Annotated in this window: 55 protein-coding genes, 1 tRNA gene and 1 riboswitch (2 of these 57 cut by a window edge); of the genes, 35 read left to right on the forward strand and 21 right to left on the reverse strand. The window is 67.1% G+C overall.

Going from position 1 to position 54,583, the window contains the following annotated elements:
• Nucleotides 1–72, forward strand: partial view of a putative peptide maturation dehydrogenase gene (locus GOC52_RS00975; RefSeq protein ID WP_010487060.1) — the end only. The gene continues 1,095 nt to the left of window position 1, outside the view; 72 of the gene's 1,167 nt are visible here — the last part of the coding sequence; the start codon falls outside the window, past its left edge; it ends in the stop codon at nucleotides 70–72.
• A gap of 19 nt (nucleotides 73–91) precedes the next feature.
• On the opposite strand, the gene GOC52_RS00980 is transcribed toward GOC52_RS00975, so the two are convergent.
• From GOC52_RS00980 to GOC52_RS00990, 3 genes are read right to left on the reverse strand one after another with little or no spacing between them, the layout of a single operon-like run.
• The gene (locus GOC52_RS00980) at nucleotides 92–2,092 is read right to left on the reverse strand and encodes an acetyl/propionyl/methylcrotonyl-CoA carboxylase subunit alpha (protein WP_010487059.1); all 2,001 of its coding nucleotides are present in this window, start codon (nucleotides 2,090–2,092) and stop codon (nucleotides 92–94) included.
• 8 nt (nucleotides 2,093–2,100) lie between these two features.
• A complete protein-coding gene (locus tag GOC52_RS00985) occupies nucleotides 2,101–3,711 on the reverse strand; it encodes a carboxyl transferase domain-containing protein (protein WP_043400628.1) in 1,611 nt (536 codons plus the stop codon).
• Nucleotides 3,712–3,721: 10 nt separating this feature from the next.
• The gene (locus GOC52_RS00990) at nucleotides 3,722–4,885 is read right to left on the reverse strand and encodes an isovaleryl-CoA dehydrogenase (protein ID WP_019337659.1); all 1,164 of its coding nucleotides are present in this window, start codon (nucleotides 4,883–4,885) and stop codon (nucleotides 3,722–3,724) included.
• A gap of 161 nt (nucleotides 4,886–5,046) precedes the next feature.
• On the opposite strand from GOC52_RS00990, the gene GOC52_RS00995 reads away from it, so the two are divergent.
• From GOC52_RS00995 to GOC52_RS01005, 3 genes are all read left to right on the forward strand, one after another.
• Nucleotides 5,047–5,664 (forward strand): TetR/AcrR family transcriptional regulator, encoded by a 618-nt coding sequence (locus tag GOC52_RS00995; protein WP_019661871.1) that lies wholly within the window; start codon nucleotides 5,047–5,049, stop codon nucleotides 5,662–5,664.
• A gap of 219 nt (nucleotides 5,665–5,883) precedes the next feature.
• On the forward strand, nucleotides 5,884–6,402 hold the full coding sequence (locus GOC52_RS01000) for a c-type cytochrome (protein WP_043400625.1): 519 nt from the start codon (nucleotides 5,884–5,886) through the stop codon (nucleotides 6,400–6,402).
• Nucleotides 6,403–6,610: 208 nt separating this feature from the next.
• A complete protein-coding gene (locus GOC52_RS01005) occupies nucleotides 6,611–8,056 on the forward strand; it encodes an ExeM/NucH family extracellular endonuclease (protein ID WP_043400622.1) in 1,446 nt (481 codons plus the stop codon).
• Between the two features lie 301 nt (nucleotides 8,057–8,357).
• Here the strand turns inward: GOC52_RS01005 and GOC52_RS01010 are convergent, their stop codons facing one another.
• Nucleotides 8,358–9,215, reverse strand: a complete 858-nt coding sequence (locus tag GOC52_RS01010; protein ID WP_043400619.1) for an EamA family transporter — start codon at nucleotides 9,213–9,215, stop codon at nucleotides 8,358–8,360.
• 43 nt (nucleotides 9,216–9,258) lie between these two features.
• Between GOC52_RS01010 and GOC52_RS01015 the strand changes: the two genes are divergently transcribed.
• Both GOC52_RS01015 and zapE read left to right on the forward strand, forming a co-directional pair.
• Nucleotides 9,259–9,930 carry an alpha/beta hydrolase gene (locus GOC52_RS01015; protein ID WP_043400616.1) on the forward strand — a complete coding sequence of 224 codons (672 nt, stop codon included), beginning with the start codon at nucleotides 9,259–9,261 and terminating at the stop codon, nucleotides 9,928–9,930.
• Complete coding sequence (gene zapE, locus GOC52_RS01020) at nucleotides 9,927–11,027, forward strand: cell division protein ZapE (protein ID WP_029380119.1); 1,101 nt, start codon at nucleotides 9,927–9,929, stop codon at nucleotides 11,025–11,027. Before GOC52_RS01015 ends, zapE begins: the two co-directional genes overlap by 4 nt.
• A 102-nt stretch (nucleotides 11,028–11,129) precedes the next feature.
• Here zapE and GOC52_RS01025 read toward each other — a convergent pair whose 3' ends face one another.
• A complete protein-coding gene (locus GOC52_RS01025; protein ID WP_043400613.1) occupies nucleotides 11,130–11,966 on the reverse strand; it encodes a DUF2884 family protein in 837 nt (278 codons plus the stop codon).
• Nucleotides 11,967–12,496: 530 nt separating this feature from the next.
• Here GOC52_RS01025 and GOC52_RS01030 point away from each other — a divergent pair.
• Together GOC52_RS01030 and GOC52_RS01035 are read left to right on the forward strand one after the other, a co-directional pair.
• The gene (locus tag GOC52_RS01030; RefSeq protein ID WP_191850454.1) at nucleotides 12,497–14,899 is read left to right on the forward strand and encodes a ribonucleoside-diphosphate reductase subunit alpha; all 2,403 of its coding nucleotides are present in this window, start codon (nucleotides 12,497–12,499) and stop codon (nucleotides 14,897–14,899) included.
• A gap of 147 nt (nucleotides 14,900–15,046) precedes the next feature.
• Entirely contained in the window at nucleotides 15,047–16,066 is a 1,020-nt protein-coding gene (locus GOC52_RS01035; protein ID WP_005407669.1) for a ribonucleotide-diphosphate reductase subunit beta, read from the forward strand.
• Between the two features lie 144 nt (nucleotides 16,067–16,210).
• Here the strand turns inward: GOC52_RS01035 and GOC52_RS01040 are convergent, their stop codons facing one another.
• Entirely contained in the window at nucleotides 16,211–16,846 is a 636-nt protein-coding gene (locus tag GOC52_RS01040) for a LysE family translocator (protein WP_043400609.1), read from the reverse strand.
• A 153-nt stretch (nucleotides 16,847–16,999) separates the two neighbouring features.
• Between GOC52_RS01040 and GOC52_RS01045 the strand changes: the two genes are divergently transcribed.
• The 3 genes from GOC52_RS01045 to GOC52_RS01055 all read left to right on the forward strand — a co-directional run bounded on the left by GOC52_RS01045 (nucleotide 17,000) and on the right by GOC52_RS01055 (nucleotide 19,529).
• Entirely contained in the window at nucleotides 17,000–17,401 is a 402-nt protein-coding gene (locus tag GOC52_RS01045) for an acyl-CoA thioesterase (RefSeq protein WP_004153688.1), read from the forward strand.
• A gap of 55 nt (nucleotides 17,402–17,456) precedes the next feature.
• Entirely contained in the window at nucleotides 17,457–18,263 is an 807-nt protein-coding gene (locus GOC52_RS01050) for an NAD-dependent protein deacetylase (protein WP_191850456.1), read from the forward strand.
• Between the two features lie 165 nt (nucleotides 18,264–18,428).
• Nucleotides 18,429–19,529, forward strand: a complete 1,101-nt coding sequence (locus GOC52_RS01055) for an NADH:flavin oxidoreductase/NADH oxidase (protein ID WP_043400603.1) — start codon at nucleotides 18,429–18,431, stop codon at nucleotides 19,527–19,529.
• Nucleotides 19,530–19,532: 3 nt separating this feature from the next.
• On the opposite strand, the gene GOC52_RS01060 is transcribed toward GOC52_RS01055, so the two are convergent.
• Entirely contained in the window at nucleotides 19,533–20,444 is a 912-nt protein-coding gene (locus GOC52_RS01060; protein WP_191850458.1) for a LysR family transcriptional regulator, read from the reverse strand.
• 114 nt (nucleotides 20,445–20,558) lie between these two features.
• Here GOC52_RS01060 and purU point away from each other — a divergent pair, with 114 nt between their 5' ends.
• Nucleotides 20,559–21,410, forward strand: a complete 852-nt coding sequence (gene purU, locus GOC52_RS01065) for a formyltetrahydrofolate deformylase (RefSeq protein ID WP_029550788.1) — start codon at nucleotides 20,559–20,561, stop codon at nucleotides 21,408–21,410.
• Between the two features lie 207 nt (nucleotides 21,411–21,617).
• Here the strand turns inward: purU and pncA are convergent, their stop codons facing one another.
• Nucleotides 21,618–22,244, reverse strand: coding sequence for a bifunctional nicotinamidase/pyrazinamidase (gene pncA / locus GOC52_RS01070; protein WP_071306318.1), 627 nt, complete (start codon nucleotides 22,242–22,244; stop codon nucleotides 21,618–21,620).
• 56 nt (nucleotides 22,245–22,300) lie between these two features.
• Entirely contained in the window at nucleotides 22,301–22,987 is a 687-nt protein-coding gene (locus GOC52_RS01075) for an epoxyqueuosine reductase QueH (RefSeq protein ID WP_010487022.1), read from the reverse strand.
• 161 nt (nucleotides 22,988–23,148) lie between these two features.
• A riboswitch (cobalamin riboswitch) is annotated at nucleotides 23,149–23,363 on the reverse strand.
• A 154-nt stretch (nucleotides 23,364–23,517) separates the two neighbouring features.
• On the opposite strand from GOC52_RS01075, the gene GOC52_RS01080 reads away from it, so the two are divergent.
• Entirely contained in the window at nucleotides 23,518–25,365 is a 1,848-nt protein-coding gene (locus GOC52_RS01080; RefSeq protein WP_053443779.1) for a patatin-like phospholipase family protein, read from the forward strand.
• Between the two features lie 345 nt (nucleotides 25,366–25,710).
• Here the strand turns inward: GOC52_RS01080 and GOC52_RS01085 are convergent, their stop codons facing one another.
• Nucleotides 25,711–27,078, reverse strand: coding sequence for a helix-turn-helix domain-containing protein (locus GOC52_RS01085; protein WP_010487019.1), 1,368 nt, complete (start codon nucleotides 27,076–27,078; stop codon nucleotides 25,711–25,713).
• A 114-nt stretch (nucleotides 27,079–27,192) separates the two neighbouring features.
• Between GOC52_RS01085 and GOC52_RS01090 the strand changes: the two genes are divergently transcribed.
• Genes GOC52_RS01090 through mmsB form a run of 5 tightly spaced genes read left to right on the forward strand, consistent with a single transcriptional unit; the run spans nucleotide 27,193 to nucleotide 32,732 of the window.
• Entirely contained in the window at nucleotides 27,193–28,698 is a 1,506-nt protein-coding gene (locus tag GOC52_RS01090; protein ID WP_010487017.1) for a CoA-acylating methylmalonate-semialdehyde dehydrogenase, read from the forward strand.
• 14 nt (nucleotides 28,699–28,712) lie between these two features.
• A complete protein-coding gene (locus GOC52_RS01095) occupies nucleotides 28,713–29,879 on the forward strand; it encodes an acyl-CoA dehydrogenase family protein (protein ID WP_029380118.1) in 1,167 nt (388 codons plus the stop codon).
• Complete coding sequence (locus GOC52_RS01100; protein WP_010487013.1) at nucleotides 29,876–30,673, forward strand: enoyl-CoA hydratase; 798 nt, start codon at nucleotides 29,876–29,878, stop codon at nucleotides 30,671–30,673. Before GOC52_RS01095 ends, GOC52_RS01100 begins: the two co-directional genes overlap by 4 nt.
• On the forward strand, nucleotides 30,670–31,845 hold the full coding sequence (locus tag GOC52_RS01105; protein ID WP_191850460.1) for an enoyl-CoA hydratase/isomerase family protein: 1,176 nt from the start codon (nucleotides 30,670–30,672) through the stop codon (nucleotides 31,843–31,845). The genes GOC52_RS01100 and GOC52_RS01105 overlap by 4 nt, the downstream gene beginning before the upstream one ends.
• Entirely contained in the window at nucleotides 31,842–32,732 is an 891-nt protein-coding gene (mmsB, locus tag GOC52_RS01110) for a 3-hydroxyisobutyrate dehydrogenase (RefSeq protein WP_053442376.1), read from the forward strand. The genes GOC52_RS01105 and mmsB overlap by 4 nt, the downstream gene beginning before the upstream one ends.
• Nucleotides 32,733–32,963: 231 nt before the next feature.
• Here mmsB and GOC52_RS01115 read toward each other — a convergent pair whose 3' ends face one another.
• Together GOC52_RS01115 and GOC52_RS01120 are read right to left on the reverse strand one after the other, a co-directional pair.
• Nucleotides 32,964–33,389 carry an organic hydroperoxide resistance protein gene (locus GOC52_RS01115; protein WP_005411948.1) on the reverse strand — a complete coding sequence of 142 codons (426 nt, stop codon included), beginning with the start codon at nucleotides 33,387–33,389 and terminating at the stop codon, nucleotides 32,964–32,966.
• Between the two features lie 111 nt (nucleotides 33,390–33,500).
• Nucleotides 33,501–34,481 (reverse strand): cation diffusion facilitator family transporter, encoded by a 981-nt coding sequence (locus GOC52_RS01120; protein ID WP_019337793.1) that lies wholly within the window; start codon nucleotides 34,479–34,481, stop codon nucleotides 33,501–33,503.
• Between the two features lie 209 nt (nucleotides 34,482–34,690).
• Here GOC52_RS01120 and GOC52_RS01125 point away from each other — a divergent pair, with 209 nt between their 5' ends.
• Nucleotides 34,691–36,145, forward strand: a complete 1,455-nt coding sequence (locus GOC52_RS01125) for a SulP family inorganic anion transporter (RefSeq protein ID WP_191850462.1) — start codon at nucleotides 34,691–34,693, stop codon at nucleotides 36,143–36,145.
• 56 nt (nucleotides 36,146–36,201) lie between these two features.
• On the opposite strand, the gene GOC52_RS01130 is transcribed toward GOC52_RS01125, so the two are convergent.
• Both GOC52_RS01130 and GOC52_RS01135 read right to left on the reverse strand, forming a co-directional pair.
• Entirely contained in the window at nucleotides 36,202–36,510 is a 309-nt protein-coding gene (locus GOC52_RS01130; protein ID WP_049480012.1) for an addiction module antidote protein, read from the reverse strand.
• A 38-nt stretch (nucleotides 36,511–36,548) separates the two neighbouring features.
• Nucleotides 36,549–36,800, reverse strand: a complete 252-nt coding sequence (locus GOC52_RS01135; RefSeq protein ID WP_227199608.1) for a type II toxin-antitoxin system RelE/ParE family toxin — start codon at nucleotides 36,798–36,800, stop codon at nucleotides 36,549–36,551.
• Between the two features lie 286 nt (nucleotides 36,801–37,086).
• Between GOC52_RS01135 and dusA the strand changes: the two genes are divergently transcribed.
• The 4 genes from dusA (at nucleotide 37,087) to GOC52_RS01155 (ending at nucleotide 40,912) form a co-directional block, all read left to right on the forward strand.
• A complete protein-coding gene (gene dusA / locus GOC52_RS01140; protein WP_191850464.1) occupies nucleotides 37,087–38,118 on the forward strand; it encodes a tRNA dihydrouridine(20/20a) synthase DusA in 1,032 nt (343 codons plus the stop codon).
• 212 nt (nucleotides 38,119–38,330) lie between these two features.
• A complete protein-coding gene (locus GOC52_RS01145) occupies nucleotides 38,331–38,705 on the forward strand; it encodes a hypothetical protein (protein WP_191850466.1) in 375 nt (124 codons plus the stop codon).
• 73 nt (nucleotides 38,706–38,778) lie between these two features.
• Nucleotides 38,779–39,462 carry a response regulator transcription factor gene (locus GOC52_RS01150; protein WP_004136763.1) on the forward strand — a complete coding sequence of 228 codons (684 nt, stop codon included), beginning with the start codon at nucleotides 38,779–38,781 and terminating at the stop codon, nucleotides 39,460–39,462.
• A 25-nt stretch (nucleotides 39,463–39,487) separates the two neighbouring features.
• The gene (locus tag GOC52_RS01155; protein ID WP_191850468.1) at nucleotides 39,488–40,912 is read left to right on the forward strand and encodes an ATP-binding protein; all 1,425 of its coding nucleotides are present in this window, start codon (nucleotides 39,488–39,490) and stop codon (nucleotides 40,910–40,912) included.
• A gap of 84 nt (nucleotides 40,913–40,996) precedes the next feature.
• Here GOC52_RS01155 and GOC52_RS01160 read toward each other — a convergent pair whose 3' ends face one another.
• Both GOC52_RS01160 and GOC52_RS01165 read right to left on the reverse strand, forming a co-directional pair.
• On the reverse strand, nucleotides 40,997–41,785 hold the full coding sequence (locus GOC52_RS01160) for a M90 family metallopeptidase (protein WP_029380115.1): 789 nt from the start codon (nucleotides 41,783–41,785) through the stop codon (nucleotides 40,997–40,999).
• Nucleotides 41,752–42,030, reverse strand: coding sequence for a hypothetical protein (locus GOC52_RS01165; RefSeq protein ID WP_010486993.1), 279 nt, complete (start codon nucleotides 42,028–42,030; stop codon nucleotides 41,752–41,754). The genes GOC52_RS01160 and GOC52_RS01165 overlap by 34 nt, the downstream gene beginning before the upstream one ends.
• 143 nt (nucleotides 42,031–42,173) lie before the next feature.
• Here GOC52_RS01165 and birA point away from each other — a divergent pair, with 143 nt between their 5' ends.
• From birA to GOC52_RS01185, 4 genes are all read left to right on the forward strand, one after another.
• Nucleotides 42,174–43,142: a bifunctional biotin--[acetyl-CoA-carboxylase] ligase/biotin operon repressor BirA gene (birA, locus tag GOC52_RS01170; protein WP_100447387.1), complete on the forward strand. Its 969-nt coding sequence runs from the start codon at nucleotides 42,174–42,176 to the stop codon at nucleotides 43,140–43,142.
• Entirely contained in the window at nucleotides 43,139–43,870 is a 732-nt protein-coding gene (locus GOC52_RS01175) for a type III pantothenate kinase (RefSeq protein WP_043401841.1), read from the forward strand. Before birA ends, GOC52_RS01175 begins: the two co-directional genes overlap by 4 nt.
• A 9-nt stretch (nucleotides 43,871–43,879) precedes the next feature.
• Complete coding sequence (locus GOC52_RS01180) at nucleotides 43,880–44,728, forward strand: SPOR domain-containing protein (RefSeq protein ID WP_191850470.1); 849 nt, start codon at nucleotides 43,880–43,882, stop codon at nucleotides 44,726–44,728.
• A gap of 40 nt (nucleotides 44,729–44,768) precedes the next feature.
• Nucleotides 44,769–44,844, forward strand: a tRNA-Thr gene (locus tag GOC52_RS01185).
• 112 nt (nucleotides 44,845–44,956) lie between these two features.
• Here the strand turns inward: GOC52_RS01185 and GOC52_RS01190 are convergent.
• From GOC52_RS01190 to GOC52_RS01200, 3 genes are all read right to left on the reverse strand, one after another.
• A complete protein-coding gene (locus GOC52_RS01190) occupies nucleotides 44,957–45,742 on the reverse strand; it encodes a hypothetical protein (protein ID WP_191850472.1) in 786 nt (261 codons plus the stop codon).
• 137 nt (nucleotides 45,743–45,879) lie between these two features.
• Complete coding sequence (locus GOC52_RS01195) at nucleotides 45,880–46,203, reverse strand: hypothetical protein (protein WP_191850474.1); 324 nt, start codon at nucleotides 46,201–46,203, stop codon at nucleotides 45,880–45,882.
• A gap of 80 nt (nucleotides 46,204–46,283) precedes the next feature.
• Nucleotides 46,284–46,691 carry a hypothetical protein gene (locus tag GOC52_RS01200; RefSeq protein ID WP_191850476.1) on the reverse strand — a complete coding sequence of 136 codons (408 nt, stop codon included), beginning with the start codon at nucleotides 46,689–46,691 and terminating at the stop codon, nucleotides 46,284–46,286.
• Nucleotides 46,692–47,285: 594 nt separating this feature from the next.
• Between GOC52_RS01200 and GOC52_RS01205 the strand changes: the two genes are divergently transcribed.
• On the forward strand, nucleotides 47,286–48,056 hold the full coding sequence (locus tag GOC52_RS01205; RefSeq protein WP_053442382.1) for a DUF3011 domain-containing protein: 771 nt from the start codon (nucleotides 47,286–47,288) through the stop codon (nucleotides 48,054–48,056).
• 24 nt (nucleotides 48,057–48,080) lie between these two features.
• Here the strand turns inward: GOC52_RS01205 and GOC52_RS01210 are convergent, their stop codons facing one another.
• Nucleotides 48,081–48,428 (reverse strand): hypothetical protein, encoded by a 348-nt coding sequence (locus tag GOC52_RS01210; RefSeq protein WP_010486978.1) that lies wholly within the window; start codon nucleotides 48,426–48,428, stop codon nucleotides 48,081–48,083.
• Between the two features lie 129 nt (nucleotides 48,429–48,557).
• Between GOC52_RS01210 and rocF the strand changes: the two genes are divergently transcribed.
• The 3 genes from rocF to GOC52_RS01225 all read left to right on the forward strand — a co-directional run bounded on the left by rocF (nucleotide 48,558) and on the right by GOC52_RS01225 (nucleotide 50,202).
• Entirely contained in the window at nucleotides 48,558–49,478 is a 921-nt protein-coding gene (gene rocF / locus GOC52_RS01215) for an arginase (RefSeq protein ID WP_107378954.1), read from the forward strand.
• A gap of 162 nt (nucleotides 49,479–49,640) precedes the next feature.
• Entirely contained in the window at nucleotides 49,641–49,778 is a 138-nt protein-coding gene (locus GOC52_RS01220) for an entericidin A/B family lipoprotein (RefSeq protein ID WP_008266021.1), read from the forward strand.
• A 202-nt stretch (nucleotides 49,779–49,980) separates the two neighbouring features.
• A complete protein-coding gene (locus GOC52_RS01225; RefSeq protein ID WP_004137109.1) occupies nucleotides 49,981–50,202 on the forward strand; it encodes a CsbD family protein in 222 nt (73 codons plus the stop codon).
• Between the two features lie 73 nt (nucleotides 50,203–50,275).
• Here GOC52_RS01225 and GOC52_RS01230 read toward each other — a convergent pair whose 3' ends face one another.
• Complete coding sequence (locus tag GOC52_RS01230; protein WP_053442384.1) at nucleotides 50,276–51,076, reverse strand: hypothetical protein; 801 nt, start codon at nucleotides 51,074–51,076, stop codon at nucleotides 50,276–50,278.
• A 108-nt stretch (nucleotides 51,077–51,184) separates the two neighbouring features.
• Between GOC52_RS01230 and GOC52_RS01235 the strand changes: the two genes are divergently transcribed.
• From GOC52_RS01235 to GOC52_RS01250, 4 genes are all read left to right on the forward strand, one after another.
• Nucleotides 51,185–52,480: a tryptophan--tRNA ligase gene (locus GOC52_RS01235; RefSeq protein ID WP_054170747.1), complete on the forward strand. Its 1,296-nt coding sequence runs from the start codon at nucleotides 51,185–51,187 to the stop codon at nucleotides 52,478–52,480.
• Nucleotides 52,481–52,615: 135 nt separating this feature from the next.
• Nucleotides 52,616–52,912: a hypothetical protein gene (locus GOC52_RS01240; protein WP_049409948.1), complete on the forward strand. Its 297-nt coding sequence runs from the start codon at nucleotides 52,616–52,618 to the stop codon at nucleotides 52,910–52,912.
• A 204-nt stretch (nucleotides 52,913–53,116) separates the two neighbouring features.
• Nucleotides 53,117–54,049: an MBL fold metallo-hydrolase gene (locus GOC52_RS01245; protein ID WP_191850478.1), complete on the forward strand. Its 933-nt coding sequence runs from the start codon at nucleotides 53,117–53,119 to the stop codon at nucleotides 54,047–54,049.
• 105 nt (nucleotides 54,050–54,154) lie between these two features.
• Nucleotides 54,155–54,583: the 5' portion of a M28 family metallopeptidase gene (locus tag GOC52_RS01250; RefSeq protein WP_191851391.1), read on the forward strand. 1,224 nt of this gene lie beyond the right edge of the window; the window shows 429 of its 1,653 coding nt (coding positions 1–429); it begins with the start codon at nucleotides 54,155–54,157; its stop codon lies beyond the right edge, outside the window.

Genomic DNA, 54,583 nt, shown 5'->3' on the forward strand with positions numbered 1-54,583 from the left:
TGGCGCAGTGCCACGCTGGACACGGCCGAATTCGATCCTGCTGGCCGGGTGGTGGTGGGCGACGACCGCTGAGCGGTCGCCGCCGCGGCGTTCACGCCGCCTCGAAGTCCACCAGTACTGCACCGTCACCCACCTGGTCGCCGGCCTTGGCGCGGTAACCCTTCACCGTGCCGTCCGCCGGTGCCTGCAGCGTGTGCTCCATCTTCATCGCTTCCAGCACCACCAGCGGCGTGCCGCGCTTGACCTCGGTACCGGCGGCGACCAGCGTCGCAACGATCTTGCCCGGCATCGGCGCCAGCAGGCTGCCGGCGTCGGCCACGGCGTGGTCCGATTCACCCACCGGATCGTGCAGGGTGAAACGGTGCTGGCCGTCGGCGCCGAACAGGTACAGCTGGTCACCGTCGCGCAGCAGCTGCAACGACCAGCGGCGCTCGCCCAGCTGCACCGTCAGGCCCTGCATACTGGCCGTGCCGATCACCTGCACCGGCGCCGCATCGTCGCACTGCACGCGCCAGCCATCGGCCTGCGCCCACACCTTCAGCGTGTGCCGGCGCTCTCCCTGCTGCAGCGGCAATACGCGCGGCGCGGACGCGCCAAGGCGCCAGCCGTCCTGCGCCTGCCACGGCGAATGCGGGTCGCGCGCATCGCTGCCGGCACCGGCAGTGCTTGCAACAGCGGCCACGGCGGCCAGCTGCCACAGGGCATCATCCGTATCGCCCGCTGCACTCAATGCCGCCTGTTCGCGTTCGATCAGCGCGGTATCCAGCTTGGCGTGCGCGAACGAATCGGTGTTCACCAGGCGGCGCAGGAAGCCGGCATTGGTGGTCACGCCCACCACCTGGCAGTCGGCCAGTGCCTGGCTCATGCGGCGCAGCGCGGCGTCGCGGTCCACGTCCCAGACGATCAGCTTGGCGATCATCGGGTCGTAGTACGGGGTGATGCTGTCGCCTTCCTCCACTCCGGTATCCACGCGCACATGGGCAGACGGAGCCGGCAGGCGCAGGCGGCGCAGGGTACCGGTGGAGGGCAGGAAGCCGCGGTCGGCATCTTCTGCGTACAGGCGTGCTTCGATGGCATGGCCGTGGATCGCCAGCTGCTCCTGGCGCAGCGGCAGCGGCAAGCCCGAGGCCACGCGCAGCTGCCATTCCACCAGGTCGGTGCCGGTGATGTATTCGGTCACCGGGTGCTCGACCTGAAGGCGGGTGTTCATTTCCATGAAGTAGAAATCGCCGTCCGGGCCGGCGATGAACTCCACCGTGCCGGCACCGACGTAGCCCACCGCGCGCGCGGCATCGACCGCCGCCTTGCCCATCGCCGCGCGACGTTCTGCACTCATGCCTGGCGCCGGGGCTTCTTCCAGCACCTTCTGGTGGCGGCGCTGCACCGAGCAGTCGCGCTCGAACAGGTAGACCGCCTCACCGTGGCTGTCGCCGAACACCTGGATTTCGATATGGCGCGGGCGCTCGACATACTTCTCGACCAGCACGTGGTCATTGCCGAACGCCGAGGCCGCCTCGCGCTGGCAGCTGGCCAGCGCATCGACGAAGTCCTCGCTGCGCTCGACCTTGCGCATGCCCTTGCCACCGCCACCGGCGCTGGCCTTGATCAGCACCGGGTAACCGATGGCGTCGGCCTGTTCGCGCAGGAAGGACGGTTCCTGCTGGTCGCCGTGGTAGCCCGGCGTCAGTGGTACACCGGCCTTGGCCATCAGCGCCTTGGCCGCGCTCTTGTCGCCCATCGCGCGGATGGCGCTGGCCGGCGGCCCGATGAAGGTGATGCCGGCGGCGGCGCAGGCATCGGCGAAGTCGGCATTCTCGGACAGGAAGCCGTAACCGGGGTGGATCGCCTGCGCGCCGGTCAGGCGTGCGGCGTCGAGCAGGGCATCGCCGCGCAGGTAACTTTCACGTGCAGCGGCCGGACCGATGTGGATGGCTTCGTCGGCCAGGCGCACGTGGCGCGCGTTGCGGTCGGCATCGGAATATACCGCCACGGTGGCGATGCCGAGGCGGCGGCAGGTGGCGATGACGCGACAGGCGATTTCGCCGCGATTGGCGATCAGGACTTTGGTGAACATGGCAACAGGCTCGGTCATGGCACGGGTTACATGCGGAACACGCCGAAGCGCGTCTGCTGCGGGGCGGCGTTGAGGCTGGCCGACAGCGCCAGGGCCAGTACGCGGCGGGTGTCGGCCGGATCGATCACGCCGTCGTCCCACAGGCGCGCGCTGGCGTAGTACGGGTGGCCCTGCTGCTCGAACTGCTCGCGGATCGGTGCCTTGAACGCATCTTCCTCCGCTGCCGGCCACTGGCCGCCCTTGGCTTCGATGCCATCGCGCTTGACCGTGGCCAGAACGCTGGCGGCCTGTTCGCCGCCCATCACGCCGATGCGTGCGTTGGGCCACATCCACAGGAAGTTGGGCGAATAGGCGCGGCCGCACATGCCGTAGTTGCCAGCCCCGAACGAGCCGCCGATGACCACGGTGAACTTGGGAACCTTGGCGCAGGCTACTGCCATCACCAGCTTGGCGCCGTCCTTGGCGATGCCGCCCTGTTCGTACTTGCGGCCGACCATGAAGCCGGTGATGTTCTGCAGGAACACCAGCGGGATGTTGCGCTGGGTGCACAGCTCGATGAAGTGCGCGCCTTTCAGTGCCGACTCGGAGAACAGGATGCCGTTGTTGGCGATGATGCCGATCGGGTAGCCGTTCAGATGCGCGAAGCCGGTAACCAGTGTTGCGCCATAGCGCGGCTTGAACTCGTCAAAGCGCGAGCCATCGACCAGGCGTGCGATCACTTCGCGCACGTCGTAGGGCTTGCGCGTATCGGCGGGAATCACCCCATACAGTTCATGCGCCGGCAGCAGCGGTTCCTCGGGCGCCTGCACCGCCATCGCCGGCTCCGGCTTGCGCCAGTTCAGCTGTGCGATGATCGCGCGCACCCGTGCCAGCGCCTGCAGATCGTTGTCGGCCATGTGGTCGGCCACGCCGGAGATGCGGGTGTGTACGTCGGCACCGCCCAGTTCCTCGGCCGTCACCACTTCACCGGTGGCGGCCTTCACCAGCGGCGGGCCGCCGAGGAAGATCGTGCCCTGCTCGCGCACGATCACCGTCTCGTCGCTCATCGCCGGCACGTAGGCGCCACCGGCGGTGCAGCTGCCCATCACGCAGGCGATCTGCGGAATGCCCTGCGCCGACAGGTTGGCCTGGTTGTAGAAGATGCGGCCGAAATGATCGCGGTCGGGGAACACCTCGTCCTGCAGCGGCAGGAAGGCCCCGCCGGAATCGACCAGGTAGATGCACGGCAGGTGGTTCTGCTCGGCGATCTCCTGCGCGCGCAGGTGCTTCTTCACCGTCATCGGGTAGTAGGTGCCGCCCTTGACCGTGGCATCGTTGGCCACGATCACGCATTCCACGCCGCTCACGCGGCCGATGCCGGCCACCACGCCCGCAGCGGGCACGGCATCGTCATACATGCCGTGCGCGGCCAGCGGCGCGATTTCCAGGAAGGCGCTGCCGGGGTCGAGCAGGGCGTCGATGCGGTCGCGCACCAGCAGCTTGCCGCGTGCGGTGTGCTTGGCGCGTGCCGCCTCGTTGCCGCCCAGTGCAGTGCGGGCAAGCGTGGCGTGCAGGTCGTCAACCACGGCCTGCATGGCCGCGCGGTTGCTTTCAAAGGTTTCGCTGCCCGGTTGCAGCTGGCTGTTCAGGACGGTCATCGCGGTGGCCTTACAGGGTGCGCTGGAACAGTTCGCGGCCGATCAGCATGCGGCGGATCTCCGACGTGCCGGCGCCGATTTCATACAGCTTGGCGTCGCGCCACAAACGGCCGGTCGGGTATTCGTTGATGTAGCCGTTGCCGCCCAGGATCTGGATCGCCTGGCCGGTCAGCCAGGTCGCCTTCTCGGCGGCGTACAGGATGGCACCGGCGGCGTCCTGGCGGGTGGTGCGGCCCTGGTCGCAGGCGCGTGCCACGGCATAGACATACGCACGGCAGGCGCCCAGGCCCACGTACATGTCGGCAATCTTGCCCTGGATCAGCTGGAAGCTGCCGATCGCCTCACCGAACTGGTGGCGCTCGTGCACGTAGGGCATCACCACGTCCATCGCCGCGGCCATCAGGCCCAGCGGGCCGCCGGACAGCACCACGCGCTCGTAGTCCAGGCCGGACATCAGCACGCGCACGCCGCCACCGATCTGGCCCAGCACGTTTTCTTCCGGTACTTCGCAGTCCTGGAACACCAGCTCGCAGGTGGGCGAGGAACGCATGCCCAGCTTGTCCAGCTTCTGCGCGGTGGAGAAGCCCTTCATGCCCTTCTCGACCAGGAACGCGGTGATGCCCTTGGCGCCGGCGTCCATGTCGGTCTTGGCATAGACCACCAGCACGTCGGCATCCGGGCCGTTGGTGATCCACATCTTGTTGCCGTTGAGCACGTAGCGGTCACCACGCTTGTCGGCGCGCAGTTTCATCGACACCACGTCCGAACCGGCACCCGGCTCGCTCATCGCCAGCGCGCCGACCAGGCTGCCGTTGCACAGGCCCGGCAGGAAGCGCTGTTTCTGTTCTTCGTTGCCATTCTTGCGCAGCTGGTTCACGCACAGGTTGGAGTGCGCGCCGTAGGACAGGCCGATGCCGCCGGAAGCACGCGAGATCTCTTCCATCGCCACCACGTGGGCCAGGTAGCCCATGCCGGTGCCGCCGTATTCTTCTTCCACGGTGAGGCCGAGCAGGCCCTGTTCGCCCAGCTTCGGCCACAGGGCCAGCGGGAACTGATTGGTGGCATCGGCCTCGGCGGCCAGCGGTGCGACCTCGGCGGCGGCAAAATGGGCCACGCTCTGGCGCAGCAGGTCGATGTCTTCGCCAAGGTCGAAGTTCAGGGATGGCACGTGCATTGTGGTGGCTCCACGGCGGGATGGCAGGAAATGGACGCACCCGGCGGGGGAGCGGGCGGCGGTCTGCAGGACCGCTGCCCGCACGGGCGATTGGACCCCAGCGTAGCGGGGTTCGGGCAAGAAGTGAATACAAATTCAAAAATTGAAAATAGAATCAAAACATGGCCTATAAACGCTCTGCACTGATGGAAGAACGCCTGGCGGGCGCCCGTGAACGGATCCTGCTGGCCACTCGCGAGCTGGTCGCCACCGGCGGCTGGCGCAATGCACCGGTGACCGCCGTGGCGACCCAGGCGGGGGTGTCTACCGGCCTGATCTACCGGCACTTCCCGTCCAAGGCCGAGCTGTTCGTGGAGGTGCTCAACGCTGCGGTGGCCCACGAGGTCGCGATCATGGAGCGCATCGCCAGTGGCCCGGAGGTGGCCAGTGAGCGCCTGCGGCTGGCGATCGCCGCCTTCGTCCGCCGCGCCCTGGCCGGGCCGGGGCTGGCGCACGCCTTCATCGTTGAACCGGTCGACCCGGACGTGGAAGCCGAGCGCATGCGCGGTCGCCGCGCGTTCGGTGACGTGTTCCTGCGGCTGGTGGAGGAGGGCGTGGCGGCCGGTGAGCTGCCGGCGCAGGACGCGCATGTGGCCGCCGCCTGCCTGGTCGGCGCCTTCACCGAAGCCATGGTCGGCCCGACCGCGCCCAGCCGCGAAGCACACCGCGACGAAGACGCACTGGTGGATGCGATCTGCAGCTTCTGCCTGCGTGCGATCGGCGCCCCCGCAAAACGGTAGCGCCGGGCCATGCCCGGCGGCTGTTGCCATCCTCGACCGTTGTTGCCGCGCTTCGCGCTCGCCGGGCACGGCCCGGCGCTACCCGCATGCGGCCACGGCCGCATGTTGCGCCGCACCAGCAGTGACGCCTGTTGTCGCACGCAAAGCGCGTTCTATACTCGGTCCATCACGCAGTCGCTCAGCCGTGGTCCAACGACTATCAGCCAGGGGTAACGAAGAGTGCGGAATTACGATCTGGAGTTCCTGAAACGCTTCTCCATGGTGATCGCGCTGCTGGCGACCATCACCCTCGGCCTCATCCTCCTTGCCGCCTACATCCACACCCGGATTCCGCCCGAGGTGTCGCCGGCCGCGGCCAAGCGCACCGAACAGCGCATCTCGCCCACCGGCGCGGTCTATGCCGGCAGCACCGGCGCTGCCGCGCAGGCCGCCGCCAAGGCCGCCGCGCTGGCCAAGGCCGCGTCGCAGGTGGCCTACGGCGGCACCAAGGACGGCAAGGTCATCTTCGACAACCTGTGCACCGCCTGCCACACCACGGGTGTGGGCATGGCGCCGACGCTGGACCATTCGCACTGGGACAAGCGCATCGCACAGGGCAAGGACACCCTCTACAAGCACGCCATCGAGGGCTACACCGGCCCGGACGGCGGCATCATGCCGCCCAAGGGCGGCAACCCGGCGCTGACCGAGGAACAGATCCACGCCACCGTGGACTGGATGCTGGGCAACCTGAAGTAGACGCGCCAACGCGCTGCTTCCTGTAGAGCCGAGCCCACGCTCAGCTGCTCTGCGCGCGGTGTGGCCAGGTGCAGCCGAGCATGGGCGCGGCTCTACGATTCCCAGGCTTTGCCCACCGAGGCCTGATCGCTCATATGCCCCCGCTGCGCAGGCGGGGTTTCGCATTTCAGGGTTAGTCTGTGCGCCTCTTCCATGGAGTCGCCCGTCGATGCGCCGCCGTTCCCTCGCCCTTGCCCTGTCCCTGCTGCTGCCGGCCGGCGCCTTTGCCCAGGCCCAGCCGCAGGCCGCACCGGTCGCGTCGCCCTCCACTGCGCGCAGCAGCGCCACCGTGGTGCTGACCGCCGCGCCGGCCGACTGGCGTGTGCTGGATGGCCAGCGCGTGCGCATCGCCGCACCGCTGACCCTGGCCGGTACCGACGGCCTGGAGCGCTTCGGCCAGCTCACCGTGGCCTTCGATGGCCGCCTCTGGCAGCCGACCGAAGTGGCCGCGCCGGGTACTGCCGGCTACGAGCAGGTGATGGCCGACAACCAGCGCCGCCGCCTGGTGCTGGACGACGGCAGCGATGCCCGCGACCCGGCCAGCGTGGCCTACCTGCCGGGCAACCCGGTGCTGCGCACTGGCATGCAGCTGCGCAATGTGGAGGGCATCGTGCGCGTGGATGCACAGGGCCGTCCGCGCCTGCAGGTCGAGGGTGCGCTGAAACTGCCGGAACTCAAGCGCCCGGCAGTGCCGACCGTGCCGGGCGGCCTGCACGTGGCGGCCTTCAACCTGGAAAACTTCTTCAACGGTGATGGCCAGGGCGGTGGCTTCCCGACCCTGCGCGGCGCGCGCACGCTGGACGAGCACAAGGCGCAGGTGGCCAAGCTGGTCACCACGGTCAACGCGCTGGGCGCCGATGTCGCCGCGCTGATGGAGCTGGAGAACGACGGCTACGGTCCGCAGTCGGCCATCGCCGAACTGGTCGATGCGCTCAACCGGGACCGCGGCGCGCAGGGCGACTGGCGCTTCGTCGACGCGGGCAACGGCCCCGGCGTCAACCCGATCCGGGTCGGCATCATCTACCGCAGCGCGCGCCTGCAGCCGGTCGGCAAGCCGGCCACGCTGACCGGTGGTCCATTCGTCGAGCACAGTCGCGTGCCGCTGGCGCAGGCCTTCCAGGGCAAGCAGGGCGCACCGTTCGTGGTGGTGGCCAACCACTTCAAGTCGAAGGGCTGCCGCGACGCCGCCGGTGCCGACGCCGACCGCAACGACAACCAGGGCTGCTGGAACGCCACCCGCGTGACCTCCGCGCAGCAGCTGCATGCCTGGCTGCAGACCGACCCGACCGGTACCGGTGTCAAGGACGCGGTGCTGCTCGGCGATTTCAATGCCTACGCGATGGAAGACCCGATCCGCACCCTGCATGACCTGGGCTGGCAGGACGCGTTCAAGGTCGCCAAGGTCGAGCATCCCTACAGCTACGTCTACAACGGCTATACCGGCCGCCTTGACCACGCGCTGCTGAGCCCGGGCATGGCCAAGCGCCTGCGCGGCGCCGCCGAATGGCACAGCAACGCCGACGAGCAGGACGCCAGCGGCTACCAGGGCCGCAACGTGCAGGGCCCGTGGCGCAGCTCCGACCACGACCCACTGCTGCTGGGTTTCGACAGATAAGGTTCGCCGGGGATCTGCTCTGGTAGGCACCTTGATCGGCACGGATGCCGCCTTTGCTTTTGATCTACCAGTCCGTCTTCAAGCGAGCCGAGCATCGCAGGTGAATCAGGGGCGAAGAGGCGCCGATGTCTGAGCGCAGCGAGTTCGGCGCCGTCCCCTGGTTCACCGAGAAGCGCAGGGAACCGGTGCACAGCACCGGCTCGCGGCTGGCGGCGCGTTTCTTTTGGTTACTTTTCTTTTCGCGCGAAAAGAAAAGTGACATCCCACCGCGGGCGCGGAAATGGCCCGCCGCAACCAACGCTCACCCCCAGGCGATCAATCCGATCGCCAGCACCGCCAGCGCAAGACCCGCGCGGTTCCACTTCGTGGTTGCCTCGCCGAACGCGAACACGCCCACCAGTGCACCCAGCACCACCACGCCGATGTTCATGCCGGCGAACACGGTGGCCGGGTTGTCCGGCATCGACTGGTGCGCATGCACATAGAACAGGATGTTGCCGCCATTGAGCAGGCCCAGCAGCGCACCCGCGCCCAGGTTGTGCCAGGCCAGCCGGCTGCGGCCACTGACATGCCGCCACAGCTGCAGGGCCAGCATCAGCACGAAGGCCACGCTGAAGCTGGCCAGCACCGCCGCCATCGACGGCGTGCCCGACAGCGCCACCTGCTTGAGCAGCACGTCGACCACCGCGAACCCGGCCCAGACGCCCAGCAGCCAGCCCCAGCCACCGGGTGAGGACGCCACCGCCGGTCCGCGCGGGCGCAGGCTGATCGCCACCATGGCGACCAGGCCCAGCGCCAGGCCGACCAACTTCCACGGCGTGGCGGTCTGGCCGAAGAACAGGAACGCGGCGGCCAATGACAGCAGCAGCGACAGCCGCTGCGCCACGTCGCTGCGGACGATGCCGGCCACCGCCACCGCGCGGCCCAGCACCAGGAAGATCGACGGCAGCACCACCGCCAGCGCCAGCAATGACAGCCACGGCGCATGCGGCGCGCGCAGTGCATCCAGCGGCGGCTGCAGCACCACCGCCGTCATTGTCGCGGCCACCAGATAGTTCCAGGTGACCATCTGCGCCACATCCAGCTGGCGGCGGTTGGCCAGCTTCAACAACACCGAAACCAGCACGCTGCAGATCACGGCCAAGGACAGGTAGAGCATGGGGCGGGCACAGGGCGGGGGCAGGGGACGGTATCATGGTGCCATGCACAAGCCTTCGTTCCCCGTCGCCCCTGGCGAAACCGCCTGCCTCGAACTGGACGGCCCGGCCGGCCCGCTGGAAGTGGTCGTCGACCTGCCCAAGGCCGATGTGCCGGTGCAGCCGATCGTGGCCATCGTCTGCCATCCGCTGTCCACCGAGGGTGGCACCCTGCACAACAAGGTGGTCACCATGACCGCCACCACCCTGCGCGAGCTGGGCATCGCTACGGTGCGCTTCAACTTCCGCAGTGTTGGCGCGTCGGCCGGTGAGTTCGACCACGGCGTGGGCGAGCAGGATGACCTGAAGGCCGTCGCCGCCTGGGTGCGCAGCCAGCGTCCGGACGACCGCCTGTGGTTGGCCGGTTTCAGCTTCGGCTCGTTCGTGTCGCTGAAGGCCGCTGCCGCGCTGCAGCCGGAAGCGCTGATCTCGATTGCGCCGCCGGCCGGTCGCTGGGATTTCGATGGCATCGCACCGCCGGCGCGCTGGTTGGTGATCCAGGGCGAGCAGGACGAGATCGTCGACCCGCAGGCCGTCTACCAGTGGCTGGACACGCTGGACTTCCCGCATGAGCTGGTGCGCATGCCCGAGACCAGCCACTTCTTCCACCGCAAGCTGATCGACCTGCGCGGCGCGCTGACCCACGGCGTGAAACATTGGCTGGGCGCAGCGGCATGAGTGCAACCGAGTTGACCCCGTCGCAGCGGTACGCGGAAGGGGTCGCCCGTGGCGACTGGCAGAACGACCCGGCCCAGCATGCGGCGCTGGCCGAGCTGGACCGCATCCACCTGGGCCTGCTGGACAGTGCCGAGGACGGCTGGCTGGACCGCCTGTCCTCGTTCTGGAAAAAGCCCGAGCCGGTGAAGGGCCTGTACTTCTGGGGCGGCGTCGGCCGCGGCAAGACCTTCCTGGTCGACCTGTTCTACGACGGGCTGCCGATCAAGCAGAAGTACCGCACGCATTTCCATCGCTTCATGCGCAGCGTCCACGAGCGCCTGCGCGAGCACCAGGGCCAGAGCGACCCGCTGGCGAAGATCGCCCAGGAATGGCGCAGCAACCTGCGCGTGCTGGTGCTGGACGAGTTCTTCGTCACCGACATCGGCGATGCGATGCTGCTGGCGCGGTTGCTGGAGCGCCTGTTCGCCGAGGGCGTGACCCTGGTCACCACTTCCAACACGGCGGTGGAGAACCTGTACCTCAATGGCCTGCAGCGCGAGAGCTTTCTGCCGGCGATCGGCCTGCTGCAGCGCTTCTGCGTGGAGCTGTACGCCGAAGGCACCGAGGATTACCGCATGCGCGCGCTGACCCGCTCGCCGGTGTACCGAGCACCGCTGGCCGCCGACAGCGATGAATGGCTGGCCACGCGCTGGAACGAACTGAGTGGCGGCCAACCGGCCAAGGCCGGCAACATCGAGATCGAGGGCCGCAAGATTCCGGTCCGCGGCCGTGGCAAGAGCATTGCCTGGTTCGACTTCGCCGCCCTGTGCGAGGGCCCGCGCGGGCCCTCGGACTACATCGAGATCGCGCACGAGTTCAACACCGTGCTGCTGGGCGGCATTCCGGCATTCGATCGCCTGAACGAAGACGCCGCGCGCCGCTTCGTCAACCTGATCGACGAGCTGTACGACCGCCACGTCAACCTGGTCTGCACCGCCAGCACCTCGCCGATCGAGCTGTACACCGGCCAGCGCCTGCAGGGCGCGTTCGAGCGCACTGCTTCGCGCCTGATCGAAATGCAGAGCGCCGAATACCTGGGCACCCCGCACCGGGCGTGAGGGTAGTGCCGTTTGTAGAGCCGAGCCCACGCTCGGCTGCCTTTGCATGATGTGCCGAAAAGCAGCCGAGCGTGGGCTCGGCTCTACGACAGCACAGCGCGGCTATCGGGTGGGCGCAACCGCGCTCCCCAACGGCCGCTCATCCGGCCCGGCCGACACATGCAGCCCCGTACCGCTGCCGTGCTCCGCCCGTACGCTCTCGCCGCGCTCCAGCAGCCGCAGTGGCTGTCCCTGGTAGCGCACTTCCAGCGCATCGTGGGCCTCTGCCAGTGAACGCACCAGCGGGCAAAGGGCCATTGCCTTGGCTTCCAGCGGCTGGCTGCGCGCTTCCATGCGGCGGTCGACCTCGGCATCGAGGCGGTCGGCGCGGCGCTCCATGGCCCCGGCGCGGCCGGTGAACACCTGCCACAGCACGCTGCGGGTCATCGACCCGGCCATCGTCTCGGCCATCTGCTCGATGTGCGCGTCGAAGCCGTCGCCGAAGGCTTCCTGTTCCCAGTAGCCGCGGCCCAGGCTGGCGTCGATCCAGTCCTGCATCTCGCCGCGCATCGCCCGCATCTGGCGGTTGCGGGACTTGCCGGTGATGGCCTCGAAGGCAGCGTCCAGCGCATCGAAGGTGACCCCGGAGACTTCGTGGGCCAGTGCGGTGGCCGCCGGCATCAACTGGCGGGCACCGGCCTCCATCTGCCGCAGGCGGGCGGCGTCGGCGGCGCTGACCGTGACCATCCTGCCGTCCAGGCTCAGCTCGCCGTCGTGGAACACCACTTCATGCGGCGCCTGCGGGCCATGCCGCAGCCAGATGCCGCCGCTGTCCACCAGCACGTCATAGTCGGTATGGATGCCACACTGGTCCGAACGCAGGTCCAGCCCCTCGGCGGCCAGCGCCGGGGCGATGAACAGGGCGGGCAGCAGGGCCAGCGCGGGCAACCGCAGGTGCATCGGAGCATCCTTTTCCGGGAGCGAGCGGCCAGCATCCGCCGTCAGCGCGCGGGCGTCACCGGCCGGAAGTCACCCGTCCACCGGATTCCCACCGGCTGCCCACCATCTATCCACAGGGTTGTCCCTAGCCAGTTTCATCACTGTCATGTGAAGCTGTCATTGTTCCGTTTTCGCGGTGCGTTGTACCACCGCAATGACGCCTTTCGGGCTTGACTGCGCAGCCCGTTCCGGCAGGTCTGAAGCGTCTGATCCGGGCGCCGATGGCACGATCCTTGCGGCGCAAGGGATTGCCGAATTTCACTACATTTGGCGTTGACGGACCCCACTACCCCCACTATCTTGTGGCCGTCGGTCGCAGCAACCCCAATTCCAGGGGATGCCCGGGGTACCCATCCGCGATCGCCAACGGCAGTGGCAGGCGCAGGGTCTCATCCCCTGCGACGCCGTCCTGCCATCCTGGGCTGTCATGTCCCGGGCTGCGTCACCCGATGCATCGAGCACCCACCAATCACGCCAAGAGGACACACGCCGTGACCACCGAATCCAGCGCCACCATCGAGAAGGAAAGCGAATTCCTGTTGACGTCGCCGCCGACGGCCAACGCGATGAGTGTGACCAAGCGCAATGGCACGACCGAACTGGTGGACCTGAACAAGATCGTGCGCGCGGTGCAGCGTTCCTCCGAAGGCCTGCACGCCGTCGATCCGATGCGCGTGGCCACCCGCACCATTTCCGGCCTGTACAACGGCGCCACCACCCGCGAGCTGGACGAACTGTCCATCCGCACCGCCGCCCTGCTGATCGGTGAAGAGCCCGAATACGGCCGCCTGGCTGCGCGCCTGCTGGCCAACTACATCGCCAAGGAAGTCTCCGGCCAGGAAATCTACGCATTCTCGCAGTCGGTCAGCCGTGGCCATGAAGTCGGCCTGATCAACGACCGCCTGCTGAACTTCGTGCAGACCAACGCACGCAAGCTCAACGATGCCATCGACATCTCGCTGGACCTGAACTTCGATTACTTCGGCCTGCGTACCCTGTACGACCGTTACCTGCTGCGCCACCCGCACACCCGCAAGGTGATCGAGACCCCGCAGCAGTTCTTCCTGCGCATCGCCAGTGCGCTGAGCGAGGACGTGTCCGAGACCCTGGCGCTGTACAAGCGCATGGGCAACCTGGACTACCTGCCGTCCAGCCCGACCCTGTTCAACTCCGGCACCACCCACGAGCAGCTGTCCTCGTGCTTCCTGCTGGATTCGCCGCAGGACTCGCTGGAGTCGATCTATTCCAAGTACGGCGACATCGCCCAGCTGTCGAAGTTCTCCGGCGGCATCGGCGTCAGCTACACCCGCGTGCGTTCGCGTGGTTCGCTGATCAAGTCGACCAACGGCCACTCCAACGGCATCGTGCCGTGGCTGAAGACCATGGATTCGTCCGTGGCCGCGGTGAACCAGGGCGGCAAGCGCAAGGGCGCGGCCTGCGTGTACCTGGAAACCTGGCACGCCGACATCGAGGACTTCCTCGAGCTGCGTGACAACACCGGTGACGAAGCCCGCCGTACGCACAACCTGAACCTGGCCAACTGGGTGCCGGACCTGTTCATGAAGCGCGTCGAAGCCGACCAGGAATGGTCGCTGTTCGATCCGCGCGTCGTGCCGGAGTTCACCGACCTGTTCGGCGAAGCCTTCGAGGCCGCCTACCTGCAGGCCGAAGCCCAGGGCAAGGCCAACCGCACCATCTCCGCGCGCAAGCTGTACGCCCGCATGATGCGTACGCTGGCCGAGACCGGCAACGGCTGGATGACCTTCAAGGACAAGTGCAACCGCGCCAGCAACCAGACCCTGCGTCCGGGCAACGTGATCCACCTGTCCAACCTGTGCACCGAAATCCTGGAAGTCACCTCCAACGATGAAACCGCGGTGTGCAACCTGGGTTCGATCAACCTGGGCAACCACTTCGACGAGCACAACGAGTTCGACTTCGAGAAGCTGGCCGAGACCGTGCGCCTGGCCGTGCGCCAGCTCGACCGCGTCATCGACCTGAACTTCTACCCGATCGAAACCGCCCGCCGCGCCAACCTGCGCTGGCGTCCGGTCGGCCTGGGCTGCATGGGCCTGCAGGACGTGTTCTTCCGCAAGCGCCTGCCGTTCGACAGCGCCGAAGCCCGCGCCCTGTCGAAGAAGATTGCCGAAGCGATCTACTTCCACGCGCTGGAAACCTCCTGCGAGCTGGCCCAGGAACGCGGCAAGCACCCGTCGTTCAACGACACCCGTGCCGCCAGCGGCGAACTGCAGTTCGACGCCTGGAACGTGGTGCCGGAAGACACCGCACGCTGGGATGCCCTGCGTGAGCGCATCAAGGAACACGGCCTGCGCAACTCGCTGATGATCGCGATCGCCCCGACCGCAACCATCGCCTCGATCGCCGGCTGCTACGAGTGCGTCGAGCCGCAGGTGTCCAACCTGTTCAAGCGCGAGACCCTGTCCGGTGACTTCCTGCAGGTCAACCGCTACCTGGTGAACGAGCTGAAGAAGCTGGGCCTGTGGACCGCCGACATGCGCGATGCCATCAAGCTGGCCGAAGGTTCCATCGCCGGCGTGGCGCAGATTCCGGAAACGCTGCGCGAGGTCTACCGCACCGCGTGGGAACTGCCGATGCGCTCGCTGATCGACATGGCCGCCGAGCGTGGCGCCTTCATCGACCAGTCGGCCTCGCTCAACCTGTTCATGGAAAGCCCGAACATCGGCGCGATGTCCTCCATGTACATGTACGCCTGGAAGCAGGGCATCAAGACCACCTACTACCTGCGTTCGCGCCCGGCCACCAAGATCGCCAAGACCACGGTGAGCAGCGCGGCCCCGGCCAAGGTGTTCAGCCCGGACGAAGCCATCGCCTGCTCGCTGGAAAACCCGGAAGCCTGCGAGGCCTGCCAGTAACACGCCGCGCGGTGGCTGCCGACCGTTGGTCGGCACTCGAACACCTCGCACCTGTAGAGCCGAGCCATGCTCGGCTGCAGCACGGAAACACCAAGGTAGCGCCGGGCCACGCCCGGCGTTTTGACCCGAGAATTCAAGGAAACACCCATGGCCGACAAGCCCAAGCAGATGCTGCTCGATCCCGGTTTTGAACTGACCCTGCGCCCGATGCGCTACCCGCAGTTCTATGACATGTACAGGAACGCGATCAAGAACACCTGGACGGTGGAAGAGATCAACTTCCAGATCGACATCACCGACCTGCATAGCAAGATGTCGCCGGGTGAGCGCCACCTGATCCACCGGCTGGTCGCGTTCTTCGCCACCGGCGACTCGATCGTGTCCAACAACCTGGTGCTGAACCTGTACCAGCACCTCAATGCGCCGGAAGCGCGCATGTACCTGTCGCGCCAGCTGTATGAAGAAGCGCTTCACGTGCAGTTCTACCTGACCCTGCTCGACAACTACCTGCCGGATCCGGAAGAGCGCGCCAAGGCGTTCTCGGCGGTGGAGAACATCGACTCGATCAAGAAGAAGGCCGACTTCTGCTTCAAGTGGATCGACTCGATCCAGAGCCTGACCCGCATCGAGACCCGCGAACAGCGCCGCCAGTTCCTGCTCAACCAGATCTGCTTCGCCGCTTGCATCGAAGGCCTGTTCTTCTTCGCTGCCTTCGCCTACGTGTACTACTTCCGTTCGCGTGGCCTGCTGCCGGGCCTGGCCTCGGGCACCAACTGGGTGTTCCGCGACGAGAGCGCGCACATGGAGTTCGCGTTTGAGTCGGTGCGTGTGGTGCGTGAGGAAGAACCGGACCTGTTCGACGAAGAGATGAAGCAGCAGGTCTACGACATGCTGGCCGAGGCGATCGAGTGCGAAGTGCAGTTCGCCGAGGACGTGCTGTCCGGCGGCGTGGCCGGCATTTCCACCCGCGACATGCGCCAGTACCTGCAGCACTGCGCCGACCAGCATTTCGCCAAGCTGGGCATGGAAAAGAAGTACAACGTGCGCAACCCGCTGCCGTTCATGGAACTGCAGGACGTGCAGGAACTGACCAACTTCTTCGAACGCCGCGTCTCGGCTTACCAGGTCGGCGTGCAGGGCGAAGTGGCCTTCGACATGAACTTCTGATCGAACCGGTCAAGCCTGTCGCAACAAAAAACCCCGGCGATCGCCGGGGTTTTTTGTTGCGCGCCTGGCTTTTGCAGAGTCGAGCCATGCTCGACTGCTGTTCGCGAAGATCAGTCGAGCATGGCCCGACTCTACAAAGAGCGGCTATCGCCGCCCTTCCACCGCCATGCGCACCGCCAGCCCGGCCAGTACCGTGCCCATCAGCCAACGCTGCACCATCTGCCAGGTGGGGTGCGCGGCCAGGAAGCCGGCGATGCTGCCAGCGGTCAGCGCGATCATGCCATTCACGCTGACACTGACCAGGATCTGGGTGGAGCCCAGCACGATCGACTGCATCAGCACGCTGCCTTCGCTGTCCGGGTGCAGGAACTGCGGCAGCAGCGACAGGTACATCACCGCCACTTTGGGGTTCAGCAGATTGGTCAGGAAGCCCATCGTGAACAACTTGCGCGGGCTGTCCTGCGGCAGGTCGCGCACTGCAAACGGCGAACGGCCACCCGGCTTGAGCGCCTGCCAGGCCAGGTACAGCAGGTACAGCGCGCCGCCAATGCGCAGCGCGTCGTAGGCGAACGGTACCGTCATCAGCAGGGCGGTGATGCCCAGCGCTGCGCACAGCATGTAGAACACGAAGCCCAGCGCCACCCCGCCCAGCGAGATCAGTCCCGCCATCGGCCCCTGGCAGATCGAGCGCGAGATGACGTAGATCATGTTCGGCCCGGGCGTGATCACCATGGCCAGCGAGACCAGTGCAAAGGCCAGAAGGTCGGAAGTGGCGGGCATGGGTGGTCCTGGCGGTGGGCGTGGCGCAGTGTAGCGCCTGCCATGGGCGGGGCCTGCGCAGGCACCGCTGCCAGGTGGCCATTGCACATGCGTTCCGATGGCCGTCACGCCGGTCGCATAAAATTACCGGACCCCACACACCGAAGCACCCCCATGACCCCGATCCCCGAGACCGTGCCGCCCACCGAAGTGCGCATGGCCGAAATCGTCTTCCCGAACCACACCAACCACCTCGGCACCCTGTTCGGTGGGCAGGCACTGGCGTGGATGGACAAGGCGGCCTTCCTGGCCGCCGCCCGCTATTCGCGCCGCACGGTGGTGACCGCGCGCAGCGACCAGGTCGACTTCAAGCTGCCGATCCGCATCGGCCAGATGGTCGAGACCATCGGCCGCATCGTCGAAGTCGGCCGCAGCTCGATGAAGGTCGAGGTGGAGCTGGTCGCCGAAGACCTGCATAGCGGTGAGCGCAAGCTGTGTACCCGCGGCCACTTCGTGATGATCGCGCTGGACGAGGAAGGCCACCCGATCGCGGTGCCACCGCTGCCGGCGGCCTGACCCGGCCAACGGACCGGCGCTTGCGGGGGCGCCGTCGCGCCCCCATCTGGCAGCCATGACCCCGCCACTGACCGACTTCATCGACCGCGCCCAGCGCCTGTTCGTGCTGATCGGCGCTGGCTGCAGCACCGCCTCGGGCATTCCCGATTACCGCGATACCGACGGCCAGTGGAAACGCACGCCGCCGGTGACCTACCAGGCCTTCATGGGCGAGGCGGCCACCCGCCAGCGCTACTGGGCGCGCAGCCTGCTGGGCTGGCCGCGCTTCGGCCTGGCCCGGCCCAATGGCACCCACCAGGCCCTGGCTGCCCTGGAAAGCCGCGGCAAGCTGCAGGTGCTGCTGACCCAGAACGTGGACGGCCTGCACCAGCGGGCCGGCAGCCGCAACGTGATCGACCTGCATGGCCGACTGGATCGGGTGCGCTGCATGGGCTGCGAACGCCGCAGCGGCCGCGAGGACTTCCAGCAGCGCCTGCTGGACGCCAATCCGGGCTGGGACGCGCTGGAGGCCGGTATCGCCCCGGATGGCGATGCCGATCTGGAGACCGATTTCTCCAGCTTCGTGGTGCCCGATTGCCCGTCCTGCGGCGGCCTGCTGAAGCCGGACGTGGTGTTCTTCGGCGAAAACGTGCCCCGTGAACGCGTGGCAGCGGTGCATGAGCACCTGCAGCGGGCAGACGCCGTGCTGGTGGTGGGTTCTTCGCTGATGGTCTATTCCGGTTTCCGCTTCGTGCAGGCGGCGGCCAGGGCAGGGCTGCCGGTGGCGGCGCTGAACCGCGGCCGCACCCGTGCCGACGACCTGCTGCAGTTCAAGGACGAGCGGGACTGCGCTGAGGCGCTTGCAGGGCTCGTTACCGGGTAGCGCCGGGCCATGCCCGGCGGAAACGGGGTGCCGCGCCGCACGTTCGCCGGGCATGGCCCGGCGCTACCCATCATGCGTCCCCGCGAAACAGCGATCCATCCAGATGGTTGATCCGCGAGCCGCGCAGCGGTGCAATACGCACCCCCTACGTCGTTCATCACCGTCTTGAGCCAGCTGTTCTCGCCGATTTCATTCGGCCCCCTGACCCTGTCCAACCGCATCGTCATCGCGCCGATGTGCCAGTACTCCGCCGAAGACGGTCGCGCCAGCGACTGGCACGCCATGCACCTGGGCAACCTGGCGCAGTCGGGCGCTGGCCTGCTGATCCTGGAAGCCACCGCGGTCGAGCCGCGCGGCCGCATCAGCTGGGCCGATCTGGGCCTGTGGGACGACGGTACCGAAGCCGCGTTGGCACAGGTGCTGGCCAGCGTCCGCCGCTGGTCGCCGATGCCACTGGGCATCCAGCTCGGCCACGCCGGCCGCAAGGCCTCGGTGAAGCGCCCGTGGGACGGCGGCGGCCAGTTGCCAGCCGATGATGCGCGTGGCTGGTCCACCGTGGCGCCGTCGCCGCTGCCGTTCCATGCCGGCGATCCGGCACCGCAGGAACTGGACGAGGCCGGCATCGCCGAGGTCATCGCCGCCTTCGCCGCCAGTGCGGTGCGCGCCGAGCGCCTGGGCTTCGAGCTGATCGAGCTGCATGCCGCGCACGGCTATCTGCTGCACCAGTTCCTGTCGCCGCTGAGCAACCGCCGCACCGATGGCTATGGTGGCTCGCTGCCGAACCGCCTGCGCCTGCTGGTGGAAGTGTTCGACGCGGTGCGTGCGGCAGTGTCCGACAAGGTCGCCGTGGGTGTACGCATTTCCGCCAGCGACTGGGTCGACGGTGGTTGGGATCTGGTGCAGAGCGAAGCACTGGCCCAGGTGCTGGACGCGCGCGGCTGCAATTTCCTGCATGTCTCCAGCGGCGGCCTGGACGAGCGCCAGAAGATCACCGTCGGCCCGGGCTACCAGGTGCCGTTCGCGGCGGCGATCAAGGCCAAGGTGCGCATGCCGGTCATCGCTGTGGGCATGATCACCGAGCCCGAGCAGGCCGAATCGATCCTGCGCCATCGCCACGCCGATGCCGTGGCCCTGGCGCGCGGCATCCTCTACGACCCGCGCTGGCCGTGGCATGCCGCCGCCGCGCTGCGCGACAGCGTGGAACCGGCGCCGCAGTACCTGCGCTGCGAGCCGCGCGACGCGCGCGGCGTGTTCAAGGCGCGCTGAGGCTCACACCCGCCAGGCCGGCGCCATGCCGGCCTGCAGGTGCTCGAACAGCGCGCGGATCTTGGCGGTGAAGTCGCGGCGGTCGCTGACGCAGAAATAGACCTTCATCGGCTCCGGGCGCCACGCCGTGTCGGCGCCGAACACCGCCTGCAGGCGGCCATCGCGCAGGTAGGGCTCGGCCACGAATGCGGCCAGCCGGGTGATGCCGGCACCGGTCGCGGCAAGCGTTGCCAGTGCATCGATGTCATCGCAGACCATGCTCGGCGGCAGTGCGGCGTCCACGCGCTGGCCATCCTTCAGCAGGCCCCAGCGCAGCGGCCGGCCATCGGTGGGGAAGCGGTGCAGCAGCCCGCGATGACCGCTCAGCTCGGAGGGCTGCTGCGGGGTGCCGTGCGCTTTCAGATAGGCCGGCGAGGCACAGAACACGAAGGGCACGCGTGCCAGCTGCCGTGCGACCACGCCATCTTCCAGCTGCGCACCGATGCGGATGCTGGCATCCACCGCTTCCGGGCCATGCTGCACGGCGCGGTCGGTCAGGCGCAGCTCCAGCTGCAGTTGTGGGTAACGCTGCTGCAGTGAAGGCAGCAAGGGGGCAAGCACATGGCGACCGAAGGCGCTGCTGCTGGCGATGCGCAGCGGCCCGGCCGGCTCGATGTCACCGGCAGTGACCATCGCCTGCGCGCGCGCCAGGTCGGCTTCGATGTGGCGCACCTGCGCCAGGTACAGCGCGCCGGCCTCGCTGAGGGCCAGCTGGCGCGTACTTCGGTTCAGCAACCGTACCCCCAGATGCGCCTCCAGCCGGTTGATGTTCTGGCCGACTGCGGTGGCGCTGATGCCAAGGATGCGGGCCGCGGCGGCAATGCTGCCGGTCTCTGCGGTGCGGGTGAAGCTGCGGATCAGTTGCAACAGGTTCATGACCGACCAGCTTGCCACGGGGAGTTCCAAGTATCGCTTGGGACTGAACCAAGCAGGTCGGTTGCATCCGTGATCATCCGGCCGCTGGGCAGGGCGCTGCCCTACACTGTGGCGATGCGCCCCGATTCCATCCTTACCCTGTCCTGCCCCGACCGTACCGGTATCGTCTACCGCGTGTCCGGCCTGCTGTTCGACCACGGCTGCAACATCCTCGACGCCCAGCAGTTCGGCGACGAGGAGAGCGGCCGCTTCTTCCTGCGCGTGCATTTCGACCGCGATGCCAGCCTGCCGCTGGAGACCGTGTACGCCGCCATGGCCACGCTTGCCGAAGGCTTCGGCATGGACTGGCAGCTGCATGATGGCCGACGCCGCGCGCGCCTGCTGGTGCTGGTCAGCAAGCAGGGGCACTGCCTCAACGATCTGCTGTTCCGTGCCCACAGCGGCCAGCTGAAAGTCGACATCGCGGCAGTGGCGTCCAACCACGCCGATTTCGCGCCATTGGCCGCGTCCTACCAGGTGCCGTTCCACCATCTGCCGGTGACCGCCGATACGCGTGCGGTGCAGGAGCAGCAGATCATCGACCTGGTCGAGCGCGAGCGCATCGATCTGGTGGTATTGGCGCGCTACATGCAGATCCTGTCACCCACGCTGTGCCGCGCACTGGCCGGCCGTGCGATCAACATCCACCACAGCTTCCTGCCCAGCTTCAAGGGCGCGCAGCCGTATCACCAGGCGCACGCGCGCGGGGTCAAGATCATCGGTGCCACCGCGCACTACGTCACCGAGGATCTGGACGAAGGCCCGATCATCGAACAGGACGTGGCCCGCGTGGACCACGCGATGGCACCGCGCGAACTGGTGCGGCTGGGCAGCGATACCGAATCGCTGGTGCTGGCGCGCGCGGTGCGCCGCCATGTGGAGCACCGCATCCTGCTCAACGGGCACCGAACGGTGGTGTTCCGGTAATCGCCCATCCCGCGTCCGCCGGGCATGGCCCGGCACTACCGAATCCTGATTTCATCCAGTGAAAAGCCCCCGGTTCGGCCGTCCCGCGATCTGTAGGGGGGCGTAGTTGGGGGGCTGGATGAATCGATTGTGTTGTCGTGGGCAGGAGCGCGCAAGCGGCATAAGCGACGTGCGCGGTAGCGCCGGGCCATGCCCGGCGGTCGCCCGTCAGGCGATCGCGATTCCCGCCTTGCCCAGCGCCTCGCGCACCATCGCGTCATTGGCTTCGGTCACCGGCCGGGTCAGCTCCCACAGGAACTTCACCCGGAAGCCGGACTTCACTGCGTCCTGCGCGCTCCACAGCACGCAGTAATCGCGGGCCAGGCCGCACACGTGCACTTCGCGGATGCGGCGCTCGTGCAGCCAGCCGGCCAGGCCGGTAGCTGGGCGCTCGCCATCGGGGCCATGGTTCTCGCGGAAGGCGCTGTACGAATCCACCTGTTGGCGCGTGCCCTTGCGCAGGATCAGGTCGGCCACGGTCCAGTCCACGCCCGGGTGCAGGGCGGCACCGGCGCTGCCCTGCACGCAGTGGTCCGGCCACAGGGTCTGCGGCTGCGCGTGCAGCAGGATGGTCTCGAAGGGGCGTTGGCCGGGGTGCTGGCTGGCGAACGAGGCATGGTCGACCGGGTGCCAGTCCTGTGTCGCCACCACGGTGCGGTAGCGGCGCTGCGCCAGCAGACCGGCAATCGGTACCACCAGCGCATCGCCCTGGTCGCAGGCCAGCGTACCGCCGGGCATGAAGTCTGGCTGCAGGTCGATCACCAGCAGGGCGACATCGGCGGGCAGGGCAGTCATGGCAGGTCCACTACAACGTGAAGGGGCGACCAGCGTGGCCGCCCCGGCGGCACAGGTCAATCGCCCTGCGGCGTCCCAGCGTCCTGCCCGTAGTACAGCAGGCCGATCTTGATCCGCTCACGGCCATTCTCGCGGCGATGGCGGTTGGCATCGCGCAGCGAGTACACGCAGCCGCAGTACTCCTGCTGGTAGAACTGCTCGCGCTTGCTGATCTCGATCATGCGGCTGGCACCGCCGCCCTTGCGCCAGTTGTAGTCCCAGTACTGCAGGCCCTCGTAGCGCGACGCGGCGCGGATGCCGCAGTCGTTGATCTGCGCCATGTTCTTCCAGCGCGAGATGCCCAGCGAAGAACTGATGGTGTCATAGCCGTGTTCGTGCGCGTACAGCGCAGTGCGCTCGAAACGCATGTCGAAGCACATCGTGCAGCGGATGCCGCGTTCGGGCTCGTTCTCCATGCCGCGCGCACGGCTGAACCAGTTGTCGGTGTCGTAGTCGCAGTCGATGAACGGGATGTCGTGCTGCTCGGCGAAGCGGATGTTCTCCTGCTTGCGCAGCTCGTATTCCCTCACCGGGTGGATGTTGGGGTTGTAGAAGAAGATCGCGTAGTCGATCCCGGAGGCGGTGATCGCCTCCATCACTTCGCCGGAGCAGGGCGCGCAGCATGAATGCAGCAGCAGGCGCTTGCCGTCGGCGGGCAGGGTCAGGGTGGGACGTTGGAGCTCGGTCATCGTCAGGTACCGCATGGACCGCCGGCAACGGCGGTGGCCCATGCATCAGCGCGTGGGTGAACAGGTCTGGCCGGATACCGTGAAAAGGACGCGCGCGGCCGCATCGCCTGCACGCGCAGGACAACGACGGCCCCGGCAACCTCCCCGCGGAGATTCCAGGTCGAATCAGGGGACGGTCGTGTCCCCCGGCCGGGGCCGGTATTCGGGCTGATGGACACGGGCCGCAGCCCACCTACTACCTGCCGCTTCCCAGGCGCGAGCCCAGTGCTGTTGGCAGGATTCGTTTCCATTCACCGCTGCGGGGCAGCTCCGGAATGGGCGCGCGAGGCGCCTTCACCGGATTCCCGTTTAAATCCCGGCCGCCATCAATGCCACGGCGGGGATACCTTCGGCGTGCCCACGGTGGACGCGTCGAGGCCAATGGTCAAGGGCCAATCAAAGCGCAGGGCTGTGGCTCGTTTCTCAGGCTGTGAGAGCCCCTCTTGCCATACTGTGCATCGACAGACGGGAGGTGGCTCGTGGCGGCGAAGTACTGCGATCTGGTCATGAAAGGCGGCATCACCAGCGGCATCGTGTACCCCAATGCGGTACTGGCGCTGGCGCGCGAGTATCGCTTCAAGAGCATCGGCGGCACCTCGGCCGGCGCCATCGCTGCGGCGGTGGCGGCCGCGGCAGCCTGCGGTGATCGCCGCCAGCAGGCGGGCGAGCACCTGCCTGGCGATGCCGGCTATGGCGGGTTGTCGGCGGTGTCGGCGCAGCTGTCGCGGCGCGGCTTCATCTACAGCCTGTTCCAGCCGGCACGGGGCGCGCGTGCGGCCTATCGGCTGCTGGTGGTGCTGACCGGCAATGCCCGCCTGCCGCACAAGCTGCTGTGCCTGGCCGTTGCCGTGTTCGAGATCGCGCCGCTGGAAGTGCTGGTGTCGCTGGCGCTGCTGCTCGGCCTGGGCTGGTGGGGTGGTGGCTGGAGCGGCGTGGCCGCCACGCTGCTGCCGTCGCTGCTGTGCGCTTACGGTGCCGGCGTGGCCGGTGCCGCGCTGCGGGTGGCGCGGGTGGCGCGGCGCAATCTGCTGGGCCTGTGCAGCGGCCTCGGCCGTGATGCACGCAAGCCGGCGTTGACCGAGTGGCTGCACGAGTGCCTGCAGCAGTTGTCCGGCAAGCCGCTGGATGCACCGCTTACCTTCGCCGACCTGCACGATGCGCCGCGCTATGCCGGCGAGCCGGACAGCCCGCATGCGATCAGCCTGCAGATGATCACCACCTGTGTGTCGCACAACGAGCCGCGTACGCTGCCGCTGGGTGGCGCGCAGTTCTGGTTCCTGCGCGAGGAGTTCGAGCAGCTGTTCCCGGCCAGCGTGGTGCAGTGGCTGGTGGATCAAGCTGGCCCGCCGTTGGAGGTGGAGGGGCGACGGTACTACCACCTGCCGCAGGGCCCGAAGCTGCCGGTGCTGGTGGCCACGCGCATGAGCCTGAGCTTCCCGTTGCTGATCAGCGCGGTGCCGCTGCATGAGCCCTCGCGGCGCGAGCGTCGCTGCGAACCCACCGCGCCTGCCGCCGACCAGGAGCACAACGTGGCCGACAGCATGGAAGGGCTGACCAGTGCCGGGCAGACCTGTGGCCCGGTGATCACCGCCTTCCGCATCTGCTGGTTCTCCGATGGCGGCATCAGCAGCAACTTCCCGATCCATCTGTTCGATGCCGCCTTGCCGCGCTGGCCGACCTTCGCCATCAACCTGGTCTACCCGCAGCACGCTGAAGAGGTGGGCCACGGCAGCAGCGGCCGCCAGTCGCTGGAACACGCGGTGTTCCTGCCCACCGAAAACCGTCATGGCTGGCAGCGCACCTATCAGTCGATCGCCACGCCGTTGGCGGCTGCGGAACTGGGGCGTTTCCTGTTCGCGGTGGTGGCGACCATGCAGAACTGGCGCGATCTGCTGCAGGCGCGCGCGCCGGGTTACCGCGACCGCATCGTGCACGTCAGCCTGCAGGGCGACGAAGGCGGCATGAACCTGGACATGCCGCAGGAGGTGCTGACCCGCATCGCCGACAAGGGCAGCCTGGCGGGCGCGCGCTTCTGCTCATTCTCGTTCGAGAACCACTACTGGATCCGCTGGCGCAATCTGGCCTCGGCCTACCAGCGCTACACGCTGGAAGTGGCGCGCACCGATGACCCGGCGCAGCAGGTGCTGGCCTACCGCGCGGCGTACGCGATGGTTGCCACTGGCCAGCCGACGCCACCGTCATACAAGCTGGGTTCGGAAGACAAGCGGCTGGCCTCGCAGCAGCTGTGGGGGTTGATGGTCGAACAGGGTCGCAGCTGGGAGGACCTCGGTCCCGACCTCACCGACGGCGCACCGCGCCCGTTGCCGCAGATGAAGGTGACGCCGATCTACTGACCCGGTAGTAGATCCACGCCTTGCGTGGATGGAACCCCATCGAAATCGAATATTTCGAACGTTCATCGAAGAACATCCACGCATGGCGTGGATCCACCGTGTCGACCAAGGTCGACACCTACCAGAGCAATACGTCGTTCCGACAGATGGAAGGAAACTGTCGAAGGCGGGGTGGTGTCGGATTGCGGGGTGTCCGCGGCATGGATGCCGCGGCCAAGCCCCCAGGACGGGTTCACGGCGTCCCCGCAATCCGACACCGCCCCGCCATCCCACGGAATGCCAGCTTTTGCTGTTGCTGTTGCTTCGGCTTCGGCAGGTGCAGGGCGCAGCCCTGCCGAACCAACCCTACCGCCCCGGCAATTGCGCGAACGCGCGCTGCATGCAGTCCTCGCGCGGGCACACCCGGCAGCCCGGGCCAATCGACACCGAATTGCCCGGGCTCTGCACATCCAGCCCCAGCGAATACACCAGCCGCTCGGCATGCTGCAGGTCGCAGCCCAGCGCCACCGCGAAGGTCTTGCGCGGCTGGCCATGCCCCACCGGCCCGCTGCTGACCTGCCGTGCCAGCCAGAAATGGCGGCGCCCATCGGGCATGCGCGCCGTCTGCGTAAGGATGCGCCCGGGCTGGTTGAACGCCTCGTAGACGATCCACAGCGGGCACGACCCACCCACCTGCGAGAAATGGAAATCGGTGGCCGAATGGCGCTTGGACACATTGCCCGCACGGTCCACGCGGATGAAGAAGAACGGCAGCCCCGGCGCACTGCGCCGTGCCAGTGTGCTCAGCCGATGGCACACCGCCTCGAAGCCGACGCCGAACTGATGCGCCAGCAGTTCGATGTCGTAGCTGCTGGCCTCGGCCGCACGCAGGAAGCGCATGTACGGCATGACCAGCGCGCCGGCGAAATAGTTCGACAGGCCGATGCGCGCCTGCGCGATGCGTGCCTCATCGGTGAAGCCGGCACGCGCCACCACCGCATCGATCTGCGGCAGGTAGCCGTGCAGGGCCAGTTCGGCGGCCATCTGGAATGCCTGCTGGCCCGGTTCCAGGTAATCGGGCAGCCACAGCCGCCGTGCACCGGCATCGAACTGGCGCTTCTCGCGCCCGGCCTGCAGCGCCGCCACTTCCACCAGCACGCCATGGCGGTCGGCCAGCAGCTGGCGCAGGCGTGGTGCCACATGCCCGGGCGACAGCCCCCACTCGGCGAACAGGCGCTCGGCCAGTTCGTCCAGCTCGGGGATGTGGTTGTGCATGCGGTTGAAGAACTCGCGCACCTGGTCACCGGCGGGCAGGGTGCTGCCGGCACCCGGCTCGCCCAGCTGGAATTCCAGGGCGGCGGCATGTTCGCGCAGCGCCAGGTGGCGCCGATGCAGGTCCAGCAGGGCGCGGCTGACCTGCGGCAGGTTGCCGGCCAAGGCGCGCAGCTCGGTCGCGCTCACCTCCGCCAGGCCCAGGTCGCGCAGGGTCTCGCCCAGTGCCTCCTGCAGTGCGGCGGGCTCATCTTCGTCGAACAGCGAGGAAACGTCGCCCAACACCTCACCCAGCTTCTTCTGCACCGCCGGCGTCAACGGGCGCTTGTTACGCTCGATCTGGTTCAGGTAGCTGGCCGACAGCCCCAGCGCACGTGCCAGGTCGGCCTGGCTGTAACCACGCTGCTCGCGCAGCCGCAGCAGGCGCAGGCCAAGTTGTCGCTGGGTGGCTGAATAATTCACAGAATTAACATGAATCGTCTGGCGTGTTGGCCAGATTAAGCGGATTCAGCCCGGAAATCGAGGTGGGTGCTGTGAATAATGCCAAGCATCTTTCGAGCCCGTGGGATTGTCGTCATGACTGTTGCAGCGCCCCGTATCCGCATGCTGATCGATGGCCAGTTCATCGAATCGGCCACCTCTCACTGGCAGGACGTGATCAATCCGGCCACCCAGGACGTGCTGGCCAAGGTGCCGTTCGCCACCACCGGCGAAGTGGACGCCGCCGTCGCCGCCGCCAAGGAAGCCTTCAAGACCTGGCGCAAGACCCCGATCGGCACCCGTGCACGCATCTTCCTGAAGTACCAGCAGCTGATCCGCGAGCACATGAGCGAGCTGGCCCACATCCTCACCGCCGAACAGGGCAAGACCCTGCCGGACGCCGAAGGCGATGTGTTCCGCGGCCTGGAAGTGGTCGAGCACGCCGCCGCCATCGGCAACCTGCAGCTGGGCGAGCTGGCCAACAACGTGGCCAATGGCGTGGATACCTACACGATCATGCAGCCGCTGGGCGTGTGCGCCGGCATCACCCCGTTCAACTTCCCGGCGATGATCCCGCTGTGGATGTTCCCGATGGCCATCGCCACCGGCAACACCTTCATTCTCAAGCCGTCCGAGCAGGACCCGATGGTCACCATGCGCCTGGTCGAACTGGCGCTGGAAGCCGGCATTCCGAAGGGCGTGCTGAACGTCGTCCACGGTGGCGAGGAAGTGGTCAACGCGATCTGCGACCACCCGGACATCAAGGCGGTTTCGTTCGTGGGTTCCACCCGCGTCGGCACCCACGTCTACAACCGCGCCTCGCTGGCCGGCAAGCGCGTGCAGTGCATGATGGGCGCCAAGAACCACGCTGTGGTGCTGCCGGACGCCAACAAGGAACAGACCCTCAATGCGATGGTCGGTGCTGCCTTCGGCGCCGCTGGCCAGCGCTGCATGGCCGCCTCCACCCTGGTGCTGGTCGGTGAAGCACGCAACTGGGTGCAGGATCTGGTGACCAAGGCCAAGACCCTGAAGGTCAGCGGCGGCACCGTGGCCGGCACCGATGTCGGCCCGGTCATTTCCTGCAGCGCCCGCGAGCGCGTGGAAGGCCTGATCGCCTCGGGCGTGGAGCAGGGCGCCAAGCTGGTGCTCGATGGCCGCAAGCCGCAGGTCGATGGCTTCGAGAAGGGCAACTTCGTCGGCCCGACCATCTTTGCCGGTGTCACCCCCGACATGCGCATCTACCAGGAAGAAATCTTCGGGCCGGTGCTGGTCATCCTCGAAGCGGAAACGCTGGAAGACGCCATCGCGATGGTCAACAGCAACCCCAACGGCAACGGCACTGCACTGTTCACCCAGTCCGGCGCCGCCGCGCGCAAGTTCCAGGAAGACATCGACGTCGGCCAGGTCGGCATCAACGTGCCGATCCCGGTGCCGGTGCCGTTGTTCTCGTTCACCGGTTCGCGCGCGTCCAAGCTGGGCGACCTGGGCCCGTACGGCAAGCAGGTGGTGCTGTTCTACACCCAGACCAAGACGGTCACCGCGCGCTGGTTCGATGACGAGACGCTGAGCCACGGCGTCAACACCACGATCAGCCTGAAGTAACGGCAGGAGCAGCCATGAGCCACTCGATGACGACGGAACTGGAAGAAGCGCAGCAGGCGTACCGCGAGGCTGCGCGCGACTTCGCACAGGCCGAACTGGCGCCACACGCCGCGCGATGGGATGCGGAGGGCATCTTTCCGCGCGAGGCGATCGCCAAGGCCGGTGAACTGGGCTTCTGCGGTCTGTACATGGACCCGGAAGTGGGCGGCAGCGGCCTGAGCCGACTGGACGCCGCCGTCGTCATCGAGGAGCTCGCCAACGTCGATCCGTCGACCGCGGCCTACATCAGCATCCACAACATGGCCTCGTGGATGGTGTCCACGTGGGGCCAGCCGGCACTCCGCGATGCGTGGGGCACCGACCTGTCTTCAGGCAACAAGCTGGCCTCGTACTGCCTGACCGAGCCGGGCGCCGGTTCCGATGCGGCCTCGCTGAAGACCACCGCCGTGCGCGATGGCGACTTCTACGTGCTGAACGGCGCCAAGGCCTTCATCTCCGGCGCCGGTGCCACCGAACTGCTGGTGGTGATGGCGCGTACCGGCGGTGCCGGTGCAGGTGGCGTCAGCGCCATTGCCGTGCCGTCGGACCTGCCGGGCATCAGCTTCGGCCGCAAGGAAGAGAAGATGGGCTGGAACAGCCAGCCCACCCGTGGCATCACCTTCGAAAACGTCCGCGTGCCGGTCAGCCATCTTCTGGGAGAGGAAGGCGGTGGCTTCAAGCTGGCGATGAAGGGGCTGGATGGTGGCCGCATCAACATCGCCGCCTGCTCGCTGGGTGCTGCGCAGGGCGCATTGGATGCCGCGCGCCGCTACATGGGCGAGCGCCGCCAGTTCGGCAAGGCGCTGGCCGAGTTCCAGGCACTGCAGTTCAAGCTGGCCGACATGGTCACGCAGCTGGTGGCCGCGCGGCAGATGGTGCACACCGCCGCGCGCAAGCTCGATGCCGGTGCCAGCGATGCCAATGTCTGGTGCGCGATGGCCAAGCGTTTTGCCACCGATGCGGGTTTCAACGTCTGCAATGAAGCCCTGCAGATCCACGGTGGCTACGGCTACATCCGCGAATACCCGATCGAGCGCCTGCTGCGTGACTGCCGCGTGCACCAGATCCTGGAAGGCACCAACGAGATCATGCGGGTGATCGTTGCCCGTCACCTGCTCAACACCGAAGAGGAACTGCGATGAAGGATTGGCGTACCCAGGAGCACGTGGGCCTGAAGGTCGAGGCCGACGGCCACACCGCCGTGGTCACCCTGAACAACCCGCCGGCGCACACCTGGACCGTGCACAGCCTGTCCGCGCTGCGCGACCTGGTGGGCGCGCTCAACGCAGACCGCGACATCTACGCACTGGTGATCACCGGTGACGGCGAGAAGTTCTTCTCCGCCGGTGCCGACCTCAACCAGTTCGCTTCAGGCGACAAGGCCGCCGCACGCGAGGCCGCGCGCCGCTTCGGCGAAGCCTTCGAAGCGCTGTCCGGGTTCCGTGGCGTGTCGATCGCCGCGATCAACGGCTACGCCATGGGCGGTGGCCTGGAATGTGCGCTGGCCTGCGACCTGCGCATCATCGAAGACCATGCCCAGGTCGCGCTGCCGGAGGCCACCGTCGGCCTGCTGCCGTGCGCCGGCGGCACCCAGAACCTGCCGCGCCTGGTGGGCGAGGGCTGGGCCAAGCGCATGATCCTGCTGGGTGAGCGCATCACTGCCGAGACCGCACTGCGCATCGGCCTTGCCGAAGAAAAGGTTGGCAAGGGCGAAGCCAAGGCACTGGCGCTGGAATGGGCGAAGAAGGCCGGCAAGCAGAGCCCAACCAGCATCGCCGCCTGCAAGACCCTGGTGCAGTCCACCCGCACCGGCACCCACGCCTCGGCGCTGGTGGCCGAGCGCGAAGCCTTCGTCGACCTGTTCGACACCGCCGACCAGGTCGAGGGCGTGACTGCCTTCCTGGAAAAGCGCACCGCGCAGTGGAAGAACGCATGAGCACCGACACCGCTGCCGACGACGCACCGGTGCTGTTCGAAGAGCGCGTGGCCGGCAACGGCACCCGCATCGGCATCGCCACGCTCAACGCGCCGCGCACGCTCAATGGTTTCTCGCTGCCGATGGCGCACCTGTTGCTGAAGCAGCTGAATGCCTGGGCCGATGACGATGGCATCGCCATGGTGGTGCTGCAGGGTGCCGGTGAGAAGGCGTTCTGCGCCGGCGGCGACCTGCACAGCCTGTACAAGGCCATGGTCGCCTTCCGCAACGCCGGCCACGGCGACATCCGCGAAAATGACTACGCCGCTGAGTTCTTCGACGTCGAATACCGCGTTGATTACCTCATCCATACCTACGCCAAGCCGATCCTGTGCTGGGGCCACGGCATCGTGATGGGCGGCGGCATCGGCCTGATGTCCGGCGCCAGCCACCGCGTGGTCAGCGAGCGCTCCAAGCTGGCCTTCCCGGAAATCACCGTCGGCCTGTTCCCAGATGTGGGCGGCAGCTGGCTGCTGCCGCGCGTGCCGGGCAAGGGCGGCCTGTTCCTGGCCCTGACCGGCGCGCTGCTGAACCCGGGCGATGCCATCTACGCCGGCCTGGCTGACGTGCACGTTGCCGAAGAACGCCGCAGCGCGGTGTTCGATGCGCTGCTGCAGGTGGCCTGGTCGGGCGATGCCGCACACAATCACGAACGCCTGACCCATCTGCTGCAGTCGCACGCCAGTGACGCCGCCACCGGCCCGCTGCTGGCCCATGCTGCGCAGGTCGATGTGCTGTGCGAGGGCGATGACCTGCCCGCGATCATCAACCGCATCAGCATGCTGCAGACCGACGATGCGTGGCTGCAGGCGGCACAGAAGACCCTCGCTGCTGGTGCGCCGGGTTCGGCGCGGCTGGCCTTTGAACTGCAGCGCCGCAGCGCTGGCCAGGATCTGGCCAGTGTCTATCGTCTGGAGTACATCACCGCGCTGCACTGCGCCGCCCACGGCGATTTCGCCGAAGGCATCCGCGCGCTGCTGATCGACAAGGACCGCAACCCGCAATGGAACCCGGCCACGCTGGCCGAGGCCAGCGGCGCGTGGGCCGACACCTTCTTCGCTTCCCCCTGGGCCGATGCCGCGCATCCGCTGGTCGACCTGGGCACTCCCCTTGTTGAAAGGAGCCTTGCATGAGCCGCATTGCATTCATCGGGTTGGGCAACATGGGTGGCCCGATGGCCGCCAATCTGGTCAAGAACGGCCACACCGTGCGCGTGTTCGATCTGGTCCCGGCCGCGGTGCAGGCCGCCGTCGATGCCGGCGCCAGCGCGGCGGCATCGGCGCGCGACACCCTGGCCGATGCTGAGGTGGTGATCTCGATGCTGCCGGCCAGCCGCCACGTGGAAGGCGTGTACCTTGGCGACGACGGCATTCTCGCCACGATCCCGGCCGGTGCACTGGTCATCGACTGCAGCACGATCGCACCGGCCAGCGCCCGCAAGGTCTCTGAAGCCGCCGCCGCGCGTGGCCTGCAGATGCTCGACGCACCGGTGTCCGGCGGTACCGCCGGTGCCCAGGCCGGCACCCTGACCTTCATCGTCGGTGGCGAAGAGGACGCGCTGGAACGCGCCCGTCCGGTGCTGCAGGCGATGGGCAAGAACATCTTCCACGTGGGCGCCAGCGGTGCCGGCCAGGTGGCCAAGCTGTGCAACAACATGGCGCTGGGCGTGATCATGGCGGTGACCGGTGAAGCCATCGCCCTGGGCGTGGCGCACGGGCTGGACCCGAAGGTGCTGTCGCAGATGATGGCAGTCAGCACCGGCCGCAGCTGGGCCACCGAAGTGTGCAACCCGTGGCCGGGCGTGCTGGAGAATGCGCCGGCCTCGCGCGGTTACAGCGGCGGCTTCGGCAGCGACCTGATGCTGAAGGACATGGGCCTGGCGGTGGAAGCGGCGATGAGTGTCGGCGCCTCGATCCCGCTGGGCGAAGTGGCCCGCAACCTGTACTCGATGAACCACCAGGCCGGCCGCGGCAAGCTGGATTTCTCCAGCGTCGTGCAGCTCATCACCAGCGACCGGTAACCGGTCGCTGGTCCGCGCATTCCACCTTATCCCCGCGCCGTTGGCGCACCCCCTTGAACAACAAGGGGGCTCTCCTCCAGAAGGATGGATGCGCGCCGTAGCGAATGCGTCCCCGGCTGCGCGCCGGGGCCCACCCGAGGTGGGATGGGCGGATGCCCGGTTTCGACCGGCATCCGCCCATTTTTTTGCCTTTCACGTTGGTGCTGCCGGCCGCTGGCCGGCAGCACCGCATCAGGCGACGACCAGCGTCACGTCGATGTTGCCGCGGGTGGCATTCGAGTACGGGCACACGATGTGCGCCTTCTGCACCAGCTCTTCCACCTGCTCGCGCGGCACGCCCGGCACGTTGATGGTCAGCTCGGCCTCGATGCCGAAGCCGGTCGGGATCTGGCCGATGCCGACCTTGCCGGTCACGGTGGTGTCGGCCGGCAGCGCGACCTTGGCTTGGCCGGCCACGAACTTCAGTGCGCCCAGGAAGCAGGCGGAGTAACCGGCCGCGAACAGCTGCTCCGGGTTGGTACCCGGGCCACCCGCGCCGCCCAGCTCGCGCGGGGTCGACAGCTGGATGTCCAGCACGTTGTCGGAAGAGACGGAACGGCCTTCACGGCCGCCGGTGGAGGTGGCCTGGGCGGTGTACAGAACCTTTTCGATGGACATCGGGATGCTCCTGGTCAGTGGGTGGGTGTTGCGTTGGAGCCTACTTTGCCCGGTTTTCGCGTACGTTGGGTTGCAATGCGTACGAAAAACTTGATTGATCGTCCTGTGGGCCTAGATCGTCCATTCGCGATCGGTGGTGAACATGATGGTCAGCCAGCGGTCCGGCGAAGCCTCGCCCAGCGCATCGCCGATCTCATCACGCAGCTGGTCCCATTCCACCAGCGGCCGCGGCGGGTCGTCCTCGCGCACCACGAAGAACAGCTCGATCTGCTCGCCACGCCCCACCTGCGCCACATAGCTGCGGTGCTCGACGAAGCCGTGCTTGGCGACGATGTCGCGCGCCACCGCATCCACGTGCGCCTGCAGCTCCGGCGGGGTGACCAGCAGGATGCCGGCCAGCGCGCGGCGCACGGTACCGAGCGGGGCGATCATCACCAGCACGCAGACGAAGGCGAGGATGGCGGGGTCGATGTATGGGCCGACCCAGGCCAGCGAGGTGCCCTGCACCAGCACACCGCCGAGGAAGGCCAGCAGATAGCAGGCCGACATGCTGGCTGCGATCACCCAGTTCTTCGCGTCCAGCGCAATGAACTCCGAGCCGATGCGGCGGTTGGCGCGCAGGATGAACCACGCCAGTGCGCCTTCGCCCACGATCGACAGCCCGGCAAAGGCGATGGCCGGGCCCAGCGCAATGTGGCGGCCCCCGGACATCAGTGCATCCACCGCATTGACCAGGGCATACAGTGCCGCACCGATCATCAGCGTGCCGCTGACCCCCAGCACGATCGGCTCCAGGTGCCAGAAGCCCATGGTGAAGCGCTGGTTGAGCCGCGATTGCAGCGCGTCGGTCTGGGTGGACAGCGCGATCAGCCGTGCCACCAGCAGCGACAGCCAGGTCATCACCACGTCGATCAGGCCGTAGATGCCGTCGAAGATGATCAATGACGAATTGGCCAGCAGGCCGAACACCACCGCCGCCGCGGCCAGCAGCAGCGAAGCGGCGATCGACAGGCGCAGCACGCCTTGTTCGGTGGCGGGGTCGAAGAACTGCGGGCGATCAGTAGCCATGCCCCGATTGTAGAGCGGCGCCATGCCCCGCGGCCTTTCGCGGCCGGTCGCGCTACCTTCGTGCGGCCGCTTCCCGTAGACTGCGCCCCTCCCAACGCACCGACGCCCGCCTGCAGTGATCACGCCACCCTGACCCTTGCCGCCCATCGGCAGCCGGCCCGCCCGGCTCAGGAAACCGTGTCTTTCCACTGCAGCGCCACGTGGCCCCATGCCCGTGCGTGCGGAGTTCTCCCATGCAAACGTCCTATCCCCTGCGCCAGCAATGGCTCGGCAACCTCCGTGGCGACCTGCTGTCCGGCATCGTCGTCGCCCTGGCCCTGATTCCCGAGGCCATCGCTTTCTCGCTCATCGCCGGCGTCGACCCCAAGGTCGGCCTGTATGCCGCGTTCTCGATTGCCGTCATCACCGCCATCGCGGGTGGCCGCCCCGGCATGATTTCCGCCGCTACCGGTGCAATGGCGCTGGTGATGGTCGACCTGGTCAAGGACCACGGCCTGCAGTACCTGTTCGCCGCCAGCATCCTGGCCGGGTTGCTGCAGGTGCTGGCCGGCGTGTTCAAGCTCGGCTCGCTGATGCGCTTCGTCTCGCGTTCGGTCATCACCGGCTTCGTCAACGCGCTGGCGATCCTGATCTTCCTCGCGCAGATGCCGGAACTGATTGGCCGCGGCCCTAGGGTCTACGTGCTGTGCGCGGCGGCGCTGGCGATCATCTACCTGCTGCCGCGTATCACCCGCGCCGTACCCTCGCCGCTGGTCGCGATCGTGGTGCTCACCGCCGTGGTGATCGGCTTCGGCATCGACGTGCGCAGCGTCGGCGACATGGGCCAGCTGCCAGACAGCCTTCCACACTTCCTCATTCCCGATGTGCCGCTCACCTGGGAAACGCTGCGCATCCTGTTGCCGGTGTCGGCCACGCTGGCCGTGGTCGGCCTGCTCGAATCGATGATGACCCTGCAGATTGTCGAGGACATCACCGAGACGCCCAGCGAACGCAACCGCGAATGTGTCGGCCAGGGCGTGGCGAACACGGTCACCGGCTTCCTCGGCGGCATGGCTGGCTGCGCGATGATCGGCCAGTCGATCATCAACGTGACCTCCGGTGGCCGTGGCCGCCTGTCCTGCCTGGTGGCGGGCGTGCTGCTGCTGGCATTGGTGGTGTACGGCGGCGACCTGGTGGGGCAGATCCCGATGGCTGCGCTGGTGGCGGTGATGATCATGGTCAGCATCGGCACCTTCAGTTGGCGCTCGCTGCGCGACCTGCGCACGCATCCGCGCAGCTCGTCTGCGGTGATGCTGCTGACCGTGGTGGTCACCGTGGCTACCCACGATCTGGCCAAGGGCGTGCTCAGTGGCGTGCTGCTGTCGGCGCTGTTCTTTGCGCGCAAGGTGGGCCGTATGCTGGATGTGCAGCGCGACGATGCTGGTGACACACAGGTCTACCACGTGCGTGGGCAGGTGTTCTTTGCCTCGGCGGGGCAGCTGGGTGCGGCGTTCGATTACCAGCACGTGGCGCCGAAGGTGCAGATTGACCTGCGCGATGCCCACCTGTGGGATCTGACTGCTGTGGCCGCGCTGGAGCGGGCGCAGGAAAAGCTGGCTGCGCACGGTGCGGAGGTGACGGTGGTGGGGCTCAATGCAGCCAGCCAGACGCTGATCGAGCAGGTGGGTGGCGCGCGCGGGGCGCATTGATCGCGTAGGGCATGCTGGTAGCGCCGGGCCATGCCCGGCGGGCGCAGCGGCAGCGATCAGGCGGTGCCAGCGGGTTGCTTGTCGGCTTGCACGATGAGATGCACCCCGAGCGCTGACAGTACCCGCTGCACGGTTTCGAAGCGTGGGTGTGCTCCGGGACGCAGCGCCTTGTACAGGCTCTCGCGTCCAAGACCAGAGACCTCGGCAACGCCGCCCATGCCGCGGGCGCGCGCCACAGTTCCGAGCGCCTCCTGGAAGTGGCCCGCATCACCTGCTGCCAAGGCCTCGCTCAGATAGGTGGCGATTGCGACGTCATCATCCAGATAGTCTGCGGGATCGAAGGGAATCGTCTTCAGCTTGCTCATGGGGAGAGTCCTGGCAACGGCATGGAATCAAATGGTGGCTACAGCAGATCCGCGAGCCTGACCGCTTTTTCGATATCGCGACGCTGGCTCGACTTGTCGCCACCGTGCAGGAGTACGACGATGGATCTTCCGCGACGTGTGAAATACACGCGATATCCCGGCCCATGGTTGATTCGCAGTTCGCTCACGCCATGACCCACTGATCGAACATCTCCCTCGAGACCGCGGGAGACCCGCTGCAGGCGTTCCACGATCACTGCTCGGGCGCCGCTGTCGTTGAGCCCGCGCAGCCAGCGCGTGAACGTCTCTGTTGCCTAGAGGGTTGCCATCCACGAATCGTATCCAAAAGGATACACCGTTCAATTGGCATCTGCGTCAATGCGTGGCGTACTGCGCTGGACCCGCTGGTCGTATCCATGGAGAACGCAAACCCCAAGCTCCCCGAGGGCAGGAAGCGTCCGCTGCCGCCGCCCAGCCCGCCCCGGCCGTCAGCGGGAACCTGGCCCAACCGGCGCTTGCCGCGCGACTGACCGGGCGCATTCAGCCGGGCGGTGTAAACTATTGATCTCACTGGCAATGCCAGTCTCCACGATCAACACTCCGATGACGTCCGCCACCGCCCGTTACGCCGATTCCCTGCGCCTGTCCGTTGCCCCGATGATGGACTGGACCGACCGCCATTGCCGCGTGTTCCATCGCGTGCTGGCGCCGGGCGCGCGGCTGTACACCGAGATGGTGCACGCCAACGCGGTCATCCATGGCGACCGCGAGCGCCTGCTCGGCTTCAATGCCAGCGAACAGCCGCTGGCGCTGCAGCTCGGTGGCAGCGATCCGGCGCTGCTGGCACAGGCCGCACGCATCGCCGCCGAGTGGGGCTACGACGAAGTGAACCTCAACTGCGGCTGCCCGTCCGACCGCGTGCAGGCCGGGCGTTTCGGCGCCTGCCTGATGCGCGAGCCGGTGCTGGTGGCCGAGTGCGTGGCGGCGATGGTCGATGCGGTCGACATCCCGGTGACGGTGAAATGCCGCCTGGGCGTGGACGAAGACAACGATTACGACGTGTTCGCCGCCTTCGTCGACCGCCAGGTCGCCGCCGGTGCCAGCATGGTCGTGGTGCATGCGCGCAATGCCTGGCTCAAGGGCCTGTCGCCGAAGGAGAACCGCGAGGTTCCGCCGCTGAAGTACGACTGGGCCTACCGCCTCAAGCAGGAGCGCCCGGCACTGCCGGTGGTGATCAACGGCGGCCTGGCCAGCATCGAGGCGGTGCAGGCGCAGGCCGCGCACGTCGATGGCGTGATGCTGGGCCGCGCGGCCTACCACGACCCCTACCTGCTGCATCAGCTGGAGGCGTTGCACACCGGCGCCCCCCTGCAGCCGCGTGGCGACCTGTTGCGCGCGCTGCGCCCCTACGTGGAAGCGCGGCTGGCCGAAGGTCTGGCGCTCAAGCACATCACCCGCCACCTGCTGGGCCTGTTCCACGGCCAGCCCGGTGGCCGCGCGTTCCGCCAGGTGCTGAGCGAGGGCGCACACCGCCCGGGTGCGGATTGGACCCTGGTCGAGCAGGCGCTGGCGGTCACCGAACGCGATGCCGATCGCGCCGCAGCGTGATGCTCGTCACATTCCTGGCTTGACAAGGCCAGCGCTTTCGTCCCGAATGTTCACCTAGATGAACGACTCGCGGCATCACCCGGAAAAGTTCAGATCGGATTCACTGCCCTAAACCAAGAATTTGCAAAGGAATTGTAAAGGCCGGGTCCCGCACCCGGCTCCCGGATTTACGACTTTTGAACGAATCGCCGTGCTCGGCTAGGATCGCATCGATGTCTTCCGCTCCCTTCCATTGCCGCATTGCCCTGGCCACCTGCGTGGTGCTGGCGGCTGCGCCGCTGTCTTCGGCGCTGGCGCAACAGCCGCCGCGTGGCGATCAGGGGCGCGCGGAGATGATGGAGCGGGGCGAGCGTGGCAACCGTGGCGACGAGCGGTCGCTGTCCGATGCCGTGCGCCGCGTGCAGCGCACCACCGGCGGCCACATCCTCGGCGCCGAGCGCGTGCCGTTCGATGGTCGTGATATCAACCGGGTGAAGTACATGGACGATCGGGGCCGGGTCCGCTACATGGACGACCCCGCCCCGTCGCGTTCACAGCCGCGCACGCCGCGGTCGGATATGTCATCACTACGCGGCGATAACCCCTGAACAGGGATAGTTGTCGCTATCAACCCGTACCCCACAGGCCTCCGGGCCACACCCAGGACACTAGGGAGAGTTCATGCGTATCCTTCTGGTCGAAGACGAAGCCCCGCTGCGTGAGACCCTGGCAGCCCGGCTCAAGCGCGAAGGCTTTGCCGTCGATGCTGCGCAGGACGGCGAGGAAGGCCTCTACATGGGGCGCGAAGTTCCGTTCGATGTCGGCATCATCGACCTCGGCCTGCCCAAGATGTCGGGCATGGAGCTGATCAAGGCCCTGCGTGACGAAGGCAAGAAGTTCCCGGTGCTGATCCTGACCGCGCGTTCGAGCTGGCAGGACAAGGTCGAGGGCCTGAAGCAGGGTGCCGACGACTACCTGGTCAAGCCGTTCCACGTCGAAGAGCTGCTGGCCCGCGTCAACGCGCTGCTGCGCCGTGCCGCTGGCTGGAGCAAGCCGACGCTGGAATGCGGCCCGGTTGCCCTGGACCTGGCTGCGCAGACGGTCAGCGTGGCCGGCAGCAATGTCGACCTCACCAGCTACGAGTACAAGGTGCTGGAGTACCTGATGATGCACGCCGGTGAACTGGTCTCCAAGGCCGACCTCACCGAGCACATCTACCAGCAGGACTTCGACCGCGACTCGAACGTGCTGGAGGTCTTCATCGGCCGCCTGCGCAAGAAGTTGGACCCGGATGGCGAACTGAAGCCGATCGAGACCGTGCGCGGTCGCGGCTACCGTTTCGCGATTCCGCGCAACGAGGGCTGAGCCGGCTCACCCTGGCGATAACACGATGTCCGGCCGTCTGTGGTTCTTCCGACGCTGGCGGCCGCGCTCCCTGCAGGCGCGCCAGATGTTCGCCGCGTCCGTGGGTCTGGTCGCGTTCCTGGCCCTGGCCGGCTACGCGCTCGACGCCGCCTTCGCCGATACGGCGAAGGCCAACCTGCGCGAGCGCCTGAAGAACTACGCCACCGCCTATGCGGCCGGCATCGACTTCACCCGCGACCGCTCGCTGTACATCCGCGAGCAGCCGCCGGATTCGCGCTTCGACGTGCCGGGCAGCGGCCTGTACCTGCAGGTGGTGATGCCGCACGGCAAGGGCAATTCGATGTCCGCCGAAGGCCCGATGCTGCCCACCGTCGGCGGCGGCCTGCTGGCGCCGCGTCAGGAAGTGTTCGAAGGCCCGCTGCCGATGATCCAGATCGACGGCAGCCAGGGCTCGGTGTACCGCTATGGCCTGGGCCTGGTGTGGGATGCCGACGCTGATCCCGCCACCGAATTCCCGTACAGCATCTACGTGATGGAAGACTCGCGCGCGCTGGGTGCACAGCTGCGGGTGTTCCGCAGCCGGGTCTGGTTCTACCTGGGTGGCATCGGCCTGATCCTGCTGCTGCTGCAGACCGTCATCCTGCAGTGGAGCCTGCGGCCCCTGCGTCGCGTGATCACCGAGCTGACCAAGGTGCAGCGCGGCGAGACCGCGCGCATGAGCGAGCGCCACCCGCGCGAGCTGGAACCGCTGACCGACAGCATCAACGCCTTCATTGAAAGCGAGCGCGAGAACCTGGAGCGCCAGCGCAACACCCTGGCCGACCTGGCGCACAGCCTGAAGACGCCCATCGCCGTGCTGCGCACGCAGATGGACAGCGGCGCCGGGGACGGCGCCCTGCGCGAGGAGCTGGACGTGCAGCTGCAGCGCATGAACAACCTGGTCTCGTACCAGCTGGCACGTGCTGCGTCGTCGGGCCACAAGCTGTTCTCCGCGCCGCTGCCGATTGAATCCAACGCCGAGGAGATCGTGCGTGGCCTGGAAAAGGTCTATGCCTCCAAGGGCGTGCTGTGCGAATTCGACATCGACCCGGCCGCGCGCTTCCACGGCGAACCGGGCGACCTGCAGGAACTGCTCGGCAACCTGCTGGAAAACGCCTTCAAGTGGGCCAACCGCCGCGTGTTGCTGACCGCGCAGCCGCTGCCGGCACCGAACGCGCGTCGCGCCGGCCTGCTGTTGGCGGTGGACGACGATGGCCCGGGTATTGCCCCGGACGACATCGGCAAGGTGCTGCAGCGTGGCGTGCGTGGCGACGAGCGCGTGCAGGGCCACGGCATCGGCCTGTCGATCGTGCAGGACCTGATCAAGGATTACCGCGGCGAACTGACTGTGGGCCGCTCCGAGGAACTGGGCGGCGCTCGTTTCGAAGTGCGCCTGCCGCCGGGGCCGTAGCCTTGTGGAGAGTCGAGCCATGCTCGACTGCTCCGCAAAATGCAGCCGAGCATGGCTCGGCTCTACATAAGCTGCGGTAGTGAATCAGCCGACCATCGTCGGCGGCTCGCCATAGAACCGCCGCAGCTGCGCGGCCACCTCCGGCAATGCCTGCTGCAGCAGATCCGGCGCCGAGAAGTGATACTCGCTCGCTACCGCGAAGAACTCTTCCGGCGCTTCGGCCGCGTACGGATCGATCAGCGTTTCCACGCCCGCGTCCACCTGCGCACAGAAGGCATCGTAAGCCTGCTGGAACGTAGCCGCCCATTCGCGCTGCCATTGCCGCGGCAGCGGCGGCGTGCCGTCCATCGCGCCATCCAGCGCATCCAGCTTGTGCACCATCTCGTGCACCGCCACGCAGTAGCCCTCGTGCGGCGCCGACAGGTCGGCCTGCACATCGGCCCAGGACAGGATCAACGGACCGCTGTCCCACGATTCGCCGATCAGTTCGTCATCCCACTCGTGCAGTACGCCGGCCGCATCCATGTGGCTGCGGTGCACGCGGAACGCGTCGGGGTAGACGATCAGCTGCGACCAGCCTTCCAGTCCCACTTCGCCGAACTCCAGCAGCGGCAGGCAGCACAGCGCGGCCAGCAGCACGCCATCGCCGGCCTGCAGCTGCAGATCGCCGATCGGGGTGATGGTCTTCTCGTGCAGGAAGCGCGTGGCCAGCAGGCGCAGTCGCCCACGACGCCCGTCATCCAGGCCGTGCAGCCACGCCGCGCGTTGGCAGGCGTCTTCCCAAAGTGCATCGTCAATCGGCCGCGGTGCAGGCCGCAGCCACTGCAGCAACGACTTGATCAGCGGAACATTCCCGGCAGGTAGCTGTGCCACTTCGGCGCGCGGATGCGCGGCAGCATGTCGTCGTCGCTGCCACCGCCGCCGGTGGTGGTGCTGGCAGCCGGGCGTACCGGTGCCGCCTTGGTGCTGGCAGCCGATGCGCTGGCGGTGGGCGCGCGCTGCGAGGCGGCATCGCCATTGGAGGACACGCATGCCCCACGGCTGTCGTCCAGCGCTGCTGTCGCAGACGCCGCGAAGGGCATCGTCAGCAGGATCAGGCAATGGGCATAACGGCGCATTGACGACATCCACGTTAAGGGAAGGTGAGTTCCCGATTCTAGCCCGAACCCGGCACCCGGTTGGAAGCCCCTGCGGCCCACCGGTGGCGGGCGTCGCTGGCGGCTTTCCCGCATAATTCCTTTCTGACTTCGTGGAAGCTGCCGTGGACGATCGCCAATTGCTGGCCAAACTCGCTGCCGGTCGCCTGTCCGGCGACGCCCTGGCCCGTGAGCTGGGTCAGACCCGGGCGGCCATTTGGAAGCGTATTCAAGGACTTAGGGCCGCCGGTGTGGACATCGAGGGCCGCGCTGGCGAGGGCTATGGCCTGACCCGCCCGGTCGACCTGCTGGACCCGGCCGCGATCCGCGCCGGCCTGCCCGCCCACGTTCAGGCCCTGCTGCACGACCTGCAGGTGGCCTGGACAGTGGACTCCACCAACGCAGAATTGCTGCGTTGCAGCGCGCCCCTGCGCGGGGTGAGCGTCCTGCTGGCCGAACGCCAGACCGGCGGCCGCGGCCGTCGCGGCCGTACGTGGGCGTCGCCGCTGGCCGCGCATATCTACCTGTCGGTGCTGCGCCTGTTCTCCGGCGGCCTCGGCCGCCTGGCCGGGCTGAGCCTGGTGGCCGGCATCGCCGTGGCCGAAGCGCTGCACGACCTGGGCTACACCCAGGCGCAGCTGAAGTGGCCGAATGACCTGATCGTTGATGGCAAGCGCAAGCTGGTCGGCCTGCTCGCAGAAGGCGGTGGCGAATACGCCGGCCCGGCGCGCGCGGTGATCGGCATCGGCATCAACACGCACATGCCGCCGTCGTTCGCCGAGCAGATCACCCAGCCGTGGGTGGATCTGGACACGCTGGCTGGCAAGCCGGTGGACCGCAATGGGGTCGTTGCGGCCGTGTTGACGCGCCTGCTGCCGGCGCTGGAAGAGTTCGATCGCGAAGGTCTCGCTCCGTTCCTGCCGCGCTACGCCGCGTTCGACATGCTGGCCGGCCGCGAAGTACGGGTGGAACTGGAAGGGCAGTGGCAGCATGGCACCGCGCTCGGCCTGGCCGATGACGGCGCCTTGCGCGTGCGCATCGATGGCCGCGAGCGCCTGCTGCACGCCGGCGAAGTCAGCGTGAGGGCGGCATGAGCGATTGGTTGTTCGACCTCGGCAACTCGCGGTTCAAGTTCGCGCCGTTGCAGGGTGACCGTGCCGGTGACGTGCAGGCCTGGGCGCATGGCGCCGAAGGCATGGCCGGGCAGCCGCCGCACAGTCTGCCCAGCGGCACCACCGCGTTCGTGGCCAGCGTGGCCGCACCATCGCTGACCAGCGCCATGCTGGACCAGCTGCAGCGTCGCTTCGAGCACGTGCACGTGGTGCGCACCAGCGCCGAATGCGCCGGTGTGCGCATTGCCTATGCCAAGCCGGAGAAGTTCGGCGTCGACCGCTTCCTGGCCCTGCTGGCCGCGGCCAAGTCGCAGCGCCCGGTGCTGGTGGTCGGGGTGGGCACCGCACTGACGATTGATCTGCTCGACGCCAATGGCCAGCACCACGGTGGCCGCATTTCCGCATCGCCCACCACCATGCGCGAAGCACTGCACGCCCGTGCCGTACAGCTGCCGGCTACCGGTGGTGACTACAGCGAGTTCGCCAACGATACCGCCGATGCGCTGGCTTCCGGTTGCGATGGTGCGGCGGTGGCACTGATCGAACGCAGCGCACAGCAGGCGCAGACGCTGCTGGGTGTTGCGCCCTCGCTGCTGGTGCATGGTGGCGGCGCACCGGCGCTGATGCCATTGCTGCCCGGCGCCGATTACCACCCCTCGCTGGTGCTGGATGGCCTCGCCCGCTGGGCGGTGCACCAGCCCGCAGGCTAGTATCCGCGCATGCTGACCCGTGCCCTGATCGTCGTACTGGCCATCCTCAATCTTGGCGTCGCTTGCTGGTGGCTGCTGCGCGATGCGCCGCAACCGCCTGCGCCGCCGCCGCAACCGGCCGGCGTCGCCGAGCTGCGCTGGGTGCCCGGTGGCGTTGATGCGGCTGAGGCCGCCGATGCCACTGCTGCCGCACCTGTTGCGCCGCTGATGGATCGCGAACCGGCCGAGAAGACGGCTGTGGCTGCCACGCCGGCGCCCGCCGCCCCGGCCAGGCCGGAGATTGCCAAGCCGCAGGTGGCTGAGGCTACGCCGGTTGCTGCCGCTGCCAAGCCCGTAACACCGCCTGCACCCGTACCGGCACCGGAAAAACCCGCAACCCGGCCCGTGGCTGCCGAACCGGCGCGCTGCGTGGCGTTGGGCCCGTTCGCCGACCGCGCTGCCGCGACCAGTGCACAGGGCAAGGCCGGCAGCGTCATCAGTCAGGTACGCCTGCGCGAACAGCCCGCCGCCAGCGGCAGCGCCCGTTTCCGGGTGATGCTGCCCGCCGCCGCCAACCGCGACGAAGCCCAGGCCACGGTGAAGCGCATCGTCGCCGCCGGCCTGAGCGACTACTACATCATCAGCCAGGGCGAGGACATCAACGCCGTGGCGCTGGGCCAGTACCGCAACCGCGAAGGCGCCGAGCGACGCATGGCCGCCGTGCAGGCCGCCGGCTTCCAGCCGCGCCTGGTGGCCAGCGGCGACGCCGGCCAATGGTGGCTGGAAGGGCAGCTGGCCGCGGGTACGCAGCCGGCCCAGGCCCAGCAGCGCAGCGGCGCGGCACAGAGCCGGTCGCTGGAATGCGCAAGGTTGCGCTAGAATCCCCGGACCGCGGCACTGCCGCGGGTGCACCACCCATGCCGCTTTAGCTCAGTTGGTAGAGCAACTGTCTTGTAAACAGTAGGTCATCCGTTCGATTCGGATAAGCGGCACCATCTTCGATCCCTTGGCATCCGCACATGTCCACGGAGAACAATCAACCTGCTGCAATGGCGGGTTTTTTTGTGCGTTGCCGTTCTGGGGAAGAATGGGAGCCTGCAGGCAAGTTCACCGTGGCACCGCAATGCCCCTTTTGAGTTGACTGCAACGTTGGAGCATACGTTCGCCGGATTGCTCCTTGAGTTGAATGCGGCCATCGGCGAGAAGGGGATAGGTCTCGAGACGGACACGATAGGCTGCTTGCGAAGACAGCTGCACTGCAGCGTCGTCCGTGCCGATGGCGGCTCCAGGTAGCGAATCCTCTCGAACAACGCCATTTACCTGAAGCTGTGCGCAGAGTCCGGCGTAGTAGGCGATGCGTTCATCAAGCGCCTGAGGGTGCCTTGTGGCATGACCTAGCGCATGGAATGTCTCGTGTGCGACCAGATCGACAAGGTTCGCAACCGTCCGTTCGCGGTCGTCATGTATCGAAGCCGCAAGTGCCAACGTCTTCCCACCCGAGAACGATCCAAAAGTACGCGACTGTATCGTCGCGGCGGTATCCGTTGGCGCGAGAAGGATCCGGTATCTGTTCGCCTTTGCTTCTATCCATGATTCGGAGAATTTCGCTGCTGCATCAATGCGCATGCAGGTATCGGCAACGTCAATCTGTGTTCCTGCAGCCATCAAGAGCAGGATTTCGTGCTGGGTGCTGGCGCAGTGAACCGATTCCAGAGCGGGCAGGTCCTTGCGCCCCGGAACAGTGGACAGGGATCGGAAGTAGCGGAATGGACCGAGAGGCGTGGACACCAGCTCGGTGTAGCCATCCGGAGGGATGCCTTGTGGCAATCCAATTGTTGCGGCGCAGCCTGCCAGGATGGAGGCGGCGAATGCGGCGAGTACGACTCCTTTCATCGCTTCTCCCAGAGGTGCGGGTGCTCAAGGTGCAGCCACATCTCCCGTTGTTTACTACATCTCCATGCACACGTGCGGCGAGGGGTGGTTGACACAATCCCGTCTTTCGAACTCCCGGTAGTCTGGCGCGAACAGTTTCAATCAAACCGGATGATGCGGATCAACCCTCTTGTCGACGATCCGTCTCCGAAGGCGGCCAATGTGCCATAGGGGAATGCCTCCTTCGCACCGTCATGGTTGATGAATGAGATCGTGCAGTTCGTCCGAGTGCCGGGACGGATCCGGGTCATGGTTCTGTCATTCAAGACGAAGCTGTACCACGTGAGTCGGGGACTCATGGAGAGCGCCATGGGGCGCGCGGTGGAGGCGATCAACTCGGGAACAGCGCCGCCGCGCGAATCCACTTCGTCCAGTCGCAGCTCAACGAGAACAGGTTTCAGGTTTGGATAAGGTGTGCTCATTCCAGAAGCGGGCCTGCTCGATTCGATAGCCACGGCAGTGACGTTGTGAACCTGTGCAACGGGGATCTCAATGTTCCGCATTATTGAGCCCTACCCACCTGCAACGCTACATACTCCGCCAGCCCCCGACAGGCCAATATCAGCCCTTCGCGCGTGCCATCGCCGATATCGTCTTTCTCTTCCCCGTCCACGCGCACGCGCTCTGCGGCGTGGTACAGCTCCAGCAGCGACACCAGGCCCACTGCGGCGCGCTCCCTGCGTGCGGCAGCCACGACGTCGCCAGGTGTGCCTGCCGGTCCCGGCCACGGCTGTCCATCGGCGGCGTCACCGGCCTGGATGCGCTGCAGGCAGCCGGGCAGGTTGATCGGCGCAGGGGCCTCGTTGGCGGCAGCGAAAGCGGCCTCCAACGGCTGCGCCAGTTCGGGCGGCAGGCGCAGGGCCGCCTCGCCCAGGGTGGCAGTCAGGTACGGGTGATGAGTCTTGGGCATGCGGGCATCCTCGTCGGGAACAGAGGCGCCACCCGAAGAGGGTGGCGGGCGATGCGTGGCTTCCAAGACCGGGTCAACGAATCGGCGGGCACGAGGCCCCCACGCACCGCCCGCCGTCGATCGGCGAACGGATTGCCAGCCGGCGCCGTACTTGGGAGGACGACGCCGGCTGGCAAGCGTATACATCGTTGACAACACAGGCTTGGAAGTCCCGACCACCTTTGCAGGTGGCGATTCATCATGCGCACGTGAAATCACCGCCTGCCAGTCGTTTGTTTCGATGGCATCGGGTGATCTGAAAGGGAAAATGAATTATCGCAATTGGCCCGTTTCGACCATGGCAATGCCAGAAGCGACATATCGCGCAGGACTGCAACCAACGACGAATTCTGGTGCGTCATTGCTGTCGCACGGCCCTTTAAGGCCCAGAAAGTAAAGCTGGCTCAACTTTCCCGGCAGGGCTTCCAGAACACCCTACCAGACATGAATCCCCACGCGCGCCGCCTGGATCTTGATGTTCCTCACGGACAGCCCGCAACGCCCCACCGCATACTGCCGCCACACGCCCACCCTGGGCCCCTTCGGGATCCGCACATGCGTCGCCATGCCCTGTCGCTCACCGTCGCACTTTTGTCCACCACCTGCGTGGCCCCGGCCATGGCTGCGGTACCGTTCTTCAACGCCAGCTGCCCAGGCGGCATCGACGTGCACGCCGACGAAGGCGGTCCGGTCTACGTGCAGGGCCGCGAGGCCACGGTGAAACGCTTCAACGACCGCTATTCCGAAGCACGCGATGCCAACAGCGGCATCACGCTGTCGATCAGCAGCAACGAGGACGGCACGCCGCAGATCAGCTATACCGGCCGAGGCGGCGCCAATGGCATCTGCCAGGTCAGTGCCAGTGGAACGCCCGCACCGTCTGAACATCGCGACCACCGTCGCCACGATGACGACAACGACGCGGCGCTGCCGCGCGAAGTCACCTGCGAATCCACCGGCCAGCAGCAGGTGTCGTGCGACATGGATACCCGTGGCAACGTGGAAATCGTGCGCCAGCTCAGCCACACCCGCTGCGAACAAGGCCAGAACTGGGGCCTGTCGCGGCATTCGGTGTGGGTGAATGGTGGCTGCCGTGCGGTCTTCCGCAATGTGTCCAAGGCGGCCAACAGCGCGCCGGCGGGGGATACCGCGCTGGGTTCCTGCAATATGCGCAAGGGTGCGCAAGGCACGCTGGTGACTCAGCTACCGGTGGGCAGCGATTATCAGGAGTTGATCATCGATTATCCCGATGGCCGCTTCCTGTGCATGATGCGCAACAACGGCCAGGTGCAGAGCGTGACGCCTGTTCGCCACCGCGGAAGCTGAGCGCGCAGCGGGCTGGGGCAGGCTTCAGCCGCAGGACCTATACAGCAACACCCACGCCAGCATCAGGGCGAACATACCAACGAAGGTCAGGCCGAACCATAGCGCCGCCACCTTCACGTTGCCGATCAACGCCGTCGCCACACGGGGCAGCTCGCTTTTCAGAATCGGGTGTTCGGCGTGTGCTTTGCGCAGACGCTGCCAACCCAACCCGAGGAATACCAGGGTCGAGAACGGCACCAGCAGTAGCGTCGCCTGCATCAGCCAGCGGTTCGGCGACGCATCGATCGAGCTGCTCAACAGAACCGCAAAAGCGGCAATGGGCAGCGCGCCCATGAAGAAGCGTGGCCATGCGGTATTGATGAAGGGCGACATCGCAATCTTCCATGAAGGACGGTCGGGTCCGCGCGGCATCATGCCATGCCAATGCCCTGCTGCACCGCCGCGAGTGGTGTCACACAGCTCTGGCTAGACTGTGCTTCTTTTTCCGCGCAGGAGGCACCCATGGCCCATCCCATCTCCGTATCCCTGATTGGCGTTCCCACCGATGTCGGTGCGGGCCATCGCGGTGCACGGCTGGGGCCGGAAGCGCTGCGCGTGGCTGGGCTGCCGGAGGCGCTGGAGGCGCGTGGCGTGGACGTGCGCGACCTGGGCAATCTGGATGGTCCGCGCAACCCGTGGACCGCGCCGGTGGAAGGTTACCGGCACCTGGATGAAGTGGTGGCGTGGAACCACGCGCTGATGGAAGCCAGCTATGCCGAACTGCAGGCCGGGCGCATGCCGATCATGCTCGGCGGCGACCACTGCCTGGGCATCGGTTCGATCACTGCGGTGGCGCGCTGGTGCCGCGAGCAGGGAAAGACCCTGCGCGTGCTGTGGCTCGATGCGCATTCCGATTTCAACACCAGCGATGTCACCCCCTCGGGCAACATCCACGGCATGCCGGTGGCCTGCCTGTGCGGCCTCGGCCCGGACGCGTTGACCCAGCTGGGTGGCAGCGCACCGGCGATCACCCCGTCGCAGATGCACCAGATCGGCATCCGCTCGGTGGATCCGGAAGAGAAGCGCCTGATCAAGACCCACAAGGTAGATGTCTACGACATGCGCTACATCGACGAGAACGGCATGAAGCGCGCGGTGGAAGCGGCGCTGGCCGGTATCGACGAGAACACCCACCTGCATGTCAGCTTCGATGTGGACTTCCTCGACCCCAGCATCGCACCGGGCGTGGGCACCACCGTGCCGGGCGGGGTGAACTACCGTGAGGCGCAGCTGGTGATGGAAATGATCGCCGACACCGGGCGCATGGGGTCGCTGGACATCGTTGAGCTCAACCCCTTGCTGGACAAGCAGAATGCCACCGCCGAACTGGCCGTTGACCTGGTCGAAAGCCTGTTCGGCAAGTCCACCCTGATGCGCGACTGACCGCCCCTGCTGAACGGATTGCCGAACCGTTCACACCCGCTCCACGCCCCTGCCGCCAGATTGCACTTCACGCGGCGGCAGTGGGCATTGGTGCCCTCCCGCCGAGCGAAAGAATCCCATCCGCGAATGAAGCGGTATAGCGGCGAACCCAAGGAGAAGCCCATGAAGCGCGTAGTTGCCCTGATGCTGTTGTCGATGTTCTCGGTGGCCCTGCTGGCCGGTTGCAACACCATTGCCGGTGCCGGCAAGGACGTGCAGAAGGCGGGCGAAAAGGTTGAAGACACCGCCAAGGGCCGTTGAGCCCTGCACGAAACGGAAAGAGAAAGGGCCGGGGACATCCCCGGCCTTTTTTGTGCGTGCTTTTCACTGCGTGATGTCGAAGCGTAGTGAACCATTCAAGCAAGTGAGCAGTGTTTTCATGGTCGGTTGACCCGTACCCAACAGCTGCTGCGCGAAGCTGGAGCCACGGTAAGAACGCCGTTGCAGCCAAGGATTCCCAGCAATGAACAAAGACATCATTTCCGGCAAGTGGTCGCAGCTGAAGGGCAAGGCCCAGGCCAAGTGGGGCGATCTGACCAACGACGATTTCGATGTGGCCGAGGGCAATGCCGAGTATCTGGCCGGTCGCCTGCAGGAACGTTATGGCTGGGCCAAGGACCGCGCCGAGAAGGAAGTCCGTGAGTTCCAGGACAGCGTCAGCAAGGACTACCCGGACTACAAGTAAGCGCTTCGGTTTCCCCCACAACACAACGCCCGCACCGAGAGGTTGCGGGCGTTGTGTTGTCTGGGCGGGAGGATCAGCGCGCCGGCGGGTCCGGCACGTAGCGGTTGGGGAAGGCCTGGGGCTCGCGCGGCAGGCGCGAGGGTGAATCCACCAGGATGCCGCGTGCGCGCAGGTTGCGGGCGCTGTCGTAGCGCAGCTGCAGGACTTGGGCGGGGCTGCGGCTGGCGCGTTCGAAGTCGGTATCGCGTACCGACGATTGTTCGCGAGCGCCGTGGCCGGTGCCGAGCGCAGGGGCCTGCGACTTGCTGGCATAGCCCTCGATGCGGCTGGCACTGGCATCAGCGGCAGCCTCGGCTTGCGCGGCCGGGGCCGGCAGCGGCAGGCCACGGCGCAGGATCGGCTCGGGGCGCCAGCGACGCGCCTCTTCGAATACGGCCACGCCGACCACGCCGATGTTGTCCGGGCGCCCGGTGCGGCTGGCGTAGCTGCCGCTGGGGCTGCTGAACACGAACTGCGCCACTTCGTCCTGGCTCTTGCGCCAGCCGGTGATGTCGGCGCGCTGGCCGGGGTTGAGCACGTAGCCGGTCTGCGAGGGATCGGCATCCTCGCCGGAGATGGCGTTGACGCCGTCCACCGACAGCACCACCAGCACCCGGCGCGGGCTGTCGTTGTACAGGCGCACGGCGTAGCGGTGACCGCGCTCGCCAGCCACCCAGCGCTGGCCCTCGGCGGGATAGCTGCGCAGTTCGGTACCGCGGTCGCGGTCGACCAGGGACATGCGCACGGGGCCGCCCTCGTACACCGGCGGCGGCATGGGAGCCGGGCGGAAGCCGGCCAGGGGCAGGATCAGCAGCAGGGGTAGCAGGCGTTTCATCGGGCGTCTCCAGCGGGGTTGCGTGAATGAACGCGCCGCGGGCCCTGACGGGGTTGGTGGCGTGCAAGGTAAACTGGCCCCGTTCATCGAAGGTTACCCCACGCAGTCATGACGACCCGAGTCCTTACCGGCATCACCCCCTCCGGCACGCCCCACCTGGGCAACTACGTTGGCGCCATCCGTCCGGCCATCGCGGCCAGCCGCGCGCCGGGGATCGAGAGCTTCTTCTTCCTGGCCGACCTGCACAGCCTGATCAAGTCCCAGGACCCGCAGCGCACCCAGCGCGCGACCCTGGAGATCGCGGCCAGCTGGCTGGCCTGCGGCCTGGACCCGGAACACGTGTGGTTCTACCGCCAGAGCGACATCCGCGAGACCACCGAGCTGATGTGGTTCCTGACCGCCATCGCCAGCAAGGGCATCCTCAACCGCGCGCACGCCTACAAGGCGGCGGTGGACAAGAACCGCGAGGAAGGCGTGGACGAGGATGCAGGCGTCAGCGCCGGCCTGTTCATGTACCCGGTGCTGATGGCCGCCGATATCCTCATCTTCAAGGCCAACCAGGTACCGGTGGGCCGTGACCAGATCCAGCACATCGAGATGGCGCGCGATTTCGCCCAGCGCTTCAACCACGTGTACGGCAAGGAGTATTTCCCGCTGCCGGACGTGGTGATCGACGAGCAGGTGGCGACGCTGGCCGGCCTGGATGGCCGCAAGATGAGCAAGAGCTACCACAACACCATTCCGCTGTTCGTGCCGCGCGAGGAGCTGAAGAAGCTGGTGTTCTCGATCCTGACCGATTCGCGCGCACCGGGCGAGCCGAAGGACACCGAGGGCTCGGCGCTGTTCCAGATGTACCAGGCCTTCGCCACCCCGGAACAGACTGCCGAATTCGCCAAGGCGTTCGCCGCCGGCATCAGCTGGGGTGATGCCAAGCAGCAGCTGTTCGAGCGCATCGACAGCGAGCTGTCGCCGCTGCGCGAGCGCTACAACGCGCTGATGGCCGAGCCGGAGAAAATCGAAGCGTTGCTCAAGCGCCGTGGCCAGCAGCTGCGCGAGCAGCTGGCGGCACCGCTGCTGGAAGAGCTGCGCCACGCGGTGGGCCTGCGTGACCTGTCCAGCGCCGGCGACATCGCCAGCGAGGATGCCGGCGTGGCCCGCGTGGCACCGCCGCTGTTCAAGCAGTACCGCGAGAAGGACGGCCGCTTCTACTTCAAGCTGACCGCCGGTGACGGCACCCTGCTGATCCAGAGCGAAGGCTTCGATTCGCCGCGCGATGCCGGCCAGCTGATCGCGGTGATCAAGCAGGCCGAGCAGGGCGACCAGCTGCAGAGCGAACTGTTCAAGCTGGAAGCCGAAGTGGACGCCGTGCTGGCCGCGCTGGCCGCGCTACGCGAAGCGGCCTGACCGGAGGCTGTTGTAGAGCCGAGCCCATGCTCGGCTGCGTTGCTGCCCAGCCGAGCATGGCTCGGCTCTACAGGGGAGCACAGCAGCCGTGGCATGATGTCCGCGCGCCTCCGGCGCGATGACATGGAGTCTGCGATGGCCTGGTTGTCGCTGCTGCTGTTCCTGCCCTGGTTCCTGCTGCTGGGCAGCCTGTACTGGCTGTTCCCGCGCCAGCCGCGTACCCCGCGGCGGCGCCTGTTCGACAGCACCACCCTGGTGCTGGCCTTCGCCCTGAGCATCGTGTCGATGCTGTGGGGCTACCGCATCGGCGTGGTGCAGCCCGGCGCCGGACCCATCTGGCCACAGGTGCTGGCGGTGCTGTATGCCTACGGCGCGTTCCTGGCGGTGCTGGTGCTGGCATTGATGCTGCGGCCGCGCTGGCTGGACCGGTAGCCCCGCCTTTGTAGAGTCGAGCCATGCTCGACTTCGCGTGCCCTCTGTAGAGCCGAGCCTATGCTCGGCTGATGCCTGGCAGAATGGCAGCCGAGCGTGGGCTCGGCACTACAGAAGAGCGCCCTCCGACCAAAGCCGCATCGAACCCGGGCCGCCTGCGCGCCTACCATTGTGTCTGTTCCCGATCCTGCCAGGTGCGTGCCGATGACCGCCGACCCCAGCATCCACACCATCGATACCGGCTTCCAGCGTCCCGACTTCGACGCGGCCTATCTGATCGTTGAGAACGGCCGCGCCGCGTTCGTCGACTGCGGCACCGGCCTTTCCGTGCCGGCCATGCTGCAGGCGCTGGCCGACGCCGGCCTGGGCGTGGACGCCGTGGACTGGCTGCTGCTCACGCACGTGCACCTGGACCACGCCGGGGGGGCGGGCCTGCTGATGCAGCAGCTGCCGAATGCAAAGGCGGTGCTGCACCCGCGTGGTGCGCCGCACATGATCGACCCGACCCGGCTGATTGCGGGTGCCACGGCGGTATACGGCGCCGAGGAAATCGCTCGCAGCTATGGCCGCATCGAGGCCATTCCAGAGCACCGAGTGGTGGTGGCCGAAGACGGCCACCGCATCGATCTGGCTGGCCGCGAGCTGGTACTGCTGCACACGCCGGGCCACGCGCTGCACCACTACTGCGTGTGGGATGCGCGCAGCCGCAGCTGGTTCACCGGCGATACGTTCGGCATCTCCTACCGCGAGCTGGACAGCGCACAGGGCGCTTTCATCTTCCCGACCTCCTCGCCGGTGCAGTTCGACCCGGAGGCGATGAAGGCCTCGATCCGGCGCATGCTGGGCTACGCACCGCAGGCGATGTACCTGACCCACTATGGGCGCGTGGAGCAGGTGGAAAAACTGGCCGACGACCTGTTCGAGCAGATCGATGCGATGGCCGCCATCGGCCGCCAGTGCGATGGCCGGCCGGACCGTCACCGCTGCCTGCTGGCCGCACTGCAGGCGCTGTACCTGGAACGTGCACAGCTGCATGGCTGTGCGCTGGACGATGCGGCGGTGACTGCGGTGCTGGCGATGGACATCGAACTCAACGCGCAGGGCCTGGCATGCTGGCTGGATCGCATCAGCAGGTAGATCCACGCCATGCGCGGATGACGCCGCCCCAGGCTGCGCCGTGATGTCACGACCACGTTACACTCTGGTGACTTCCAAGCTAGCCGTGGTACTGCCGTGAATCCGATGCGCGTGTTGCTGCTGTCGTCCTGCCTGTTCGTCGGTGGCCTGGCCCATGCGGCCAATGACCTTCCCGGTGGCGGCATCGATCCGCAGGCACTGTCGCGCCACGTGCGCGTGCTGGCGTCGGATGAATTCGAGGGCCGCGCGCCGGCCACCGAGGGCGAAGAGCGCACGGTGCAGTACCTGATCGAGCAGTTCCGCAGCTACGGCCTGCAGCCGGGTGGCGTGGATGGCAGCTGGGTGCAGCCGGTGCCACTGGTGCGCGCTCAGCTGGAGGGCCCGGCCAAGGCCAGCCTGTCGCTGAAGCAGGGCAGCCGCGCGCTGGCCAACGGCGTGGACGTGACCCTGCAGAGCCTGCAACCGCGCAAGCGCGTGCAGATCAAGGATGCGCCGCTGGTGTTCGTCGGCTACGGCATCGATGCGCCGGAACGC

Source organism: Stenotrophomonas sp. SXG-1 (assembly GCF_014083965.1).
Lineage (GTDB): Bacteria > Pseudomonadota > Gammaproteobacteria > Xanthomonadales > Xanthomonadaceae > Stenotrophomonas > Stenotrophomonas geniculata.

Excerpts from the sequence above, each read along its gene's own strand:
- GOC52_RS01200 (WP_191850476.1), bottom strand. The coding sequence starts at position 46,691 with ATGCCCAAGACTCATCACCCGTACCTGACTGCCACCCTGGGCGAGGCG.
- GOC52_RS00980 (WP_010487059.1), bottom strand. The coding sequence starts at position 2,092 with ATGACCGAGCCTGTTGCCATGTTCACCAAAGTCCTGATCGCCAATCGC.
- GOC52_RS01165 (WP_010486993.1), bottom strand. The coding sequence starts at position 42,030 with ATGCGCCGTTATGCCCATTGCCTGATCCTGCTGACGATGCCCTTCGCG.
- GOC52_RS01015 (WP_043400616.1), top strand. The coding sequence starts at position 9,259 with ATGCACAAGCCTTCGTTCCCCGTCGCCCCTGGCGAAACCGCCTGCCTC.
- GOC52_RS01175 (WP_043401841.1), top strand. The coding sequence starts at position 43,139 with ATGAGCGATTGGTTGTTCGACCTCGGCAACTCGCGGTTCAAGTTCGCG.
- GOC52_RS01100 (WP_010487013.1), top strand. The coding sequence starts at position 29,876 with ATGAAGGATTGGCGTACCCAGGAGCACGTGGGCCTGAAGGTCGAGGCC.
- GOC52_RS01155 (WP_191850468.1), top strand. The coding sequence starts at position 39,488 with ATGTCCGGCCGTCTGTGGTTCTTCCGACGCTGGCGGCCGCGCTCCCTG.
- GOC52_RS01245 (WP_191850478.1), top strand. The coding sequence starts at position 53,117 with ATGACCGCCGACCCCAGCATCCACACCATCGATACCGGCTTCCAGCGT.
- GOC52_RS01225 (WP_004137109.1), top strand. The coding sequence starts at position 49,981 with ATGAACAAAGACATCATTTCCGGCAAGTGGTCGCAGCTGAAGGGCAAG.
- GOC52_RS01195 (WP_191850474.1), bottom strand. The coding sequence starts at position 46,203 with ATGAGCACACCTTATCCAAACCTGAAACCTGTTCTCGTTGAGCTGCGA.
- dusA (WP_191850464.1), top strand. The coding sequence starts at position 37,087 with ATGCCAGTCTCCACGATCAACACTCCGATGACGTCCGCCACCGCCCGT.
- GOC52_RS01180 (WP_191850470.1), top strand. The coding sequence starts at position 43,880 with ATGCTGACCCGTGCCCTGATCGTCGTACTGGCCATCCTCAATCTTGGC.
- GOC52_RS01205 (WP_053442382.1), top strand. The coding sequence starts at position 47,286 with ATGCGTCGCCATGCCCTGTCGCTCACCGTCGCACTTTTGTCCACCACC.
- GOC52_RS01050 (WP_191850456.1), top strand. The coding sequence starts at position 17,457 with ATGACCCCGCCACTGACCGACTTCATCGACCGCGCCCAGCGCCTGTTC.
- GOC52_RS01005 (WP_043400622.1), top strand. The coding sequence starts at position 6,611 with ATGCGCCGCCGTTCCCTCGCCCTTGCCCTGTCCCTGCTGCTGCCGGCC.
- GOC52_RS01240 (WP_049409948.1), top strand. The coding sequence starts at position 52,616 with ATGGCCTGGTTGTCGCTGCTGCTGTTCCTGCCCTGGTTCCTGCTGCTG.
- GOC52_RS01130 (WP_049480012.1), bottom strand. The coding sequence starts at position 36,510 with ATGAGCAAGCTGAAGACGATTCCCTTCGATCCCGCAGACTATCTGGAT.
- GOC52_RS01145 (WP_191850466.1), top strand. The coding sequence starts at position 38,331 with ATGTCTTCCGCTCCCTTCCATTGCCGCATTGCCCTGGCCACCTGCGTG.
- GOC52_RS00995 (WP_019661871.1), top strand. The coding sequence starts at position 5,047 with ATGGCCTATAAACGCTCTGCACTGATGGAAGAACGCCTGGCGGGCGCC.
- GOC52_RS01010 (WP_043400619.1), bottom strand. The coding sequence starts at position 9,215 with ATGCTCTACCTGTCCTTGGCCGTGATCTGCAGCGTGCTGGTTTCGGTG.
- zapE (WP_029380119.1), top strand. The coding sequence starts at position 9,927 with ATGAGTGCAACCGAGTTGACCCCGTCGCAGCGGTACGCGGAAGGGGTC.
- GOC52_RS01090 (WP_010487017.1), top strand. The coding sequence starts at position 27,193 with ATGACTGTTGCAGCGCCCCGTATCCGCATGCTGATCGATGGCCAGTTC.
- GOC52_RS01190 (WP_191850472.1), bottom strand. The coding sequence starts at position 45,742 with ATGAAAGGAGTCGTACTCGCCGCATTCGCCGCCTCCATCCTGGCAGGC.
- GOC52_RS01080 (WP_053443779.1), top strand. The coding sequence starts at position 23,518 with ATGAAAGGCGGCATCACCAGCGGCATCGTGTACCCCAATGCGGTACTG.
- GOC52_RS01220 (WP_008266021.1), top strand. The coding sequence starts at position 49,641 with ATGAAGCGCGTAGTTGCCCTGATGCTGTTGTCGATGTTCTCGGTGGCC.
- GOC52_RS01025 (WP_043400613.1), bottom strand. The coding sequence starts at position 11,966 with ATGCACCTGCGGTTGCCCGCGCTGGCCCTGCTGCCCGCCCTGTTCATC.
- GOC52_RS01105 (WP_191850460.1), top strand. The coding sequence starts at position 30,670 with ATGAGCACCGACACCGCTGCCGACGACGCACCGGTGCTGTTCGAAGAG.
- GOC52_RS01040 (WP_043400609.1), bottom strand. The coding sequence starts at position 16,846 with ATGCCCGCCACTTCCGACCTTCTGGCCTTTGCACTGGTCTCGCTGGCC.
- GOC52_RS01210 (WP_010486978.1), bottom strand. The coding sequence starts at position 48,428 with ATGTCGCCCTTCATCAATACCGCATGGCCACGCTTCTTCATGGGCGCG.
- GOC52_RS00990 (WP_019337659.1), bottom strand. The coding sequence starts at position 4,885 with ATGCACGTGCCATCCCTGAACTTCGACCTTGGCGAAGACATCGACCTG.
- GOC52_RS01230 (WP_053442384.1), bottom strand. The coding sequence starts at position 51,076 with ATGAAACGCCTGCTACCCCTGCTGCTGATCCTGCCCCTGGCCGGCTTC.
- purU (WP_029550788.1), top strand. The coding sequence starts at position 20,559 with ATGCGCCCCGATTCCATCCTTACCCTGTCCTGCCCCGACCGTACCGGT.
- GOC52_RS01120 (WP_019337793.1), bottom strand. The coding sequence starts at position 34,481 with ATGGCGCCGCTCTACAATCGGGGCATGGCTACTGATCGCCCGCAGTTC.
- GOC52_RS01035 (WP_005407669.1), top strand. The coding sequence starts at position 15,047 with ATGGCCGACAAGCCCAAGCAGATGCTGCTCGATCCCGGTTTTGAACTG.
- mmsB (WP_053442376.1), top strand. The coding sequence starts at position 31,842 with ATGAGCCGCATTGCATTCATCGGGTTGGGCAACATGGGTGGCCCGATG.
- GOC52_RS01060 (WP_191850458.1), bottom strand. The coding sequence starts at position 20,444 with ATGAACCTGTTGCAACTGATCCGCAGCTTCACCCGCACCGCAGAGACC.
- GOC52_RS01150 (WP_004136763.1), top strand. The coding sequence starts at position 38,779 with ATGCGTATCCTTCTGGTCGAAGACGAAGCCCCGCTGCGTGAGACCCTG.
- rocF (WP_107378954.1), top strand. The coding sequence starts at position 48,558 with ATGGCCCATCCCATCTCCGTATCCCTGATTGGCGTTCCCACCGATGTC.
- GOC52_RS01115 (WP_005411948.1), bottom strand. The coding sequence starts at position 33,389 with ATGTCCATCGAAAAGGTTCTGTACACCGCCCAGGCCACCTCCACCGGC.
- GOC52_RS01095 (WP_029380118.1), top strand. The coding sequence starts at position 28,713 with ATGAGCCACTCGATGACGACGGAACTGGAAGAAGCGCAGCAGGCGTAC.
- GOC52_RS01125 (WP_191850462.1), top strand. The coding sequence starts at position 34,691 with ATGCAAACGTCCTATCCCCTGCGCCAGCAATGGCTCGGCAACCTCCGT.
- pncA (WP_071306318.1), bottom strand. The coding sequence starts at position 22,244 with ATGACTGCCCTGCCCGCCGATGTCGCCCTGCTGGTGATCGACCTGCAG.
- GOC52_RS01075 (WP_010487022.1), bottom strand. The coding sequence starts at position 22,987 with ATGCGGTACCTGACGATGACCGAGCTCCAACGTCCCACCCTGACCCTG.
- GOC52_RS01235 (WP_054170747.1), top strand. The coding sequence starts at position 51,185 with ATGACGACCCGAGTCCTTACCGGCATCACCCCCTCCGGCACGCCCCAC.
- GOC52_RS00985 (WP_043400628.1), bottom strand. The coding sequence starts at position 3,711 with ATGACCGTCCTGAACAGCCAGCTGCAACCGGGCAGCGAAACCTTTGAA.
- GOC52_RS01045 (WP_004153688.1), top strand. The coding sequence starts at position 17,000 with ATGACCCCGATCCCCGAGACCGTGCCGCCCACCGAAGTGCGCATGGCC.